Genomic DNA, 56993 nt, shown 5'->3' with positions numbered 1-56993 from the left:
CCAGGTTATGGCCGCAACTTTCTTATCCCTAAAGGTTACGCAATATTAGCTACTGAAAGCGCACGTAAAGTTTTAGCTGAAAACATTAAACAAGCTCAGTTTAAACAAGAGAAAATCCGTAAAGATGCTGATGCAGTTGCTGCTAAATTAGAAGGCGTTAAGCTTACTATTGGTGCGAAAGCTGGTGAAACCGGTAAAATATTTGGTGCTATCAATACCATACAGGTAGCTGATGCATTGAAAAAAGAAGGCTTTGAGGTTGACCGTCGCCGCATTACTTTTGATCAGGAGCCTAAATTCCTGGGCGAGTATGTTGCTAACATCAACTTACACAAAGAAGTTAAAGTTCAGGTACCTTTTGAAGTAGTAGCTGAGTAATTAATTTATATGCTCTGATAAAGAGCCTTTTTAAAAAGCTGTTTGGTTTATGCCAAACAGCTTTTTTATTTTGCACTTACGTTAAAGTAGATGGCAAGGAAAGTACAGAGCAGTAAAAAACGCGGTAATAAAAGCGGGCTTTTTAAAAACGGCATTGTTAGGTTAATACTGCGTATTGTAAAACTCGCAGTGATTGCCTTTGTTGCCCTGAGCCTGTTTGGTGTAATACTTTTTAAATACGTAAACCCGCCCTTTACCTGGCTCATGGTGATACGAGGCTTTGAACGTAAAGCCGACGGCAAAGACTGGAAGATAGACAAAAAGTGGGTTGACTTTGACGAGATTGCCGACCCAATGAAACGAGCCGCCGTTGCCGCAGAAGATCAATCGTTCCTGGAGAACCACGGGTTTGACTTCCGTGCAATCGAAAAAGCTATCGAAAAAAACTCTAAAAGTAAAAAGCTGATCGGCGGCAGTACCATTACCCAGCAAACGGCCAAAAATGTTTTTTTATGGCCAGGTCGTTCGTTGTTGCGCAAAGGTTTTGAGGCTTGGTTTACCATACTAATAGAAACCTTTTGGACCAAAAAGCGCATTATGGAAATTTACCTGAATGTAATTGAAATGGGCGATGGCATTTACGGCATCGAAGCTGCATCTCAGGCGTATTTTAATACACCGGCCGCTAAGCTAACTGTAAGGCAAAGTGCAGCTATTGCTGTGATTTTTCCGAGCCCGCGCAAATGGTCGGCCACCAAGCCAACAACTTACTTAAAGCACAGGCAGTACTTAATTCGTAAAAACATGCGCAGGTTAGGTCCGTTGGAGTTTTAGGCCAACTCCCCCACCTCCCTGAAGGGGGAGTTGAATTATTGTTTATTTATTACTTGTACTTCCAATGCCTCGTTTTGCCTTCACTTATCCATTGCAGGCCTTCTGTAAGCCGCTTTTGGCGGGTAGCATCTGTTTTGGCATCCTCGAACCAGGTAATGTATTCTTTTTGCTGTGAGGGGCTAAATTTATAGAAGTACGCTTTTGCCTCTGGCTGCTGATCAAGTAAGTCGGCAAGGTACTGCGGAGGTTCGTTAATTGATATTGGCTTTGGTTTTGGTACTATGGCCTTCCTGGCGGGGCTTTTGGGCAATTCCATATCTTTAATAGCCATCGCTTCACGAATATACCATATCAGGATATCATCGTCGGGTAGGTCGGCAAGGCTTGTTATGCGGCCAATGCTCCCGGCGGCTTCGCCTCCGCCAATCTGCAATATTTGGTGCGGATCGGGCAGTAAGTCGGCTTTCCAAAAACCGAAGCCGCAGTGCTGTTTAAAACCCATCATGTGGCAAAGTATTCCCTTATATTCAAAGAAGGGTGCACTCCATTTCATAGTCTCGGTAATCTGCGGCGAAGCGCGATGTACCAACTCACGAAGGTGTCTTAAAATTGGTTGCGCGAACTCCGCACACTTACCTATATAAGCATCTACGCGGCTGTCATATTGTTCCATAATGCAATATAATTATCAGCTGCTGTAACAAAAAATAGTAAACGCTTACTTCTTTATAAGGTTCTTTAGGACGGGGTGAGATTGCGAGGCCAAAAACTCTGTAATTGTGAACTTAGCCAGTTTGTGTTGATGAAAAGGATCTTCGGCAATAATCATTTCCATCAGCTCTTTTGATTTAGCCTGGGCTATGATCACGCCACCTGTACGCGGCACTTTGCGGCCGCTCATTATAAACACATCTGCAGCGTAATATTTTTTCAGATAAGCTACATGTGCTTCCATGTGTTTATCTAAGTCGGCCAGCGGAACAATGTATTCGAGGTTGATAATAAACATGGCTTACGGAAAAAGATTTTTAAGGAGATTTACAAGGAATTTTTTGTCGATACTGCTCTCATCCGTTTTGTCGTAGATGGTAAGCATATTGATAGCAGTGTTGCCATCTATGTTGGAAATTAAATAAGTTATTACTCTGTATCCGCCACTTTTGCCTTTCCCTTTACTTGTAACTGCCAAGCGCACTTTATATAATCCGGAACCCAAGTTATCACCCTGTACCGGATTTGCAATCAATGATCTTTCAAGGTCTTTTAAATCGTCAACAAGTGATATATGCCGTTTTTTAAGGGCTTTAGCTTTTCTTATAAAAACGGAAGAATAAATTACCTGATTAGCCATCAGATATCGTCGAGGCTTAGTTTTTTCATTTTTCCGTCCTGCATCTCCTTAACCTCTTTTAGCGCGGTCGCAATATCGGCAGTAAGGCTACCTTCTTTGGGTGCTTCAATAATCTTCGCCTTAAATTTTTTTAAGATAGTTAACACCATCTCGGCATCGCTATCTTTTACCTGCACAGTAAAAGTTGTCATAATCAAATATAAGCAAATTGTAATTACACCAGATCGCCAAACAGCTGTATGTGCCAGCTATCTTTAAATGGCACCTCCCATTTGGTTTGCAGTTCGGTAAGGGTTTGGGCAAGGTTGTTATACACAATAGTTTCCTTTGTGATCTTACCCTCCTTTATCAGGTCTTCAAACTGGTGGCGGGGCAGGGAAATAACTTCCTCGCCATCACGATAGGCCAGGTTAAACCTGTCGAACAAATTGATGCCAAAGTGCTCTTCAACCTGCTTCATAAAGTTTACAGATTTATCAATAGAGCAACCACTTGCACCGGCCTGGCTTTCGTCAACAAACAAAATCAAAAATCGATTGTACCTAATCTCGGCTTTAGCAAGCAACTGGTTGTTATGGGCGGTCCAGCTGCGGGTAAAATTGTCCATGGCAATTTGTATTTGCTGTACTTCGGTATCGCTCAATTTACGATCGGCCTGGTATATCCAAACCCTTGAATGTGAAGAAAATTCCATAATGCAAATTTATTCAATTTATTAACTTGAGGTTACTATTTGTTGTCATGCCTGCATCAATTATAAAAGCACTCAAAAAGATAATACTAAGCAGCACCATGTTGGCTATTTGTGCGTTTCTGTGGAGTTTTAAGGGACTGATGAATGAGCAGGAATGGATAAGCTGGGGTAATCGCTTTTTTACCGAGGCATATGATGCCTCTGTTGAACCAAAACTGAAAAAGTACGAAATAAGCCTTACGCCCGACCATTTTATACGCCTGCGCAAAACTTATCAACAAGGCAAGCAGGAATATTTTTCTTTTAACTTACAGCGTTTTACCACGCTTGGTTACAAACCCGGCCAGGGAAATACCGACACTATAACTGTTAGTACCCGTACCGACGACATTATTGTGCAAACCTACAACGACCCTGAAGGCGACGTGGATTCGATGGCCACAACATTAAACCTGCCCGTCAAAAAAATGCCTGCTCAAAAGCTGGATAGCTTGAAACAGGCGCTCGCTTTTCTTAAAGAAAAGCAATTATAAGACTTTGTAGCAATATCAAAATACGGCTACAATCCGTTCGCCCTTACCGTGATCTCGGCGATATCCAGCACCTTTATTTCCTGCTCTTTATCAATATGCTTAACGCCATCGCTTAACATGGTCATGCAAAATGGGCAGCCTGATGCTATTACGTTGGCTTTGGCTTCGAGTACATCCAGCATGCGCTCATCATTAATTTCCTTTTTGCCCGGCTCGGGTTCTTTAAACATTTGGGCACCGCCGGCACCGCAGCAAAGGCCATTGCTTTTGCAACGCTTCATTTCAACCAGTTCGGTATCTAATACTTCTAACGCACGTCGTGGCGCTTCGTAAACATTGTTGCCCCGGCCAAGGTAACATGGGTCATGAAACGTTATGCGCCTGCCTTTAAAACTTTCACCACCCTCGGCCTTTAGTTTACCTTCGTCAATCAATTGTTGTATCAACTGCGTGTGGTGTATCACTTCGTAGTTACCGCCAAGGCCGGGGTACTCGTTGGCTATGGTATTAAAGCAGTGCGGGCATCCGGTTACAATCTTTTTAATGTTGTAACCATCAAGCACCTGTATGTTCATCATCGCCTGCATCTGGAACAAAAACTCGTTACCTGCACGTTTGGCAGGGTCGCCGGTGCAGGCTTCTTCTGTTCCTAATACAGCATAGCTGATATTAACATGTTGCAGTATCTTGCATATATCGCGCGTGATTTTTTGAGCACGCTCGTCAAAGCTGCCTGCGCAACCTACCCAAAACAAAATATCTGGTTGTTTACCTTCGGCCGCCATTTGGGCCATTGTAGGGATAATCAGTTCCATAGCTAATCCTCTCCCTCCTCTTCTTCATCATTGGCTATATCTGCAATGAAATCATCAAGGCTGCCATAGTTTTTAAACTTGATGGCCGAGTTCATATCCTTTAACCGCAACAAAATTTGCAGGGCTACCTCAAGTGCATCGCTTTCGGCGCCATTCATGTTTGCATCCCAGTTAGTACCTACAAGCGTATCATTTTCTGCCATGCCTGTGCACCAGTTCTCCAGGAAGTCGCTCAGCAATATTTCAGTAGGTGTATATCCTTTCCAATCGTCGCGTGCGGAAGCCTTTGCCAGCGCCCTGTCCGACCAAAATGGTATTACATCCACCTGCTCATCCTCACGCGAGTGCGAGTTGGCCCAGCCCTCTTTATTTTTTAAGCCCCAAACTATTTTGGCCGCGCTTACTTTTTCAATAAACAACTGGTGTTTGCTATCTATGGTACCGTTTGACATTGTGAATGCTTTTAATTGTTTAGCGCCCAATTTAGCCTGTCGCTTTGGCTATACTTCCAGGGGGCGCCGTTATTTTCCATATTGCCGAACATGTTGTTAAGGCTGGCCGGTGCCTGCGACTCTTCCATAATCACGTACCTGCGCATTTCGGTTATAATCTCTAATGGGTTGATGTTAACCGGGCATGCCTCAACGCAGGCGTTACATGTTGTACAAGCCCACAATTCTTCGCGACTTATGTAATTATCCAACAGTGACTTATCATCATTATAGTCCTTTCCATGCTTGTCGATGTCATTACCTACTTCGGTAAGCCTGTCGCGGGTGTCCATCATGATTTTACGCGGCGACAATAACTTACCCGTAATATTTGCAGGGCATACAGATGTGCACCTGCCGCACTCGGTGCAGGTGTAAGCATCCATCAGGTTTTTCCAGGTAAGGTCCGTTACGTCTTTTGCACCAAACCGGCTTATCTCGGTACCTTCCGGAACAAAAGAAGGATCAAGCATGGCCTTTACCTCCCCGGTAACCGAATCCATGTTGGTAAACTTTCCCTTTTTATTTAAGTTAGAGTAGTAAATATTTGGAAAAGCCAGCAGGATATGAAAATGCTTTGAGTATGGCAGATAATTTAAGAAGGCTAATATCCCGATAATATGAAACCACCAGCAAACCCGCTCTGTTATAACAAGCGCTTCGGTGCTATTGGGCAGCAGTGGCGCTATCATCGCCCCTATCGGGAAGCTGCCTGCTGTTGCATAATGGCCAAAATGTAGAAGCTGCAATTTATAATCGGAGGCGTTCATGGTTAAGAACGCACCCATCAACAGAATTTCAGTAATAAGGATATAATTCGCGTCAGACTTTGGCCATGCCGTCATTTCGGTACCGCTAAAGCGCTTAAGTTTGATCACATTACGCCTTACAAGGAAAACAACACAAGCTGCCAGCACCAGCAAAGCCAGCACCTCGAACCCACCAATAAGCATGCTGTAAAAGCCGCCAAGCGGCTTTGCAAATACTCGGTGCGACCCAAAAATACCGTCGACCATGATCTCCAGCACCTCAATATTGATGATAACGAAGCCAACATATACCAAAATATGCAGTATGGCAGCTACCGGGCGCTTCACCATCTTACTTTGCCCAAGTGCAACACGAGCCATAATACCCCAGCGTTTTGCAGGGTTATCACTCCTATCAACATCACGGCCAAGCAAAATATTGCGGCGAACCTTTGCCACATTTTTACCGAACAGGTAAACCGCAGCTGTTAAAATAACAATAAATACAATTTGAGCCGCCATATTAAATATTATGCATGCATAGCAATTACAAGCTAAAGTAGCCATTTGTTTTAATGATACAAGGCCAAGCCAAGGGTAAAGTTGCAATGTTGTGGGCTTATAACAACATTAAAAAAATATTTTTCGGCTAATTAACTGATAAACAGATTACAAATCCTTAACAGTTAATAGACACCAAAGTATTTTCAAAAAAAAGTTTCCAACTTTAAAAAAAACGCTACATTTGCAGACCTCAAACAAAGAGATGGTACCATAGCTCAGATGGTAGAGCAAAGGACTGAAAATCCTTGTGTCACTGGTTCGATCCCAGTTGGTACCACGAAAAGATCCCACATGGGGTGTATTTGAAAAAATTTTTATAAGCCTCCTGATTATTTAAGGAGGCTTTTTATTTATTATTTGATGGTTGTGGCAGTAGGCAATGCTATCGCAATGAAAGTCACAAAATCTTTTCCCTACGGTTGCAGTTTTAATTTAGTAAGCCAATACCAACTCACTAACTTCGATTATCGAAGTAATTCTAAAGTTTCTATCAGCATTCCGTAAATGGCAAAAAGCCCTTAAATACTTAATTAAACTTTTTTTAAGGGATAAATCATCTTCACCCTCAATTAACTCATATCTACTGATTGTTCTTGTAGTTATCTGGCCAAATCGGTCTTGGTATTTTATGAAAAGATATTTTTTATCGGTTCGTTTTAAAGCTTTTTCAAGTAAGGTGTTGATATCAATGGTTTGTTTCAAGATAATCTTACCTCCTTTTTTACGCTTTTTAAAAATTGGGGCATGCGTTTTAAAAGGGTTTAAAATTATTTTTGGATCAATAATTTGATCAATTTCTTTGCTGATGTTCTTATTTAACACATAATCGAAATATGTTAAATGAAAATAGCCGCTTCGGTTAGATAGTTGTAATGGTTTCAGTAATGTGTCGCCAGTAAGTAGGTAGCTATCTTCCGAAATCGCCTTTGATAGCATAGATAGCAATTCTTCATTCGGTTTGGGTATTACCAAAAGTGATTCAATAGGTAACAAATATTCTGAAAACTTTTCTCCGGCAGCATCAAACCATTTACATTTTACGAGATTTTCCGGGTAGATTTTTTTACGTTTTATATCTGAGCTTACCTTACTGTCTTTTTCATCATTGTGTTTTACAATTTCAATAACGCTCATAACCGGGCTTACAAAAGTTAATAACCCACTTGACGTGTTCGTTTTTTTAGTTGAGTTTTGTAATAATTCGGAATGCAAAAAGCTCCGTTCCTTTCCAAGTTCGACTGGTAGTGTTTTTAGTGCGACCAGTGATCCTAGTTGTAATTCTTCCTCTTCTATTTCCTTTAAATTGATGAGGCGCAAGTCTCCCTCCAGTAAGTTGCTTTCAACGAATTGGTTCCGCTTACTTGAAAACCAAATGCATTTATATTTATTTACCGGTTTAGGCTCTGGATCGTCGTCATGGTTAATTATCTCGGTGACAATCATGATAGGTGGTATCATAAGAAATTCACCGCTTATGATTATCGATGTAATATTTTCTTGAAATGGGTGTGATTGTAATACTACAGTATTTCCAATTATAAATTTAGGCATAGGAAAAAATAAACTCAAATATAATATCTTTGGAAGGGACTTCGGAGGAAGAAATGGCCTTTTTATTGCATTTGGAATTGACCAAAAGATACTTCATGCGAAATAGTGCATGATGGATGTACATTGTCATTACCGGCCTTGTAAGAAGCAGAGGTGTTAATCATCTCCCGCTGATTATAAGTCATTAGCGAACCTTTAGTGAGGCAACTCATCATTGGCAATGCTGCGGTTAGACATTGAACAAATATAGCGATTATCTTGAATATGTTTATAAGTGATTTCATTGCTTTAACTATTGTTTGATGTTTCAATATATAATTCGATACAATGGCGTGACTCAAGAAATTGGGTAACGGTCAGCCTACTGGTGTATGCGGGTCTGATATCAACTACGCGAGAATCCGAAGTCCCTTTTTTTATGAAGAAAAAAAGAAAAACAACATGGCTTCGTAATCGCGGCTATCTCCATTTAACGAACCAAATAAATGTAAAGGAAGAGCGCGGTAAAGTATTAGGTTTTGTGAGAAACAAATCCGAAGTGGCGAGGCATGCATTTTTTCCCCTCATTCATACAAATATTAAAGTCAGGCGTTATAAGTTGAATAAGGATGGCACCAAACGCGGCCATTCGCACGATGGCGAAAAAACATTTAAGCTTCGGCCTTTGCATTATGCTACTCACATTGATGCAATGATTTTTGGGCACTATGGCGAGCAGTTACAAAGGAAATATCTGGAGGAACTACGTGAAACAGAGGGATTGACTGATTGCGTTACGGCATATATTCAAATTGCACATCCTGTACGAAAGGGCAAAAACAAAGGAACTATCGATTTTGCACATGAGGTGTTTCAAGAGATAGGGAATAGGGCAGAAAAAGGTTGCTGGGCCTTAAAATATGATATAGAGAAATTTTTCAGCAACATGAACCACCGCATACTCAAAAAGGCGTGGATGGATTTGCTTGGTGAATATACACTTCCAGCCGACCACTACAGTGTTTTCAAAGCTGCAACAAACTTCTCTTTTATATATCGCGATGATTTACGAATGTCGTCCAGCAACTCAAATAGACGTGCTGGCTTTGATGAAAAGCGTCTCGCTCAGATTCGGAAGACCAACGTGTCGGCTTTTTTTTATGATTCTTCGGATTTCAGAGAAACGTTAAAAAAAGGACAATTAAAAGTTCACAAAAACAATTTCAAAAATAACCGCGGTGAAGTTGTTGGAATACCGCAAGGACTACCTATAAGCGCTACTTTAGCAAATTTGTATCTTTTGAATTTCGATAAAATTATGCTTGCAGAAGTCGTAAAGAAGCGAAAAGGCTTTTATCGTCGCTACTCTGATGATATCATTATTGTTTGTGGAGACACTGACAAGATTGAGTTAAACGCTTTGGTTGATGACGCATTGCTTGAAAGCGAATTGCGGGTAAGCCCCGGTAAAAATGAAGAGTATTATTACGCAATTAAAGAATTTAAAGGAAGAAAAAAATTATTATCAAGCCTTTGGAAAAACGGCAAGTTTCATCCAAATCGTCCATTAACATATCTTGGTTTTGAATTTTATGGAGATCGAACGTTAATAAAGTCCGCCAACCTTTCCAAGTTTTATCGCAGGATGATCGTGGCTGTAAAAAGTCGTACTAAGCGCGCTTTTTCAGCGGCCTATAGCGGCCAAAAGTCTAATACTGCCTTATTCAACAGAAGGCTCTACCGCTTATACACAGATATTGATTTAGATAAAAAAACTGTCCGTCGTAGCTTTAAAAAGCTTGTGCCTAATCAATTTGGCGAATTTGTTTACTCAGTTATTAGAAAAGATAACGAATTTCGGAGTAATTATTTTAAGTATGGCGAACGAGCCAGTGAAATTATGGGTACTAACACCATCTCCATGCAAACTCGTCGGCACCGTACAATTTTTAAAAAAGCTGTAAAAAAATACGCCGAATTATATTCTCGTAGGTGTAACCTTGAAAAGGATTGACGCCCTAATATTTTTACTTAAATCAGTAATGTAAACAGATTATAACAATCTATTGAAAACCTTGGGTTCCATAGGCAAACGGTGCCAATAAGAGTGGTTTCATGCTTCAAGTTTATTGCCCAATAGTAAGCGTTATTTGATAAAACCCTGTCTATAAAGCCTGCTGCTTGGTCATATGATGTAGATTTTGGCCTGTTCAGGTAGCGGTTAACGCGCTCGTCGCAACGTAACAAAACCAGTTGCCCGGCATCATCAGCAAATAACTGCCGTAATCTCAGTCGCGAAGTTTCAAGTTCCTTCAATACAAACCCTGCCGACATACTACATGTATATTATTAATTCTTTACGTAAACCGTTTGTTCCAGCGTGTATTTCGCTGTGAGCTGCGGCTGCTCGGCATTACCACCTATTAAAAAGGTAAAGCCGCCTTTTTCGGCTACGCGCTGGTAGTTTTTATCTATAAGGCTCAAGTCTGCGGCAGAGAGGGTTAACGTTATTCTCTTTTGTTCGCCTGCTTTTAAATGCACACGCTTAAAGCCTTTAAGCAACCTGTTGGGCACCACTACCGAGCTTACATCATCTTTAACATATAACTGTGCAACTTCATCACCGTCCTTGTTGCCGGTGTTTTTAATATCAAATGATACAGTTATCGATAGTTGCCCATTTACGGTTGAAGTTTGCGCCTGCGGATTAGCATACTGGAAAGTGGTGTAACTTAGCCCGTAGCCGAAAGTATAAAGTGGTTTGGTGCTGCCTTCAACATAATCATGCCTAACGCTGTTTTGGTGGCCATAGTAAACAGGCAGTTGCCCTACGGAGACAGGTATAGATATAGGCAAGCGCCCGGCAGGGTTATAATCGCCAAACAACACATCAGCGAGCGCGTTACCACCCTCCTGCCCCGGGTACCAACCCATAACAATAGCTGGAATATTGGCAGCGGCCCAGTTGATATTTAAAGGACGGCCCTCTATTAATACCAATACAATAGGTTTGCCTGTTTTTGCAAGTGCCTGCAGCAATTGAAGCTGGCGGCCCATCATATCAAGGCTCTCACGGTCGTAACCTTCGCCGCTTTCCATATCACTCATGCTGGCGTTTACAACGGCCGCACCGGTGGCCAGGTAGCTTGTTTTAAAGTCGCGGGCGCTTGATCCGCCCAGGGCGACTACCACTACGTCGCTTTTCATGGCGGCTTCAACAGCTTGTGCAATTTCGTCTTGCGTGGTATCCCGTATGGCGCAGCCTTTTACATACCTTATAGTTGCCGATGGCACTTTTTGCTTTATACCCTGCAATAAGGTAATAATATTGCTTTCCTGCTGGGGTGCGGTATAATCGCCAAGCTGATTATACATATTGTCGGCATTGGGGCCTACAACAGCTATGTTTTTTATGGATTTATTTAAGGGAAGCAGTTGCTTGTCGTTCTTTAATAGAATGATCGACTCATCGGCCACGCGGCGGGCAAGCGCAATAGCTTCTTTGGTGCGCACTTGCCTTTTCGCCTTATCAGCATCAACATATGGATTATCAAACAAGCCCATTTCAAATTTCAACCTTAGTATACGGCCAACAGCTTCATCAACACGAGCCATTGATACCGAGCCATCGTTAATGGCTTTCAATAACGACTTGCCAAAAACGTTGCCGCCCAAATCATTATCCAGGCCGGCGTTAAATGATTGTGCAGCTGCTTCGATATCGTCGGCAGCCACCTTGTCTGAACCCGAAAGCCCGCTAATGCTGTTAAGGTCCGACACTACAAAACCATTAAAACCCCACTGCTTTCTTAAAACATCGTTAAGCAAATAGCTGTTGCTGCTGCAAGGTATTCCATCTATGGAGTTATAAGCAGTCATGACAGATAATGCCCCGGCTTTAACGGCCCGCTCAAACGGCGGCAGGTAATCTTGCAATAATGCCCGTTGCCCCAACGTAACAAAGCCACCGTTGTGGCCGCCCTCAGGCACACCGTACGCGGTATAGTGTTTTAAAGTGGATATAATATTAGTACCGCTGTTAATGTTGTTTCCCTGAAAGCCCTTTACAACTGCCACGCCCATTGTGCCATTCAGGTAAGGGTCTTCGCCGTAGGTTTCTTCCACTCTTGACCAGCGTAGTTCGCGGGCAAGATCAAGTATTGGGCCGTAGCCTATATGCGCACCTTGCAAGCGTGCTTCTTTACCAATGGTTGTAGCCATTTCTTGTATCAGGGCATCGTCCCAGGTGCTGCTTTGGCCTATTGCCGTAGGGAACACGGTTGTACCTATTGCCATATGGCCATGGGGCGCTTCTTCAGCTAAAAATACCGGGATACCCAGGCGGCTGTTCTCCATTGCCCAACGCTGCATGGCGTTGGTTGCCTTTGCAGCCATATATGGGTCGAGGCCGTTCTCAAGTGTTTTTTTCGTCCATGGGTCGGCACGCAGCGTGCCCCATAGCATGCCTATGTGCTGCTCGGTAATTGCCTTTTTAAACTCAGCCGATGGCCCCACGTTAGTACCGTTTTTTTCATACATGGGCCAACCAAGCAGGGTATTAAGCTGACCTATCTTTTCGGGCAGGGTCATTCTTGATAACAGGTCGCTTACGCGTTTATCAATGGGTGCCTTTGCATTTTTATATACGGGTTTGGTTTGGGCAACAGCCTGTATATTAAGCATCGTAAAAATACTTGTTGCGATGGCTGCGCAGAAAATTGAGTACCGTTTAAAATTGAATTGGTTAACTGGATAAGTTAGATATGACTGTGTTTGGTTTCTAAGCGCTTTTGGCATCATTAATAAGGGGTTATTACCGTCAAATATAATTTGTTTTAGCAGCGAGAGCTGCCTCATAGCTGTTACAGCTCGACCCGCAATTTAATCTAAAAAACGCAATGTGTAAATGTTATATTGACATTAAACCGGAATTTTATCCAGCTTGCCATAAATTTTTATGGCGCTGTTTAAGATAGGCACCGCTTTGTGAAAAACTTCCGGGCACTTGGCCGGGTCTGTTATGTAAAAGTCGCCGGTTTCCTCATTTACCTGCATATGGAAGCGGTGTTTGGCACCTTCATGCTCAACATAAACCTGGAACAACTGCAAGCGGCGGCGATTCATGGTTATAAAATTAAATACGGCTCCTTCGGCTTCGGTGGTGAAGTTTTTCATTTTGCAAAAGTAAGCACATTAATGATAGCTAAGCTGTTTCTTGTAACTGATAACTGGCTTACGACACCTGACTGCTTAAAAATCAAGAATTAAACATTTAAGTCGTCCCTCTGTTGCATGTTGCATTGCCGGCTTGCCTTGTAGTATTGCTTGGTAACTTGCCACAACGCAAACGAATCACGCCATCTATAAACCCATACGCTGCTTTTAGTTTGGATTAACCAAAACTTAAATTAACTTTATAACAACCAATAACTTTACAAATAAAGCAAAGGCGCTTATGATCACACTAACGGTTAATGGGCAAAAACATAAAGTTGATGCCGACCCAAACATGCCGCTGTTATGGGCAATCAGGGATATTATAGGCTTAACGGGCACTAAATATGGTTGCGGAGCGGCGCAATGCGGCGCCTGCACGGTGCATTTAAATGGCGAGTCGGTACGCTCATGCGTTACCAAGCTTAGCCGTGCCGCAGGGCAACAGGTTGTAACTATTGAGGGATTATCAGCCAATAACAACCATCCATTGCAACAGGCATGGAACGAACTTAATGTGCCACAGTGCGGCTATTGTCAATCGGGCCAGTTAATGTCGGCAGCGGTACTGCTCCGGGAAAACCCACAACCAACAGACCAGGATATTGATGATGCTATGTCTGGTAACATTTGCCGCTGCGGCACTTATCAGCGCATTCGCAGTGCAATCCACTTAGCTGCCGAGTTGCAGAGAAAGGCAATGGCCAGTAAATGAAACAGCAAATTTCTACAATAAACAAAAGTACGTTTCCTGCAAAAGCGCTTGCCGTAGTAGCAAGCCTGCTTATAGCAGTGGGTGTAATGGCATTTGCTATAAATGATAAACCCGATGCATCAAAAACCGATACAAGCTATGTTGTTAAAAAGGATAGCGTTGCATCTGTAAAAGCTTTTAAACAGGTTTACACCGTGCTGATGAGTGCCCGTTGCATGAACTGCCACCCATCTGGTGATATTCCATTGCAGGGCGATGATAACCACCTGCACACCATGGCCCCTAAAAGAGGGATTGACGGTAAAGGTGTTTACGCCATGAAATGTGCGAACTGCCACCAGCCAACCAATACACCCGGCTTACATATGCCACCCGGTAACCCCAACTGGCATTTACCGCCGGCCAACATGAAAATGGTTTTCCAGGGAAGAACGCCAAGGCAACTGGCTCAGCAATTGGTTGACCCTAAACGCAATGGCAACAAGGGTATGAAAAAGCTGATTGAACATGCTGACGATGGGCTTGTGCTTGCCGGCTGGAATCCCGGCGATGGGCGGACTTTGCCGCCAATGAGCCATGCCGCCTTTAAAAAAGCCTGGATAACCTGGCTTACTACGGGCGCTTATGCACCAAGTGCAAAAGCTAAATAATGATTTACAGATAAGTTAATTGCTATAAAAGTATTTACTGTATGGAAGCTAACGCAATATCGAGAAGAAATTTCCTGAAAATATCGGGGCTTGCAGGGTCGGCACTTTGCCTGGGCACCTATTTTGTGGCCGAAGCAAAAAACGAAAACCTGATAACCGCCGCAAATGCAGAAAAAGCAGGCATTGAAATGAATGCCTGGATCCATATAGATACCAACGGAAAGGTGACGATTGTTGACCACCGTGCCGAAATGGGCCAAGGCTCGTACCAATCGGTACCGCAAATTGTGGCAGAAGAATTAGAAGTTGACCTGAAAGATATAGATGTAATCTTTGGCGAGGGTAACCAGGAAAAATTTGGCAACCAAATTACCGGCGGCAGCTCAACCATACGTGGGTCATACAAAAACCTGCTTAAGTTGGGCGCTACCTCAAGGGTATTGCTGGTCACCGCTGCAGCTAATAAATGGGGCGTTCCGCTTATTGATTGCTACGCAAAGTCCGGCCATGTATTTCACAGGCCTACCGGCAAAAAGTTCCACTACGGCGAATTGGTTGAGGTAGCTTCGAAGCTTACACCACCGCAGGATATTCCTTTAAAAACACGTGCCGAGTACAAACTGATAGGCAAGCCATTGAACAGGCGCGACAGCCCTGCCAAAACAAACGGCGAAGCCATATTTGGGCTCGATAAAAAATTGCCGGGCATGCTGTATGCTGCCGTCGAGCGCAACCCGCGCATGCGTGGCAAAGTAAAAAGCTTTGATGCAACCGAGGCGCTTAAGGTGCCAGGAGTGAAAAAGGTGTTTAAAGTAAAAATGGGCGTATTTACCATTTACAGGGAAGGTGTAGCCGTTGTGGCAACATCAACCTGGGCAGCTTTACAGGGTAAAAAGGCTTTGAAAGTAACCTGGGACGATACCGGCTTTGAGCACATTAATACGGCTGACATTTACAAAATCCAACATGAAAAACTAAAAACAGACGAAGGGCTTTTGCTGCAAAAGGTGGGCAACCCCGATGCAGCTATTAGCAAGGCGGCTAAAGTTATTGATGTTGTTTACCAAACACCCTACCAAAGCCATAGCGCTATGGAACCGGTAAACTGCGTTGCATGGTACCGGCCGGAAAAGCTGGAGATATGGGGACCAATACAGGCGCCCGAGTGGGTGCAGGATTTTGTGAGCAAGCAAATGAAAATGCCTAAAAAGAATGTTATTGTGAACATGACATTTTTGGGTGGCGGATTCGGTCGGAAAGCTTTTATGGATTATCCTCACGAGGCAGCCGTAATCTCTAAAGAGGCTGGCGCACCGGTGCAGGTTATATGGAAGCGCGAGGACGACCTTACTCAAGGCCCTTACCGCCCCGGTATAACTTATCGCTGCCAGGGCGTTATTGATAATGGCGAAATGAGCGTGGCCAAATTCAGGATGGCCGGGCAAAATATTGATCATTGGAGCAACGGAAAATCATCAGGCAAGGCTAATGACAGCACATCAGAAGGTTTCCTGAAACCGTATTTCGACAGCATTAAAAACGTGAGTTTTGCTGAGGTCGTATTTGAGGCGCCGATACCTGCCATGTGGTGGCGATCTGTATATGCATCTACCAACGGTTTTGCTTATGAAAGCTTCCTGAACGAGATGGCTCATGAAGCAAATAAAGATCAGCTCGATTTTAGACGTGCTTATCTTAAAGACGAGCGTTGCCAGCAGTTGATAGATAAACTTGAAAAAGTATCGGGCTGGAAATCGCGCGATAAAAAATCGGGCTATGGCGTGGCCATTACCGAGTGTTTCAATACCACGGTTGGCCAGGTAGTAAAAGTATCGCGCCAGCAAAACGGCAAAATAAAAATTGACAAGGTGTGGGCCGTTATGGATTGCGGCTGGTACGTTAACCCTGATATTATTGCCGCACAGGTTGAAGGCAGTGTATTGATGGGCCTGGGTGCCGCCACCACGCATGAGATCACTTTTAAAGACGGCCTTGTGCAGCAAAATAACTTTTATGACTACCCTATGCCGCGAATAGCCGATATGCCACCCGTAGAAGTACACATCATGGAGAATACCGCTGATGCAGGCGGCGTTGGCGAACCTGGGTTGCCGCCTTTTGCACCTGCGCTCACAGATGCCATTTTTGACCTTACCGGCAAGCGTATACGTAAGCTGCCGTTTGATATGCAAACAGTTTAAACGCGTGCAGGGGATATTTTGAAAGAAATTAAGGACATAGTAAACGCGTTTAATGCAGCACAAAAGCTGCAGACTAAAACTGCATTGGCTACTGTAGTGCATGTAGATGGCTCGTCGTACCGGCGTGCCGGGGCACGTATGCTCATTACTGAGGACGGACAACTAACCGGAGCCATAAGCGGCGGTTGCCTGGAAGGCGATGCTTTGCGCAAAGCGCGCCTGGTAATAATGCAGCAAAAGCCAATGCTGGTTACTTATGACACAACCGACGATGATGATGCCAAACTCGGTGTACAACTTGGCTGTAATGGCGTTATCAGTATCCTTATCGAACCGGTTGACCCGTCGTTGGAAAACAACCCTGTAAGCTTTTTGCAAAAGTATCTGAGCGCACGCGAGCCGGTTGTGCTGGTAACTGTTTTTGATATGGAAAACAGGCAGTCGCCTCAATACGGCACTTGCCTGCTTATGGATGCTAATGGACAAACGCAAGGCTACCTGCCCCAGGAAGTTGGCGTAACGGTGATGAAAGATGCGCTGGAGCTTTTACAAACCAACGGTGCAGCTAGCGAAGTATACAGCAACCATAATAATTACACCTGCTTTGTTGAATTACTACTGCCACCAATATCCCTGATTGTTGCTGGCGCGGGTAACGATGCCTTGCCGCTCGTGGCATTTGCAAAAATATTAGGATGGAAAGTTACCCTTATCGACGGCAGGCCTAATTACAATACGCCGGATCGTTTCCCGGATGCTAATCGCATAGTCGCAAAAGCGGAAGAGGCACTAACAAACGTATTGCCTGATAACCGTACCGCATTTATGCTGATGACGCACAATTATAATTACGACATAGCATTACTGCAGCAGCTTTTACCGCTGAGCCTGCCCTATATTGGTGTGCTTGGCCCAAAAAAACGGCTCAATAAAATGCTTGACGAAATAGCCGCTACCTCTCCGAGCGACTACAGTATCGAAAACATACACGGCCCTGCCGGGCTTGACCTTGGTGCCGAAAATGCCGAACAGATAGCACTTTCCATCGTATCAGAAATCCAAGCGGTATTTAGCAAGCTGACCGGGCAGCCGCTAAAAAACAAGGCTGTGATACATGACCGCGAAACGGAGCACGTTATTGAAAAATAATTTTGTGGATGGCTTACATCTACATATTAAAATCAAGCCCATCGCCAATCTCAAACAGGATTAAATCAGCGCAAAGTGATTTTTTAGGAGTGGCACAGCTTTACTAAATATCTTTTGCAACCTTTGCCAATCAAATACACGCTTTGTTAACAGATAACCACGGACGAACAATAAGCTATTTAAGGCTTGCAGTAACAGACAGGTGCAACCTGCGCTGCTTTTACTGCATGCCCGAGCATGGGCTGGACTGGCTGTCACGAACAGAGCTTATGAGCAATGCCGAAATGCTGCGCATTTGCAGCCTGCTGGTAAAGATGGGCATTGATAAGATCCGCATTACCGGTGGCGAACCTTTTGTGCGCAAGGATATCATGGAACTGCTTACCTCGCTTTCCCAACTTAAAGGGTTGAAGGACTTGTCTATCACCACCAACGGTATTTTAACCGCACCCTTTGTACCGCAACTTAAAGCACTGGGTGTAAAATCAGTAAACCTGAGCCTTGACACGCTTGATGCAAATCGCTTTTTTACCATAACCCGCCGCGATGAATTTGATGCAGTTATGCTTACGCTGGATACTCTTTTAAGCCACGGCATCGAGGTTAAAATAAATACCGTGGTAATGGCAGGCAAAAACACGCAGGATATCCCGGCGCTGGTGGCACTCACAAAAGACAGGCCCGTGAGCGTGAGGTTTATCGAGGAGATGCCGTTTAACGGCGAGGGGCATGACTATTCCGGCGTATTGTGGAACCACCTGCATATTTTACAGGAGATTAAAAACCTTTATCCTGACCTCCAAAAAACTACCGACACGCAATTTTCTACCGCTTATAATTACCAGGTACCCGGGCATACGGGAAGCGTTGGTATTATTGCAGCTTATTCGCGCACATTTTGCGGCACTTGCAACCGCATACGCCTAACACCATCGGGCATGCTTAAAAACTGCCTTTACGATGATGGCGTGCTCAATATTAAAGATCATTTGCGAGCCGGCACCAATGATGAGCAACTTGAACAAATACTGTTGAAAGCATTTAATAACAGGGAAATTGATGGCTGGGCAGCAGCCGAAAAACGAATAGCGTCGCCCAACGAATCAATGGCTTCTATTGGCGGATAGGTATTTTGGCAGTAAGCACCGTTAACGATGTGACACGCATAACACTCCTTGCCAATTTTTTGTCGCCCGGAACGATAAGCCTGAAGGGTCCGGCGTTAGCTGGTAAGTTTTTGCCATCCATCTGGTTAGCCAGGATAATGGTTTTGTCGGTATACGCAGGGTCAATCTCTGGCAAAGCAATCACAACCTGGTAACCATCTGCCGCAGATACTAAAAGGTACTTGGTTAATATTTTACCTTTAAGCTGGTTGTTAGGCACCGCGCCCGCTTTGGTAAGTACATCAAAAAGTGAAATACCTGAGTAAGTATGCTCTTTACCTTCCTTGTCGTTATGTTTTAATTGTATAACCTTCATCGACGTAAAACTTGCCGCGTTAATCTTGAAGGGTGTTGCTATATCACCATCAACAACTACTTCGGAAGTTTGTGCAAAGCCGGCCAGGCTTAAAAAAACCGATACTATTAAAAGTGTAAATATTCTGGTCATCGTATTAAAACTGTAAGCCTAAAAGTACTAAGTTTTAACTGCCCGGAAAATTTAATTATAAACCTTTGTACCATAACAATATTTAAAGAATGCTGTATTTACTTTAAACAAAGGCAATTTATACCAAAAACACATTTACTATAACTATGCAATCATTAAACGGAAAAACAGCTATTATTACCGGTGCCGGTAAAGGCTTAGGCAAAGCAATGGCACTTGCCATGGCTGCCGAAGGTGTTAACCTGGGCCTCATGGCACGCACCGAAGCAGATATTAAAGCAGTTGCCGATCAGGCAAAACAGATTAATCCAAACATACAGGTAGCTTTTGCCACAGTTGATGTTGGCGACTATGAGCAGGTTAAAGCTGCGGTAGCAAGCGTAACGTCTTCTTTAAAAACGGTTGATATCCTAATTAACAATGCAGGCATACTCAAAATGGGCGGCATACTTGAGCTGCCTGTGGAAGATTGGGAGCAGGTTTTCCGTATAAACGTGTTGGGCACCTACTATATGGTACACGAGGTTTTGCCATTGATACAAGCGCAGGGCAAAGGCGATATTATAAACGTTGCCTCTACCGCGGGGCTAAAGGGTGCTGCAAAAATGAGTGCATACGGTGCATCAAAAGCGGCTATGATAAATTTCACCGAGGCGCTGATGCAGGAAGTTCGCAAATCCAACATCCGCGTTACTACGGTAAACCCAAGCACCATCGCTACCGACATGACTTTGCAAGCCAACTTTACAGATGGCAACGTGGAGAAAGTTTTACAGCCCGAAGATCTGGCATTTTTGGTGGTTAATAACCTGAAGTTGCCGCAACGCGCCTTTGTAAAAGAAGTTGGCTTGTGGTCGACCAATCCATAAGTAATTGAATGACACCTACGCCTCGTAAAGCGTAGGTGTCATTTATACTATATTAAAGCTTCAACCTCTATTTAGGCTGATAAAGCTGGTTAACAAAAATAGTTAGGCCATAGTCGGTAGCTTTCCATTTATCATCCAAAGCCTTGGGCACCTTACCGGGGCTTTGTGCAAAGTTGCCCGCAACAATATCCATATCGCCATCGCCGTCTACATCCGCTTTAATAAGCGCAAGGCTTTTAATGGGCACATCGCGTTTTACAGTATAAGCTTTGAACTTAAATCTATCCTTGTCAACATTTTCCAGGTAAACGAACGACTCATCAACCAATTTGGTAAAATCCGGGAAAAAGGCCGAGGCGGCAAAGTCGATGTCGCCATCCTTGTCAAAGTCTTCTGCAAGTACGCGGGTAACGCCGTAAACAGGATAAAAAAACTTTTCCTTAAATGAACCGCCACCGGTATTGATATTGATGCGGATGCCATGATACGGCTTCAGGATATTGGAATAATCGGCATTATCGCCATGCACGGTTATTATGTCCGTAAGGCCGTCGTTATTATAGTCGGTGAGCACCATGTCTGTTGTGCCATAATTTGGCGGGAAACGCAATACCCTTTTGGCGCTAAATTTTAGCTTATCCTTTTGGGAAAATATATAAACGCTCTCGTCGCCTTGGGCAAACATGGCTATGATATCCTTTTTGCCATCACCATCCATATCCCGCACGTAACACTTTATCGCACCAGGCAACTGTAACAAAACCTTCTCTTTATAGCTACCATTTTTATCAGGTACAAACAGCGATAATGAGCCTATTTTATTGCCAAAGTTACATACCACTATCTCGGGTACTCCGTCGTTATTTAAATCCTCCACCACCGAGCTTACCGGCCGGTGCAAGGCGGGTAAAGTAGTTGTGCTGTTACCCGCAGCATACTTCACAAAACTACCTGTGCTAAGTTCGGTAGGGTATAGTTTGCCTATTTCGGTAAAGTAGGTGTCTGCACCGTTGAAAGTAAAATCTACCGCAGGACTTGCAGTTTTAATGGTATTGACAACTCCTTTACCGCTTTGCCAGTTATAAACGCGGTTATAAAAGTCACCTATCCATAACGTCTTAGTCTGCCTGTTAAATCTAAGGCTTGTTATTAATGATGGTTTTTGCCCATCAATTTTTACATCTTTGGCTACAAAACTGGTTAGGGGAAGGTTTCGCGTCAACCGCTTTTCGTCGACTGCAATGCTGTCCGGCGCAGCGTTTATAATGTATGCTGATAATTGCTTCCACTCCTGGTCGGTAAGCATAGGTTGGTCGGGGATGATATTGTTTTGGGTAACTATTTTTCTTTCTTCTGCAGATAGCCCCCGCAGCGGATCGTACCCCGGGTAAATGATGCCCATACGGCTTGCCATAACCGGCAATACGCCCGATCGCCAAACTTCTTTGGTTAAACTTGCAGGGCTTGGCTGCATGTGGCAAATGCTGCAGTATTTTATGAATAATGACCGCCCTTTGTCATCACCTTGTTGACTGGAACGCTTTATAGTGAAGGCGTTGAGGCCGGTGTGTAATGTTAAACACGCCAATCCGCCCAAAACCCATGTTTTAACATTCATTAAATTAAGGTAGCGCTTTGTATCCATTTGGTAAGGATAAACCACTGTTGACGGCACTTCGTCCCAAAATAGTTACATAAGCAGCGGAAATTGATATCAGCTTACCGGTGTCAAATGCCCTTAATTGTAACAGAACAGCAATAACTGCCCACTTGTAAAAACCTATACATCAAAAAGGTGTTTGCTTTTTGTTAATTGCAGCCCGCACACATGTATAGCTATTTAAATCTAAGGCAACACTTTTTTATACCAATAATTATTTGGCTGCTCGCAGTACCCGCTTTTGCCCAAGCCCCTACTGCCTACGCTGCTGCGCCTGATAGTACGTTGCGTGTTGCAACCGCAACCGAGCGGGGAAGTGCTAACACCCATCGCCAATATAAAACTGCCATCAACCCTGCATTTGATGACTATTTGCAACAGGCGCTTGCTAATGTCAACACACGCAGGCAACTGCTTGCAGGCCTGCGCACAGCAAACCCTGTAAGCAACCAAACGCGTAACACCTATTACCGTCTGGCAGGGCTTTTTTCAAAGGCAAAGCTTTACCCGCAGGCCGTAAAATGTTATTTAAAAAGCGGAGCACACTACGCTTATGCAGACTTAAGCGCAGCGGATGAACAGCTGGCAGATAGCCTCTTATCTCTCTCATCAAAACATCTTCATCGAAAAAGTGCGCCTATCAATTACAGCACGGTAGCGCAGGTTTTTGAAGATGGCAAAACAGCAAACGGTTATGCTATAATTGTACACATACGCCAACCTGTACCGGGCAAAGCTAAAGTGCATAAACTGGCAAATTCGGGTCATTCGTTTATAACGCTAATGAAGTTCAATAGTGATACCACTACCACCACCCTATCCTTTAGCTATTACCCAAAGCACCAGCACCCTTTTGCCGGCACGCCGCTGTTCCCAATGTCGCATGGCACGCTGAAGAACGACGCAGGGTACGACACTGATGAACTTGTGGCCAAAGCAATTGATAAAATTGCTTTTGATAGCCTACTGGCACTAACGCAACGTTACAGCCAAAGCCGCTACAACCTCAATAAACATAACTGTACCGACTTTACCCTTGATGCAGCCAAAATTGCCGGTATAAATATTATAGAAACCAAAGGCAGCTGGCCGCTTGGCAAAGGGAATAACCCCGGCATTACCGGCCAAAGTATTTTACAAGGAAAATTATATAATACCGCTACAGGCAGTACAGACGGGCTTTTTATTTACTTCGACGATAAATTGCTAACAACCAAACAATGATCAGGCAAGCCGTCCCTACTGATGCGCCGCATATTGCACCATTAATAATTTTGGCTATGGATAGCCTGGCTGCAAAGTTCGCCAATAGCAATGATCCTGAAACCATACTTTATCTTTTTACCCTTTTTGCAGGCAAAACAGGCAACCAATATAGCTACGAAAATGCGCTTGTATATGAAAACGAAACAGGTATTTGCGGGATGATATTGGCTTATGATGGTGCCCGACTGAATGAACTGCGCGAACCATTTTTGCAGTATACGAAAGCTTATTTGGGTTTTACCGGCCAGCCCGAAGATGAAACGCATCCCGGCGAATACTATATTGATTGCCTTGCTGTAAAACCGGAACACCAGGGCCGTGGTATTGCCACACGACTCATAACAGCGTTAATTGATAAGGCCGGGCACAGCGGGCACAAAACCATAGGCCTGTTGGTAAGCAACCCACTTGCCGAAAAGCTTTACACCGCCCTTGGCTTTAAGGAAATAAATAACGTCACTTTACTTGGCGGTGTTCATAAGCACTTGCAATACCGGGTTGTTTAACACTTCTTGATGCATAGCGTCAACTGTAACTTCGTTATCAAGTACACTAGAAATGAATCTTTACGAGGTGCTTAAAGGGCAATTAAATTGAAATAGATTTGCTTGTTGCGCTGCCATCGCTTACTTTCACTAACCATTACTTAACCGACCCATGGACAGAAGCAATTTTTTAAAAAGCAGCCTGTTGGCTACAGGTGCAATTTTAGCGGGTAACGCTGCAATAGGTTGCACAACCGACCCCGCAGCAACTATAAACACCGCTCCGGGCAAACCATTTAATCTTAACTATGGTCCGCACGATAGTATGTTTAAAAACAGCGCCGGCAGCAACTTTTTAGATCAGATCCAATTTGCTTATGATCAGGGCTTTCGCGGTATTGAAGATAATGGAATGGCCAGCCGCCCTGCTGCCGAGCAGGAAAAAATTGGCAACCTGTTAGCCAGGCTCAAAATGAGCATGGGCGTTTTTGTGGTTGATAAAGGCGGCAACGGTGCCAACACACTCACGGCAGGCAAGCAGGAATACATTGACATATTTTTAAACGGATGCCGACAGGCGGTAGAAGTTTCTAAGCGTTGCGGCGGCAAGCTGGCCACTGTAGTGCCGGGAGATTTTACGCGCAACTTGCCCTTGGATATCCAAAACGCTAACGTGATAACTGCGCTGCGCAAGGGTGCCGAAATATTGGAACCGCACGGCATAGTGATGGTGCTTGAGCCCCTCAGCGACACGCCCGACCTTTACCTGCGTACATCGGCACAAACCTATATGATATGCAAGGCGGTAAATAGTCCATCGTGCAAAATACTGTTCGATATGTACCACATGCAAAAAAATGAAGGTAACATCATCAATAACATAAAACTTACCTGGGACGAGATTGGCTACTTCCAGGTAGGTGACAATCCCGGCCGTAACGAGCCCACAACCGGCGAAGTTAACTATAAGAACATCTTTAAATTTTTACACCAGAAAGGCTACAAAGGCGTAATAGGTATGGAGCACGGCAACTCCCTGCCCGGTAAAGAAGGCGAGGCCCGTGTTATACAGGCCTACCGCGAAAGCGATATGTTCCTATAATTATTTAAGCGCCTTTTTAATGGCCGCCTCCGTTACTGTTGCCATTATCTTATAGCCTGCTGCGTTAGGGTGCACGCCATCGGTAGTGAGTTCGGCTTTTTGGCCAAGCTTATCATCAACCAATGGGGTAAAGTAATCAAGCACAATAAATTTATTGGCCTCGGCATACGCTTTTATCATTTTGTTCAGCGCAATTATTTTTGGCGCCGGCTCAAGGCCTTTGCGCCATGGGTAATCATTAACGGGCAGGTACTCGCACAAAATAACTTTGATGTTGTGCAGGCGCGCAAGCTCGGCCATAGATTTAATGTTATCCATAATACGCTCATTGGTAACGTGGCCTGTGTTGCCTGCAATGTCATTGCTTCCGGCCAAAATAATTACCAATTTGGGTTTAAGATCAATCACATCCTGCCTGAACCTGATAAGCAACTGCGGCGACAGCTGACCCGAGATCCCCCTGTCAATGTACGGTCGGCCCGCAAAAAACTCGGGCACCTTGGCTTTCCAGAACTCAAATATCGAGCTGCCTAAAAACACCACACGTTTTTCGCCGGGCTTTGGCTCGCCAAGGGCTTTATTTTCCTGCTCGTAGTGCGACAGGGCCGCCCAATCATCCTTAAAATCTTCTTTTTGCTGCGCGAAGGCACAGGTTGTAACGAGTAGCATTGCTGGTAACAGGCGGGCAATTTTCATAAGGGTAGCTTTTTGGTAGCGGCTCAAAAATAACCTATTGGTAACTTAAGGGTAAAGCTTTTTAAAAAAATTTAATGGCAAGGTGCAAACACCGCTTTTGGTACTAATTTTATGGCAGCAAACTACCTTAAAACATCTGCTGCAAAATGGACATTACAATTGATGAACTGAAAGCCATACCCGCATTGCAAGCCGTACCCGACGAGCAACTGCAGTGGCTTATTGATGTAGGCGAAGTATTTGAGCTGCGGGAGGGCGAGCGCATATTTAACGTAGGCGACCCTATCAATAAAATGTTCATCATCCTGGAGGGAGCTATACGCCTGTGCGCTGTTCAAAATGGGAAAATGCGTGAGTTAGCCACCATCAAAAAAGATGGCATTACAGGTTTCCTCCCCTACTCGCGTGCTACAAATGCATTTGGCTATGGCGAATGTACCCAGCTGTCGCGTTTTTACCAATGCACGGCAGAAGATCTAAAGGAAGGCACCCGGTTACATTACGAGCTTACCGAGGCGTTGGTACATACCATGACCAGCCGCGTGCGCGATTTTACCAGCATGCAGCAACAAAACGAAAAGATGTTTGCCCTTGGGAAACTATCTGCCGGGCTTGCCCATGAATTGAATAACCCTGCAGCCGCCATAACACGTGGCGCAGCATCACTGCGGGGGCAAATTAAAAACCTGCCACTGTTATTTAAGGATGTTGCTACGCTTAATATCGAGCCGCATAAAATTGACAGCATAAATAATCTTATCCTCGAGCGCGTAAGCCAGACGGATCGCCCGGTTTTGAGTATGATGAAAAGGTCTGAATTGGAGGATGACCTGTACGACTGGTTGCTGGATCATAACGCAAAAGACGTTGACACCGCAGAAAACCTGGTAGACTTTGATTTCTCTATAGACGACCTCGAGCACATCAACAGCTGTATACCTTCGCCACAACTTCAGGTGGTATTGGGTTGGATCAATAATTACCTGCTTACCGAAAAAATGGCGCAGGATATCAGCGAGTCATCTCAGCGCATATCAGAACTGGTACAATCGGTAAAAACGTTTACCCATATGGATCGTGACAGCAGCAAACAGCTATTAAACGTGCACGATGGTATTCGCAACACTTTAACTATGCTCGATTATAAGCTGCGCAAAGCCAATATCCAGGTAGTGCATCATTTTGATGAAAACCTGCCTCATATTAAAGCCCTTGCCGGCGAACTTAACCAGGTGTGGACCAATATAATTGACAACGCCATTGATGCAATGGAAGTAAACGGCAGCGGCGAACTGGAAATCTCAACCCGGCAGGACAAACACTTTGTACAGGTTATTTTGAAAGATAATGGCCCCGGCATACCGGATGAAATCAAGTCGCAGATCTTTGATCCGTTCTTCAGTACCAAGGATATAGGCAAAGGCTCGGGCCTGGGGCTTGATGTGGTTAACCGTATTGTAAAACAGCACAATGGCTCGGTTAAGGTAACATCAGTACCCGGCGATACCGAATTTGAAGTTTGTTTCCCTATTAACGACGATTAACATAACCTATAATCTCCCACAACACACAACATGGATTTACCTATCATATTTGTTATTGACGATGACCACCAGGTTTTGCGCGCCATTACCCGCGACCTGAAAACACATTACCGCGAAACCTACCGCATTTTAAGCACAGCATCGGCCAAAGAAGCGCTGGACAGTTTGCTGGAATTGAAAAATAAAGGTGAAGTAGTGGCCCTTTTCCTGTCGGACCAACGGATGCCCGAAATGGAAGGCGTGGAGTTTTTATGTCGTGCGCAAAGCTTTTTCCCTGAAGCCAAACGCGTGTTGCTAACAGCCTACGCAGATACCGATGCGGCCATACGCGCCATAAATGATGTTAAGCTCGATTACTACTTAACCAAACCATGGGACCCGCCCGAGGAAAAATTATACCCGGTATTAACCGATTTGTTAGAAGATTGGAACGGTAACTACCGGCCGGCGTTTAAAGGAATAAAAGTTATTGGTTACCCATATTCACCCAAATCGCACGAGATAAAAGAGTTTTTGTCGGGCAACCTGGTGCCCTATCAATGGATAGATGCTAATACCGATGAAGCTAAACAGCTAACCAAACTTAACAGCATCGAACCCAAAAGCATGCCTGCCGTGATTTATGATGATGGCACCATACAATGCACGCCCACCATTATTGAAGTAGCATCGCGCATTGGCCTTAACCCTAATGTTAAGAATGAACTGTATGATGTAGTAATAATTGGTGCCGGCCCTGCCGGTTTGGCGGCATCGGTTTACGGATCGTCGGAAGGATTAAAAACTTTGCTTGTTGAGCGTAAAGCTCCCGGCGGGCAGGCGGGTACCAGTTCGAGAATTGAGAACTATCTTGGCTTTCCCAATGGGTTGAGTGGTGCCGACCTTACCAGGCGTGCCATCACCCAATCTACCCGTTTCGGTACAGATTTTATCTCACCGCAGGGCGTTAAGGAGATCAAAACACAGGGCAATTACAAAATGCTGGTGCTTGATGATGATACCGAGATAAAAACCAAGGCCGTTGTGATAACCACCGGGGTTGATTACAGGCAGCTAACTACACCGGGCATTGAAAAGTTTACAGGTGCAGGCATTTACTACGGTGCCGCCATGACTGAGGCTGCATCATGCAAGGATAAAGAGGTTTACATTGTTGGCGGTGGTAACTCTGCCGGGCAGGCTGCCATGTACCTTTCAAAATTTGCCAAAAACGTATATATCCTTATCCGTAAGGAAAGCCTTGCAGCTACTATGTCGTCTTATCTGATTGATCAGATAAACGGCCAAAGCAACATCCAGCTGCTGCCGTACAGCGAAATTACCGAAGCCCGCGGGGATGAGCGCCTTGGCGAGCTTGACATTCAAAACTTACAGACCAAAGAAGTACGCACGGTAAATGCCGACGCATTATATATTTTTATAGGTTCCAAGCCTTATACCGATTGGCTTTGCGGCGATATTATTGTGAACGACCGCGGTTTTGTTGAAACCGGCCGCGACCTTAACATGTGCCCGGATTTTGAAAAAACCTGGAAAAACAAACGCGACCCTTACTTATTGGAAACCAGCTGCCCCGGTATTTTTGCCGCCGGCGACGTACGCGCAGGTGCCATGAACCGTGTTGCATCTGCCGTAGGCGAAGGCTCTATGGCCATCAGCTTCGTACATAAGTATTTGGCTGAAGTTTAGCCAATTATATAAGAAAAGGCGGCTACTATTTAAGCGGCCGCCTTGTTCTTGTATTACTTTTTCATTGATGTATAGCTATCACTAACCTTCTATTTCACTTAGATGCGGCTCCTGCTCATCTTCTGCAATCGCGTTAACACTTCGTCTTTGATTCTTATTCAATTTTAAAACAGGCAGGCCGCTTTTCTGAAGCAAAACCATAGGGTCGATACTGCTTTTATGTATCTGGCTGAAAGAGCATGCCTCGCGCTCGAGTATCATATCAATTTGCTGCTCTTCTAAAAAATTCCTGAACATGCTTAAAGTGCTGCCATATAAAAATTCAATTTTTATACTGTTTACCTGACTGTATTGCTCTCTAAGCTCATTACCCCGGCGGTAAAACCCTTCACTAACTTTCTCAAACTCGCGGCTGCGTCTGCTTAGCATCATCAATTCGGTAGCCGAGTCGGACAGTTTGAACATGTGCAGAAATACCAGGTTAAGTTCCTCAAACTGTAGTTGGTTAATAAGCACGGGTATGCTATCAAATGCCTCGGGCTGATAGTCGGTTGGGATCAATATCGTTTTCATGAGTAGCTGATTTATAAAACCTTAGATATACAATGATACCTGCCACTCGTTAGAAAATTTTAAGAAAGTATTAAGAAAAGCATTAGAATTTAAATTATCAGTAACCCTGTAAAAGTAGTATTTAAAAGCTTTTCGGCTATGTTTTGGTTTAAACAAAATAAATATCAAGCCCAATTATTAGCGACTATTAAGAAATACCGCTTAATGCGTCGACCACAGGCAGGCTGATTTCAATCTCGGTGCCTACCCCTTCTTCAGACCGTATATTTATTGAGCCTTTATGCAGGCTAATGATGTTAAGCGTTAATGGGAGGCCTACGCCGTGCCCCGTATATTGTGCTGTATTAGATGCCCTAAAGAAAGGCTCGAATATATGCTGCTGATCGTCTGCCGGGATGCCTATACCCTTGTCTTTCACCTTAATAATTATATAACCGTTTGCAGCGCATATTTTAATGTGTACCGGTTGGTTATTGGAATACTTGCAGGCATTCAGTACAATGTTACTTATGGCTAGCTGCAGCAGATTAGCATTGCCCTCGGTATATAACTGCGATTCGGTGGTTGGCAAAGCATCAAAATCTATGATGATTTCGCTTTTGGGGTCAATCCGCTTTGCGGAGTTGGCAACATGTATAACTAATTCGTCGGCACGTATTTTTTGCCAATGCTGCTTTTTACCGTCGAAACCTGTTTGCGCCAGTCCCAAAAGGCTTGCTAAAATGTCGGCTAATTTTTCAGCCTCGGTAAGGATGGATGCTACCTGGGGTTGCAGCCTTGGCGGCAGTTGGTTGTGGGCCAATAATAGTTCCGTTTCGGCGGTTATGATGGTAAGCGGTGTACGCAACTCGTGCGAGGCATTGCTTACAAAATTGTTTTGCGTTTCAAAGGCTGTTTCCAGCCTGGTAAGCATGTTGTTAAAAGTTGTTATCAGCTCGGCAATTTCGTCTTTGGCATTTGCATTCTCCAGTCGTAAATGCAGGTTATTTGCCGATATATTTTGCACGCTTTTTATAATGTTACGTACCGGCCTTACCGTAAAATATGAGAATACTTTGCCGGCGAACCAGGTGAGTATTATAGATACCAGGAAGATGGCCAGCAATATTCGCTTAAGTTTTTCGAGTTCCTTAAACCCATATGGGTCGGTAGCGGTAACCACAACCATATACTTTTGCCCCTGGCTCTTGGACAAGCCGCCGGCGTAAAAAACGTTCTTTTGTGTGTATCGTATCTTGCGCCCCCTGGCTGCAATTATATCATCATAAAAAGTTTTGGGTGGGTTTAGTACAGGTATATAATTACCAGCTTTAACAGTATCAAGGCGCACGATATATTCTGTTTCGTTGGCCAGCTTTTCCAGGTAGCGCTGCCGCACGTTTTTGTATGCTGTAGATTCCTTATCGGGATTGATGCTGATCTCGGCAGCCAAGTTTACCCGCGCTTCCAGCCGTTTAAAAAAATCCTCAAAATTAAATTCGGATACAAAATAGAATATCGATGCATTAAGGAGTAAAAGCCCCAGGATAGATATCCCCGAAAAAAGTAAGGTTATTTTAGTTTGCAGCTTCATGGCTGTCGTCTTTAAATATGTAGCCCATACCAAAAACGGTGTGTATCAGCCTGGCTTCGCCGTTGCTATCTATTTTTTTTCGCAGGTAGTTAACGTACACATCAACCACGTTGGTGCCCATATTAAAATCGATATCCCAAACATTCTCCAGGATCTGTATGCGCGATAATATCATGTTCTGGTGCTTTACAAAGTATTCCAGCAGGCGGTATTCTGTTGCTGTTAAAGCTATGTTGCGCCCGTTACGTTTAGCTGTTTTTGAAGCAATATCAACTTCCAGGCCTGCAATGCTTACTATATTTTTATTGGCCTCGGCCCTGCGGCTGCGGCGTACCAGGGTATGAATGCGTGCCTCGAGCTCGGCAAATTTAAAAGGCTTTGCCAGGTAATCATCGGCCCCGGCATTGAGGCCCGTTACTATATTTTCGGTACTGTCCAGCGCGGTAAGCATCAGTATAGCTACGCTATCATCATGTTTGCGCACCTCCTTACAAACCTGTATGCCGTTTAACCCGGGCAACATCACATCAAGGATAATAACATCAAACTTGTGATTTATTGTCATTTCAACGCCTGTTATGCCGTCGGCGGCTACACTTACATCCATGCCTGCCTCTGTTAAACCACGTACAATTACCGATACCAGGCCCGGTTCATCTTCAACAAGTAATACTTTCATCAAGCTATTTCATTCGGCTAAAGTTTTGCTACACACACGCAACCTTAAACGGCTACATGGCTGCAAACACTTTGTTGTTGTAAATGGGGGCTTACAATTATTAAAGGTTAAAGCTCAAACTGGGCTTTATACAAATTTGCAAAATATATTATGTTTTTTTAAGCGTTTGCTTACGCAGCAGATTAATTACCACATACGCACCAATCATTGCCGGGAAAAATAACAGGAACGAACGCTGTAGCAAAGTAAATATAGGCAGCAAAGTAGCGGGTATTATGGTACCGAACAATTTTGAAATTAACACCTCTGCAAAGCCGCTGCCACCGGGGCTGGGTGCAAAGTAAATACCAAACTGTATAATAACCTGGAAGGCAATAACCTGCACCAAATTGGCATGCACACCAAGGCCTAAAAGAATTACCCATTGCAGACAATATTTGTTCAGATAAAGCAGTGTGGTTATTAATAAACTTAGCGGAAACAAATAAGGGTTTTTCCTGATGATGACACTGCAGGTTTGCTGGTAATGGTTGATGTTTTGATATGTTTTCTCGCCCCATGCAGTTAACTTTTCTTTACGCTTGGGTATCAGCTTTGAAAGGCCTGCCGCAATTTTACGGATGGCTGTGCCTACCCACAACGGTTTCCAAAAAGCAAGCATAAAGGCCACCAAAAATAGCAGGAAGAAGGTAAACCCGAACTTTAGCATATCTGGTACAAAACTGCTTACCGAACTGGTATCCATCAGCATAATGGCCACAAAACCGGCAAGCGGCATAAATATCAGCGTAGCACCCATATTAATGAGGCTGATGGCAAAGGCATCTATAAATTTTAAACCCGCACTGGTATACACAAAAATTTGTGCCGGGCCTGCGCCGCCATGTGCCGGGGTAACTGCCCCCATAAACATGTTGGCCACGTTTGCCCTAAAACTTACCCAATGCGACAGGCCGGGTTTAAGCTTGCGCGCATAAATATGATTACGCCAGCTGCCAAGCATCAAATCAACAAAAAGCATTACAAAGCAAATAGCAATATACTTGATAGATATATGCTGCAGCGCCTCAACTGTTTTGCCTGTATTGGTATAAAAAAAGATGCCGGCAATAGTAATAACGGTTATCAGCGCGAACCACAGCGTACCTTTAATGATAACCGATTTGTTGAATATATTTTTTGCTTCCTGTTTTTCCTGCTGCACTGCTGCTGTTTGTGTTTGGCCCGCCATTTAGGTTTTGTAAACGATAAATATAATTAAAATAACGGTTCGCCTTCAGACTGTTTAGGCGTTATGCCTTTCCACTTCAATATGGTATCAAACAAATCGGCTGTACGGGCCGGGCGGGTGTTCCAGCCTTTTTGATTGTAAATAAGCGGCACGTGTATGTGCTGCCGATGCAATGAGCCATGAGAACCAAGGTGCTCGGGGTATTCCCAAAAGTCGCGCAAGTCATACCCTATATCGGCACTTACCACAATATCCCCCGCTCTGCGGCTGCGGAACAATTGGTAAATTTGAAAAATAGCATCAGGATAGTCAGTATCAAAGGTAGCCTCCAAAATATTGCGATGCCCGGTTGCTTCTATCTTACCTCCATAATGCAATACGTCTGCGGTTAATGGCTCATAAGCAAATACCTCGCCCTTGACAGTAATCTTGGCTTTGCCCTCCTGGTTGTGTACAATGTAAGTATGATCTTCGTCACCGCGATAAATCACAAAATCAACGGCGTCTTCTTTAACCAGCTTCTGCAATCTATCTGCCCCCATAGCCTCAATAATACCTTGTTCGCGCAGTACATGGTCGCCGGCGTGGTTAAGCAAATGGATACTTCCAAACGAATTGCCCGAGATCATGACCGCCGATTTTGGATTACTTTTCCAGATAACAGGATAATAAACAGATTTTAGCCCGTTGGTGGTCATCCAGTCGCCCAGGTCAAGATGTTTGGTTGTAGGTGTAAGGCCATGATCAGATGTCATTACAAACAGGGTATCATCCCACCATCCTTTTTCCTCGAGCTTGGCGCGCACTTCGCCCAGGCTGCGGTCAACAATACAATAAGCCTCTATGGTGCGCTCATCGCGGATGTGGTGATAGTGCGAATCCCAATCTACGCTCGGAAAAACAGCAAACAGGAAATCAAAGTCCTTGCCCGAGTTCAGCATTTCCATCATACGGGCATGCCCCTGCTCATCAACCGGGTGGTGTATTTGTTTAAAATGTGCTTTGGTGTATAACCAGCCCTTTCCCTTTTTGCCCAGATCGTATTCATCAGGCACGTTGCGGGTAATCATATTGTACAGGTTGTATGATTCGCCCATCAGCTCAAACAGCGTGGGCTTGTCGGCAGGCATATCGGTATTGAACCACGCAGCTTCCGGCCCGCAATAACTGCGCATGGCATTTTTATTAAAGCGGGTGCGCTTAAATTCTTTTTTATCAAACCAACGGATGCCGGTAATATCCATAGTGCCCGGAAAATGGCCGGTAAGGAAGGGCAGGTAAGCAGGCCCCGTAGTTGAAGGGAAACAAGTTGTTGCTTTACGGTAAGTACCCTCGTCAACAATACGCTTTATATTTGGTAGTATTCCCTGTTCAATCAATTCGGGAAGTACTTCGCTATGGGCACCGTCTACCAGGTAAAACAGCACTCGCTTTTTATTTTGCATTAAACTCAATTGATGATAAAAGCCATTTGGTGTTGGCGGGTAAAGGTAATTTAAATTAATAAAAAGTTAATAAAGACAGTTGAACCATCTCTTAAAAATGACTGAAAATTGCATCAACCGGCCAATTTTATTAACATTGTAACCGTCCATAAAACTCATTTTTGAAACGATTTATTGCCATAACGCTTTTGGTTATTCACTTTTTTAATTTAGGTGGATACATGCTGGTACACCTGTATCTGCTCAAAAAGTCGGATGCGTTTATGAATGAGCTGATAAGCAAGAACCTTTACAACCCTAACACACTTATCGAGCTTAAGATAAAGCAAAACCTGCCGGCAATAAACGAGTGGAATGATTATAAAAATGTTAACGGGCAAATACAGTTAAAAAATGCCTGTTACAACTACGTGAAGCTAAAGTACACCAAGGATACGCTTTACGTAAAGGTTGTACCCAACTACGCTAAAACCAAACTGATAGAAGGCAATATTATTAACGCAAGGCAAATCAACGATATACCTGCAAAGGATGCCAACCAGCATAATGGTGTAAAAAAAGGCGGTGCCGATAACACCTATCAATTGCTAAGCTTTGATTATCGCTTTTTATCATTTGAGGAAAAGCAGCCTTTAGTTAAGGCAGATGCTTTTTCGGATATTCCGCAACCATTTCTGCCCGTACAAGGCCGCCCTCCGGCAGTAATAGTTTAATGCATTTTTTTAGCGATAAAATCACGGATAGCTTATGCCGTGCGCTATTGTATTAATCTATTTTTTCCATCAGTAACATTGTAATGAAACTTTTATACAAAGTGCTTGCGGCAAGTGCATTGCTGCCAAGCTTACACCATATTGCAACAGCACAAACCACAAAAAAAGACACCGTACTTTTAGATAGCGTACTTGTACGTGAATCGCGCAGCAAGTCATTACCGGAGGTATCCGGCAACTATATTTTTTCGGGCAAAAAAACCAACCTGGTTTATGCCGACCCGGGTAAGGCCAACCTTGCGGGTAATGTAGCGCGTACGTTGTTCTCGCAGGTACCGGGCATTAATGTTTGGGAAATGGACGGCGCGGGCCTGCAACTAAACATTGGTACACGCGGTACGGACATGCACCGGTCTATTGAAACCAACATCAGGCAAAACGGCTATAACACCAACTCGGATATGTTTGGCTACCCCGAAAACCATTACAACATGCCCTTTCAGGCCATTGGCGAGGTGCAATATGTACGTGGAGCAGCAGCCCTGCAATTTGGCAGCCAGTTTGGCGGCATGGTAAACTTCAAGATCAAAGAGCCGGACGCCACCAAAGCTTTCGGGTTTGAAACGGAGCAAACGGCAGGCTCCAACCGCTTCATAAACTCTTATAACGCTATTGGCGGCAAGGTTGGTAAAGCAAGCTACTACGCCTATTTCAGCAGCCGCACCGGCAATGGCTGGCGGCCGGATGCCGCGTTTAATGCCCACGCCTATTATGCCAACATCAAGTATCAGTTTAACAGCAAGGGTAGCATTGCCTTCCAGTTTTCACGGTCAGACTATGTGCAGCAGATTGCAGGTGGCTTAACAGATGCACAGTACGCTGTTACCAGCAGGCATTCAAACCGTTTCCGTAATTTCTTTAACCCGGTCATCAACATACCGGCTATATTGTTTAATTACGATTTTAGCCCTAATACGCATCTGGAAGTAACATCGCACATGATTATCGGCGAGCGTAACAGCGTGCAATTTATAGCACCATCAAACGTGGACGATACGCTGAACCGTACCCTGGGTACTTTTAACCCACGCCAGGTTGACCGCGACTATTACACCGGTTTTACTACCGAGGCTCGTTTAAAACACGATTACAGCATTGCGCGTGTTAGCAGCACCCTGGCAACAGGCGTACGCTTTTTTGATGGCGTAACAAAGCGCAAACAGCGTGGCACCGGCACAACAGCGACAAACTTCGACCTGAGTCTTACCAAAGATTACGGCATCGACCTGCATTTAAAAACTACCAACTATGCAGTTTTTGCCGAGAACCTTTTCCGCCTGACGGATAAATTGTCGTTCACACCCGGCGCACGTTTTGAAGTTATTAATACCGATATGAGTGGTGTGATTGTTAACCGTACCGTGTCGGTATCATATAGAGGCAACCGCAACTTCCCGTTATTTGGTGCAGGTTTGCAGTACCAGGTAAGCCGGGCCACTCAGTTTTACGGCAATTTTTCGCAGGCTTACCGCCCGTACATTTATGCTAACGTTACCCCAGCAGATCAGCTTACCATTGTTGATCCAAACATGAAGGACAGCAAAGGTTACGATTTTGACTTAGGCTACAGGGGCAAAATTGCAAACGCCTTTACCTTTGATGTAAACGCCTTTCACGTTTTCTACGGCGACAGGGCCGGTACGCTTACCACTACAGATGCAGCCAACGTTACGCACCTTTACTTAACCAACATTGGCGATGCTGTAGCTAAAGGTATTGAAGCCTATACCGAAATTTCGTTGATACGCGGCTTTAACTCACAAAGCAAAAGCGACCTGCGCATTTTTAACACGCTTGCCTATACGCATGGCAGGTATAAAAATGCAACCATCAACGTAGCTGGTGTAAATACCAGCCTTACCGGAAATCAGATTGAGGGTACACCTACATGGACAAACCGTACCGGGCTGACCTATTTAAGCGGAGCCATTACCAGCACGGTATTATTCAGCTATGTAGGCAAACACTTTAGTGACGCCAACAATACTGCATTTAACCCCACAGGTGCGTCGGGTATAGTGCCTGCTTACAAGTTAGTTGATTTTGCCATGAACTATCGTTTTCTCAATAGGTATCACGTTACTTTTAACATGAACAACGTACTTAACGAAAAGTATTTTACCCGCCGCATAAACATGTATCCCGGCCCCGGCATTTTGCCAGGTGATGGTGTATCTTTCAATTTGGGATTGGGAATGAAGCTTTAGTTGGAGTGGAAAGTTTAAAGTAGAAAGTTCAAAGTCTTTTCAAAAGCTTACACAGGGCTATAAAGCAAACGGCGATGATAATAATTATCATCGCCGTTTAACGTCTACAACCCTTTTAGGCTGTAAATTGTCTTTGGTGAATTTTCCAAGCTTTCAGCTTTTAACTTTCCACCTTCAACTCTATTTAATGTGTTTTTTCACAATGGCCGAAAGATCGTCGAGATCGAATGGTTTCTTCAGGTATCCGTCGGCAAGACCGTCCTCGGCAATTTTGGCAATGTTACTCACGGCCGATACCAATATCACAGGAATATGCTTCGTGGCAGGATTGGTCTTAAGTTCCCTACTTAATTGCTGACCGTTGGCATCGCTACTCCAGTCGGTAAGCCAGTTGTCAAGCAAGATCAGATCAGGGGCGTGCTTATCCAGAGATTTTAAAATCCTCGAGTTTTCAGACGATATTACCTCATAACCATTCTGCTCAAGGGCATAAGTAATGGTTTCACGTATATCCCTGTCATCCTCAACAACTAAAATCTTTTTTGCAGCCATAATTCTATATCGTAAGCCAATGCCTTTTAACGGCATGGTGGTTTATGTTGTAATTAACGTGCTACTGCACTTTTTGTTTATTACCACGACTACACATTTTAAAAAATATGCAGTTACACAAGCCTTGTAAGCATTTTTACGTCGGCCGCCTGCTCAAGCAGTGTAGGGCACACCCTAACAAAACTTTTATAATGCGGCGATTCCATGTGGCTCGCCAGCCGGTCTTCATTTTCCCATTCCTCTTCAATAACATAGTTTAATGGGTCGTCTTTATACTGGTACAACTCGTAAGCCAGGCATCCCGGCTCCAGCTTTGATGCATCTGCCAACCGCTTTAACTCGGCATCAAGGGTAAGTTCTGCATCCTTCCTGCAATGCAGATAGCTAAGTAGGCTCACACTCATAATCAGGTGTATTTACCTATAATTAACTTCATCAAAGCCGTTATTGTTTACATTAGCCTTGTAAATTTATTATTGCAACAGGCAACAAAAAAGCCCCCTGTTTATATCAGGAGGCTGCTTAAAATTTCTCAGGTTTGTTATATGCTACCATCAAGATTGTAGCATTTACGGCACCTTGCTTCATAGCTTTCTTTCTCGCCCAGTAAAATTTTGCTGTCATCGGGTACCAACCTGTAAGAGTACATGGCCTGGCTTCCGCATTTTACGCAAACGGCATGCAGCTTGGTAACAGACTCGGCCATCGCCATAATTTGAGGCATACTGCCAAACGGGCGGCCCTTAAAATCCATATCCAACCCGGCCACTATTACACGCACACCGCTGTTGGCCAGTTGCAAGCATACTTCGGGCAGGTTATCGTCAAAAAATTGGGCTTCATCAATACCTACCACCTGTATATGATCTGCAAGGGGTAAAATGTCTGCCGACTTGCTGACAGGTACTGACGGGATAGAATTTAAGTTATGTGACACCACAGAGCTTTTATCGTAACGCGTATCGGCAACGGGGCTAAAAATCTCTACCTGTACCTTGGCGATCCGTGCGCGGTTTACACGCCTTATCAACTCTTCGGTTTTACCAGAAAACATCGATCCGCAGATAACCTCGATACATCCACCCAACTCATTTCGCCTTTTAAAAACTTCCTCGCTGTACAACTGTTCAAACTTTAGTGAACGGCTAATATCAGAATTTTATACTATTTTTGATAGGCATTTTCCTAACATTACGGCACATGAAGCAAACTGAAGTATTTAGAAAAATAGGCGGGATTATACAAGAGCTTAACGAACAATATGAATACCTGCAAACCACCGCAGACAGTTTGAACGACCTTGAACTTGAGCTATTTGTTGCCAATACCCATTTTTTAAAAGACCATGCCGAGATACTTCGCAAACTTAACTTAATAAAAAAAGAGCCTGCCCAATTGCCACCACATGTGGAAGTTAAGCCGGAAGTAAAAACGGCAACTTTTATTTTGCCGCCGCCTGCCGATGAGGATTTTAAAGCAGAGCCAGCAGACAAGCCGCCTGTTTATGAGCTAAAGCAAGAGGAACCGCCCGCGCCATTAAAGCCTGAGCCTGTATTTACCAACTTTATACAGACGCCGATAGTACCTCCAGCGCCAAAGCCCGAAGAGGTAAAAGCTGCGCCCATTGAGGATAAAAAACCTGTAAGCAACGAACCGAAATACTTTGAGCCGCTGGTACAGCCAAAACCAATTGAGCGCCCACCGTTTAAGCCGGAAGCACCGAGGCCCGTACAAAGCACACCAATACAATTTGAGGTTAGCCGCCCTGCCGAAGAAGAGCCTGTTCCTGCAATAGACCTGACCCCCGCAGCACCTGCAGACACATATTCTTTCGAGCGTGAGGAGCCCACCACCATCCGCCATGAGCTGATTTTGGACGATGCAGACAATTGGGACGAAGATGAAGATGCGCCGACACCTGCAACGCAGTTCATTGAACCAACGCCTGCAGCTAAACCTGCCGAACCTGAAATTAAAAGCCCGGAGCTTGACCAAATTGATGAGCCATATGTGCCCACCAACCCCGAGCCAGTGGTTGATAATACACCTAAAACCAGCCAATACCAGCCCGAGGCCGCTAAACATGCAGAGGAAAAGTCATTGAGCCTTAACGAGCGCATGGCAGCAAAACTTAAAGAACACAATACGGCGGGCATGCAAGCGCCGATAACGGACATAAAATCGGCCATTAACCTTAATGATAAAATGATGTTTATTAAGGATTTGTTTAATGGCTACCCGCTTGCCTACAGCGAAGCAATTGAAATTGTTAATCGTTTTAAAAATTTTGAAGAGGCAGATCGTTTCTTGAAAACCAATTACGTCACCAAAAACAATTGGGAAGCTAAGCAAGCCGCAGCCGACAAGTTTTACGCTTTGTTAAGAAGACGTTACGCTTAAGTTGATTTAAGCGCATTAAGTTTAGGCCCAGTTCATACCCATCCTGTTCGAGTCGAGTTTGAGCAGAATAAACAGCAGGATGGTAAAGCTCCAAAGTGATGACCCACCGTAGCTGATGAACGGCAACGGAATGCCAATTACCGGCATTATACCTATAGCCATTGCAATATTAATGAGCACGTGGCAAAATATGATCGACGCTACACCATAACCGTAAATACGTGAAAACGGTGCACGCTGACGCTCGGCGATCTGGATGATGCGTAACAGCAAAAACAGGAACAGCCCCATTACCGTTACCGAACCAGCAAAACCCCACTCCTCGCCCACGGTACAAAAAATAAAGTCGGTGCTTTGAGCAGGTACAAAGGAATATTTAGTTTGTGTACCCTGTAAATAACCTTTGCCCCACACGCGCCCGCTACCAATAGCAATTTTAGCCTGATTTTGGTTATAGCCTACGTGTTTTTTGTCTTTCGATAATCCAAGTACAATATCTATACGCGCACGCTGGTGCGGCTTTAAAGCCTTTTCGTAAAGTGGTTTAGCTGCAAATACAAAGCCTATAGATATAATTGTGCCGATAAGCAGCTTCAACACCATTGTCCGGTTGCGCTTAAGCATGAAAATGAGCAGCGCCGCAGCAATAACCACAACGGTAACTACCTGCCAGGCCTCGAACATTAACGACGTTATAAACAGCGTTGCCAGCAAACCGCCGATGATAAGAAAGTATGATGAAAGGCCTTCGCGATAAAGCACGAGAATAAGCGAACAAAATACCAGGGTTGAGCCATCATCGGGCTGCATTTTGATGAGCATCATGGGCAGCAGGATAATACCGCCTGCTATCATTAACGATTTTGTATCGGTAACCTTTACGTTGGTAGCGCTCAAATATCTTGCAAGCAGCAAGCAGGTGGCAAACTTGGCAAACTCTGAAGGTTGCAACTTAAAACCGCCACCCAGATCAATCCAGGCCTGGTTGCCACCCACACCACGCCCTATTACTAACACCAGTATAAGCAGCAAGATGGTAACAACGTATATTGCGGGCGAAAGCGCTGAAAGAAATCGACTCTCTAACAGCAATATTACCGAGCCTATGACAATGCCGGAAATAATAAAGATTAACTGGTGGCCCGAGCTTGTGCTCAGATCATAAATATGCGGGTGATTTTCATCGTATACCGCGGCATGTATATTAAATAAACCGATGGTGCACAGGGCAAGATAAATCAACACCGTTATCCAGTCCACATTAAAAAAGAAACTGCGCTGGTGGTTATTCATTATCCTTACGTTTTGCAAGCATGGTGGTTTGTTTTACCGCTGGGTTATTGCTTTGTTCTTTTTTATTGGCAGCCGATTTTAACTTCGACTGGCGGGCCGAATCGGCCTGTACCGGCTTTTTAAGCGTATCGGTCGGCACCAGTTTTTTAATTACCGGCTTAGGCGGCGACAGGTTTGGCAACAAATTCGAGTTGATATAGTAATTAGGGTCTATCCCTCTTTTTGTTAATGTTCCCGTTAAGTATTTTTCCACTATAAAGCTGGCAATAGGCGCCGCCCAGGTGGCACCCTGGCCGGAGTTTTCGACTACTACGGCTATAGCTATTTTAGGATTTTCCCTTGGTGCAAAAGCAACAAATACCGAGTTATCCTTTTTCCCTTTAACCTCGGCAGTACCTGTTTTACCGCACATTACAATGCCGGGTATTTTTGATCCACGGGCAGTACCAAAATCTACCACGTTTTGCATACCATCAATAACAGGCTCAAAATATTGCGGGTCGATACCTACATAATTGCGTACGGTAAATTCGGGTTTAACAACCTGCTTATCGCCGATGCCTTTGATTAAATGGGGCTTGTAATAAAACCCGTGATTGGCAATTGTGGCTTCGATGTTGGCCAACTGCAGCGGTGTAGCCAATAACTCACCCTGGCCAATACCCAAAGAGATAACCGTGCTTGAGCGCCAGCCGCCTTTGCGATATACCTTATCGTAGTAAGAAGCCTTCGGCAAATTACCGCGACCCTCTGCCGGGATATCAACACCAAGTTTTGAGCCTAAACCAAATTTAGCCACATTGCTGCGCCAATAGTTGTATGATGTATCTGTTTTACGGCCGCCGTTGCGATTTATTAGTTTATCAAACGCCATAAAGAAATACCCGTTACATGAATGGGCCACTGCTTCAGCAAGGTTTACGGCGCCGTGTACTTCTCCCTGGAAACACTTTACCCGCCTATTACCCGATTGATAGTAGCCCGGGCACACATATATGGTTTGCGGCGTTATTACCCCTTCCTGCATGGCAATAAGCGCGCTTAGAGGCTTGAAGGATGAACCCGGCGGATAATAAGCCTGCACAGGGCGTGTAAAGAAAGGCTTGTAAGGGTCTTTATATAAAGCGGCGGCATTGTTACCGCGCTGCTTGCCTACCAGCAAATTAGGGTCATAAGTGGGGCTGCTCACAAAGCAAAGGATTTCGCCTGTTGATGGCTCAATTGCCACTATACTACCCACTTTATTTTTCATCAATTTTTCGCCAAGATCCTGGATGCTTAAGTCCAGTGACGATGTAAGGCGTTCGCCTGCTACGGCAACGGTATCAAAGGCACCATCGGCATAACTTCCCTGGCTCACGTTGCGCGAATCCACCAATCGGTTTTCTACACCCCGCTGTCCGCGCAAAACATCCTCGTAAGAGCGTTCTACACCTGTTATGCCCACATAATCTCCGGGACTGTAATACCCGCCCGAGCGTTTAATAATGGCATCGGTAGCCTCACCGATATAACCCAGAAACTGCGCAGCAGAAGAATCCGGATAAGTACGCATTGGCCGTTGCAGCGGGAAAAAACCGGGAAACTCCGATAAACGCTCCTGGAACGCGGCGTACATCTCGGCAGTAAGCTGCTTCTCGAAAGCCGATGCCAGGTAAGGCGAGTATTTGCGGGCCTTAAGCATACGCTTGTTAAAGCCGGCGGTGTCAATACCTAGTAGCTTACAAAACTCTAGCGTATCAAACGGTTTTACCTGCTTGGGTATAACCATAATATCATAAACAGGCTCGTTTTGCACCATTATACGGCCCTTACGATCGAGTATTGGCCCACGTGCGGGATACTGCACAAAACGGCGAACAACGTTGTTTTTGGCAAACAAAAAGTACCGGTCATCAACAACCTGTATATAAAACAGGCGGCCAAGCAATATCAATATGAAAGTAATGAAGATACCGGCAACAACATATCGCCGCTCAAAAAAACTATTCATTTACGTTCTTTCCTTCTGAAAAATATTAAACCCGATACTAACATTAAAAATACAGTAAATATTGAACTGAATAAAAAGCGTGTTAGTGTGTATTCGAGCTCATCAAAACGAAAAACTTCCAGATTAAATAAAAAGAAATGGTGTGCCAATGTGAGTATCAGCGCGTACGTAAAAAACCACCTGAAACCCATAATGCTCAGCGTAGGCTCGGGTTCGTTATCAAACCCATCTTTTTGCACGGTTACACTAATGAATAGTACCCTCACCAAAGCCAGCACCACACAACTTGCCGCATGCAGGCCGGGCGTATCATAAAAAGCATCAATGGTTAACCCTAATATAAACGACAGGAAAAACAGCAGTACGTTTGGCGTTTCGAACGGTAGCAGCAATATAAATAATATATACAGGTAAGGGGTTGACAGGCTGTATAGCGAGATATTCTTAAGCAGGAACACCTGCAAAAACACCAGCGAAATAAAGCGTACCAGGTTGATCAGGATAATTCTACTCATCTTTCCTTTCCTGGGCCTCCAGTCCCGCCTGCTCTTTGGCAAACTTGTTAATTACCACGTACACGTATTGCAACTTGCTAAAATCAACCGACAGGTTAACTTCCATATTTAAAAAGAAGCCGCCGCCTTTAGCATGTAAACTTTTTACCTTACCCAATGGTATACCTGCGGGGAACAGGGATAGATCTGATGTAACCACCAACTCACCTATTTTTGGCCGTGCATTGTTGGATACGTCTACCAACAAACCTGTGTGCGGGTCAAGCTGTTCGCCCCAGTTAAGGTAGCCAATTTCTTTACTGCTGGCCAGCATAGCACTAAAACGGCTGTCCTTATGCAAAAGCGACTGCACTATAGACATGTGCTTACCCACAAATACAATTTTGCCGACAACCCCATCTGCCGACATTACACCCATTCCTTTTTCAATGCCATTGGTACTACCGCGATCAATAGTTAAATAGTTATTGCGTTTATTAATAGAGTTATTGATCACCTTGGCATCAATATACTCGTATTGCTGGCGGTAGACTGTATCATCCACTTGGTGCTTTGCAACGGTATCAAGATACAGCGAAGCCTTAAGTTGATTGCGCAGTTGGGCATTTTCGCGGGCGAGTTTATCATTTACCTCCCGTAACGAAAGGTAGCCTTTTAACTCATCGGCACGGTCATAAAAATTACCTGTGACCTGGTTGGTACTGTTTATTACAGATGCGCGCTGAAAAGAATTGTATTGTATGTAGATAATGAGCGATGCGATCTCGAAAATGAGAAACAGAAAGAATGCGTTGTACTTAGTGATAAAAATCAGGAGGTTACGCATTGTTGGGGATTAGATATGAGATTTGAGATGTTAGATATGAGATGAAAAATAAAATTCATCATATGAAAATTGAAATTTATCTCAATTCTCATATCTCATATCTCAAATCTGAATTACTGCATTAAAAATTTAAAGTTACCGATGTTTTTAAGTGCTGTACCGGTACCGCGTACTACGGCGCGAAGCGGATCTTCGGCTACGTGTACAGGCAGTTTGGTTTTTGCGGCTACACGTTTATCAAGGCCGCGCAGCAGCGCGCCACCGCCGGTAAGGTAAATACCTGTCTGGTAAATATCTGCAGAAAGCTCGGGTGGAGTGATCTCCAATGCTTTCAATATCGCTTCCTCGATTTTTGAGATAGATTTATCAAGGCAATGTGCAATCTCGGTATATGATACAGTGATCTGTTTTGGTACTCCTGTCATCAAGTCGCGGCCTTGTACTGCAAAATCTGCAGGTGGCTCGGTCAATTCTGGCAATGCAGCACCAACCTCAATTTTGATCTTCTCGGCAGTACGGTCGCCAATCATAATGTTGTGCTGACGACGGATGTATTGAACGATATCCGAATCAAAGTTATCACCCGCAACACGGATAGACTGGTCGCAAACGATACCCGAAAGTGCGATAACTGCAATTTCGGTAGTACCGCCACCTATATCAATGATCATGTTACCCATTGGTTCTTCCACGTCGATACCGATACCTACAGCAGCAGCCATTGGTTCATAAATAAGATAAACCTCTTTCGCACCCGCAATTTCGGCGCTATCGCGCACCGCGCGTTTCTCTACCTCGGTAATACCAGATGGGATACAGATAACCATACGCAGCGATGGAAAAAACCATCCTTTACCCTGGTTTATCATTTTTATCATACCGCGTATCATCAACTCGGCAGCGTTAAAGTCGGCAATCACACCATCCTTAAGCGGGCGCACGGTGCGGATGTTATCGTGGGTTTTACCCTCCATCTGCATCGCCTGGCGGCCAATAGCAATTACTTTATTAGTGGTGCGGTCAAAAGCTACTATCGACGGTTCGTCGACAACAACTTTATCATTATGTATAATGAGGGTATTGGCAGTACCCAAATCGATGGCAATCTCTTGTGTGAAAAAATTAAATAAACCCATTTGGTGTATATTTCAATTATAAGGTGCAAAGTTAAATATTAAACAACATTAATTTCACGAAATCAATCGGTTGTTAACCAAATCATTCACAATGATTAATTGAGTTAATAATAACTCCGTTTTTTTTAAAATCGTATTCCCGGTAAAGATTAGTTGACCGGAGATCAGAGATCAGTCATGCTTCGGTACGTAGTAACTAATCTCTAATTAACTAGTCTCCAATCACTAATGTTAGTGCTTAAAGTGACGCACACCAGTAGTTACCATAGCAATGCCTTTCTCGTTACATTTGGCAATAGAAAGTTTATCGTTGATTGAACCGCCAGGTTGTAAAACTGCAGTTATACCTGCATCGGCACCAATCTCCACGCAGTCAGCAAACGGGAAAAACGCATCTGACGACATTACCGCACCTTTAACATCAAAACCAAACTCAGCAGCTTTAACAAGTGCCTGCCTCATGGCATCAACCCTTGATGTTTGGCCAACCCCGCTTGCCATCAACTGGCCGTTTTTGGCAATCACAATGGTGTTTGATTTGGTATGTTTTACTACCTTGTTGGCAAAGTAAAGGTCTTTCAGTTCCTGTTCGGTTGGGGCTACGTCGGTAACGGTAGTCATTTGTTCCGGGCCTTCAACGGTATTGTCTTTATCCTGCTCAATAACGCCATTAAGTAACGTTTTAAATTGCTTTGCAGGCAACTCAACAGGCTGGCGCACCAAAATAATGCGGTTCTTTTTTGCGGTAAGTATTGCAACTGCTTCATCGGTATAAGCCGGAGCAATCAGCACTTCGTAAAATATCTTGTCAATCTCAGTTGCAGTTTCGGCATCAACCTCAACGTTGGTAATTATTACACCACCAAAAGCCGATACCGGGTCGCATGCTAAGGCATCAACCCAAGCATGCTTAACTGTTTGGCGCGATGCAATACCGCAAGCGTTGGTATGTTTTAAAATGGCAACAGTAGGGTCGGTAAACTCGTCTATAAGGGCAACAGCAGCGTCAACATCAACCAGGTTATTGTATGATAGTTCCTTGCCGTTAAGTTTAGTGAACATGGCATCAAGGTTACCATAAAAAGTACCTTTCTGATGCGGGTTTTCGCCATAACGCAATACCTGGCTGGTTTGGATGCTTTGTTTAAAAACAGGCATCGGCTCGCTATTGTCAAAGTATTGGAAAATATGGGTATCGTAGTTTGATGAAATATTAAAAGCCTTTTGAGCAAAACGACGGCGCTGATCAATAGTAGTTGCGCCCTCCTGTGTTTTTAGGATGTTTTCAAGTTCGCTGTAATCATCTTTTGACGCAAGTATCACAACATCCTTAAAATTTTTGGCCGCCGCGCGGATCAACGATATACCACCGATGTCAATTTTTTCTATGATATCTTCCTGGCTCGCACCGGAGTTTACCGTTTCTTCAAACGGGTATAAGTCAACTATCACCAAATCAATTTCCGGTATCTCATATTGAGCCAGTTGCTGTTCGTCACCTTCAAAACTACGGCGTGCTAAAATACCACCAAACACTTTAGGGTGCAGGGTTTTAACGCGTCCGCCCAATATCGACGGATACGAGGTAAGGTCCTCCACAGCAATTACATTGACACCAAGGTCGCGAATAAAAGTTTCGGTACCACCGGTTGAGTAGATATTCACACCAAGACGATTCAACTCATGGATGATCGGCTCAAGGTTGTCTTTGTAATAAACAGAAATAAGGGCGTTTTTTATTTGAACAGAATGGCTCATTATTTAACGGAATTTTTGAGCCGCAAAGGTAGCTATTAGAGATTAGAGATTAGAGGGGGGAGATTAGTTTTTTTGAAATAAAGAAGTAGTAGTCAGGCACAATATAATTTTGTTATGCATTTACCTGCTTTTTGAGGTAAGCTATGTATCCGTTAATCATCTTCGAGCACTCTTCGCAATCAGATTTAAGTCTTTCAAAGGTATGCTCATCAATAAAACCGTTATCTAAAGCAATAATTAAATGATCTATAGTTTCAACTGCAGAGCCACGCGCCGTAATAAGGAATTTCGAAGCATCAAGATAATGATAGCGCCCATGCCCTTCAGCAATATTATTTCCTACAGACCGTGACGAACGAATTATTTGATCTATAAGCCGAAACTTCTCTTCTGAGGGAAATGATTTTGTAAGCTCGGTAATGTTATTTCTTAGAATCCTTGCTTTCTTCCAAACTTCCAGATCCATAAAACTTCCCATACCTTATTTTTGTTTCAAGTATTTAATATCCCAGCTTACCTTTTCTAATCTCTAATCTCCAACCTCTGATCTCTAACTAACTCCTCATCTTCTTCAGCAACCCTTCAATAACCTTCGGGAAATGTTGATGCTCCAACTGCTGGCCTTTAAATTTTACCATCTCGAGGGTATCCCCGGGTTCAATCTTGAATTTTGATTGATGAATGATCTCCCCTTCGTCGAACTCGGCGTTTACAAAGTGGATGGTAATGCCCGATTCCTCTTCTCCTGCTGCAAGGATAGCTTTATGGACATTATCGCCATACATGCCTTTACCGCCATATTTGGGTAACAGCGCCGGGTGCAGGTTAATGATCTTGTTAGGAAAAGCGTTAAGCAATGATTTTGGCGCCAGCCATAAAAAACCGGCCAGCACTATGATATCAACCTGCAGGTTTTTAAGCAAGCCTATTACTTCATCCGTTTCGTAAAACTCGTGGCGGCTAAATATATGTGATGGGATTTCGAAGTTATCGGCCCGCTGCAAAACATACGCCTGCGGGTTATTGGTTAAAACCAGTACAACCTCGGCATCGGCACTGCGTTTAAAGTGCTCCATAATTTTTTGAGCGTTTGACCCGGAACCTGAAGCGAAAATGGCTATTCTTTTTTTCAAAGCGGATGGTATATTTATTGCAAAATATAAAAAATTACGAACTATCGGCTACTTGTGTTTTGCCTAACAAAACCATACCGCCTAACAGTGCGTGGTTGGTTTACAGAATAGTTTTCGCTGATATCACCAGTTTCGATCACAAATGAGAACTGACCCAGGTTTATGATCCTCGAATTTGCAAACGGTGTAGAGCTGCCTGCCTGGCTACCATCGCGGCAAACAATATTGCTGTATAAAAACAATTTGTCGGTAGATAGCTCCCATGAGCCATTGGCTACAGGCTGATCAACACAGCTAAAGTTGCTATAGGTACAGGTATTATCCTTACTGAAAAAAAACACCTGCGCAAAATTACAATTAGGATTTAGTGTATCGGTACGATTAAGCGTAGCCCCCGTGTAATGCGTTTCCTGCAGCGAAGCTAATTGCCACGGACCTGCGGTAAGCAGGTTAGGTATGTTGCTTTTATCTTCCTTTTTACAGGAATTAGCAAAAAAGCAAAATGCAGCTATCAGCAAAAGGTATAAATAGTTGGTACGTTTATTCATGCGCGCAGCAAAGATAATTATTAGCCATATCAAAAAATGTCATTATTATAACTGTTTATCAGTGTAGTTATTTTGCCCGGCAATCAGGATAAGGTTATTTTAGCAGCATTGCTAATCTATCTATAACAGCTATGCGCGTACCTTATAATACCCTGCTGGCGCAATTCAGACGCATATTACTTTCACTTGGTTTTAGCGAAGCAAAAGCGCAGCAGTGTGCCACCATTTTTGCCAACAACAGCCGCGACGGGGTTTACAGCCACGGTCTTAACCGTTTCCCCGTGTTTGTAGATTACGTGAAAGAAGGATTAGTAAACCCTGCTGCCGAACCAAGCTTCGAAAACACGATGGTAGCGTTGGAGCAATGGAACGGCAACCTTGGCCCGGGCATGCTCAACGCAACATTTTGTATGCAACGGGCAATTGATTTGGCTAAAGATAATGGCATAGGTTGTGTGGCCATAAATAACACCAACCATTGGATGCGCGGCGGCACCTACGGCTGGCAAGCTGCCGAAGCGGGCTACATAGGCATTTGCTTTACCAATACTATGGCCAACCTGCCGCCCTGGGGCGGTACCGAGCCAAGGCTGGGCAATAACCCGATAGTAATTGCAGTACCGCGCCCGGAAGGGCACATTGTTTTGGATATGGCCATAAGCCAATACTCCTTTGGCAAACTGCAGCAATATAAAATGGATGGAAAAGATCTGCCTGTGCCTGGCGGGTATGACACCGAAGGTAAATTATCAACCGATGCCGAGGCGATTTACGCTACAAAACGCGCGCTGCCTATAGGCTTTTGGAAAGGCTCGGGCCTTTCGCTAATGCTTGATCTGCTGGCTACCTTGCTAAGCGGCGGCAACTCAACTGCCAAAGTAATGGAAGCCGGCAAAAAGGAAACAGGTGTGTCGCAAGTGTTCATTTGTATAAAGCCGGGCAAAATAGACAGCACTGGCCTCATCGAACAAATACTGGAGTACACAAAAAGCAGCCCAACCAACCCAGGCGAGCGCATTTCCTACCCCGGCGAAAACACATTACGTACACGCCGCCAAAGCGACGAGTTAGGCGTACTGGTAGACGATAACATCTGGGCCAAAGTACAGGCTTTGTAAGGCTGCTACTTCCAAATACCTAACAAGCGCCTTAGCAAAACAATCTCTGCCGTGTGGTAAGCATTGTGGTCGGCAATTTGTAAAGCCTCGCGCAAAATGCTCTGGCCCGAGCCGTGCGGTATCTTGGTATAAATATCGCCGCTTTTTAGCAACTCTATAAAAGCTGCCCTGTCAGTGTTTATCTGCTCAACGGTTTTGTTCCAGGCGGCATCATCTGCGGGTTCGGCTTCTTTGGGCCAATAATCATCCGGCCAGTTTGGCGATTGGTGACTGCCATCTTTGCTAAACTCAAGCATGTCCCACTGTGCAATGCGGATATGCTCGGCAAGCTGCCATATACTATACGGGAGGTTATGGGGTTTTACGCCGCGTTTATCTGCCGGGATACCATCAAGTGCATCTTTTAAAGTGGCATGTGCACCGCCGCCCTCTAGCAGTTTTACCAGCTCCTGTAATAAAATATCATGTTCGTTACTCATGCTGTACTAACAAATTAAGTTACCGATTGATTTATTTGCTGCAAATGTTTTAAGTTTATGCACCACAAAATTCCTACTGCATTGATACGTAAAATACTTTTGCTTTGCCTGTACGTTGCTGCCTTTTCGGCTTGTAAAAAAGAACAGTCATCCGGCCCAGTCATGGCCCGTGATGATGCCGCTTTTACCCGTTACGAAGAGCATTTTTTGGAAGACCTCTGGAAGCTTAACCCGGGCTGGGCCACAAGTGTTGGCTACCATAAGTACGATAGCCTGATGATCATTCCAAATGATAAAAGCCGCGACCAGGAACTGAAGTTTGCCAAGGTAAATACGGATTCGCTGAGTCGTTTTGACCCGAGCCAATTATCGCCGGGTAACAAAATGGACCTGGAAATTATGCGCAGCCAACTGGAAGGCATGCAGTGGAACATCGAAACTTTAAAAGAATACCAGTGGAACCCCGGATCATATAACGTGATAGGCACCTTTGCTTACATCCTGAATGAGAATTACGCACCGCTTGAAAAACGTCTTCGCAATTTTTATCAGCGCATGGCTTTTATTCCAGCCCATTATAAGGAGGCCGAAAAGCAAATCAAAAACCCGGTTGCCGAACTTACCGACCTTGCTGCCGAGCAGCACCTTGGCGGCCTCAGCGTTATCGAAACAGACTTTGCCGACTCGCTAAAAAAAACCAAGATACCCGCAGCCGAGCAAAAACTGATGCTGGACAGGGCAGCAGCATCTGTAGTAGCCATTAAAGGCTATGCGGCATGGTTAAAGGCGCTTAAAAATGATAAACCACGCAGTTTCCGTTTGGGTAAACAACTTTACGAAAGCAAATTTAAATACGAGATACAGGCAGAAGGCACCGCTCAACAAACATACAATGCAGCCGTTGAGCGCAAAAAACACCTGCACCGCGAAATGACAAAGCTGAGCAAACAGCTTTGGCCAAAATACTTTGGCAGCGCAGCTATGCCGAAAGATTCGCTTGATTTGATTGCACGTGTTATTGATACATTATCGGCCAAGCACGTAAAACCTAACGATTTTCAACAGGCCATTAGTGATGAGATACCAAAGCTTACTGCGTTTATCAGGTCGAAAGACTTGTTAACACTTGACCCAAGCAAACCACTTGTAGTGCGTAAAGAACCTGGTTACATGGCGGGTGTGGCGGGTGCTTCGGTAAGTTCGCCGGGCCCTTATGATAAAGGCGGCAACACTTACTACAATGTGGGCAGCCTTGCGGGATGGTCGGCCAGCCGCGCCGAAAGTTATTTACGTGAGTATAACAATTACATTTTACAGATTCTTTGCATACATGAAGCTATACCGGGGCATTACACGCAATTGGTTTACGCCAATAAGGCACCGAGCATCATTAAATCTGTTTTAGGTAACGGTGCAATGGTTGAAGGCTGGGCCGTTTATGCCGAGCAGATTATGATGGATGCCGGATTTGGCAACAATGAGCCCGAAATGCGCCTGATGTGGTACAAATGGCACCTTAGGTCGGTATGTAATACCATTTTAGATTACAGCGTACATGCCAATAACATGAGCAAAGAGGCCGCCATAAAAATGCTTACCCAAGAGGCATTTCAACAACAGGCTGAAGCCGAGGGCAAATGGAAACGTGTAAGCGTGAGCAGCGTACAACTTACCAGCTACTACACCGGCTACAAAGAAATTATGGCCCTGCGCGAAGAATGGAAAAAGAAACAGGCCGATAAATACAAACAAAAAGAATTTAACGAGAAGTTTTTAAGCTATGGCAGCGCGCCTGTTAAGTTTATAAAAGAAGCCATGTTTACTACGCCCAAAATAGATAATAAGAACAATTGATGTAGCACGTAATGCCTTCGCTCCTGAAATAAATTAAGCCATCTACCTGCATGCCGGCTAAAACTTACCCTTCATCCCTAACAGTCCCCAAATGCCACCACTGTGTATGGCGAGTATACTGCTGCCCGGGGTAAAATGATCTTTGCGGGCAAGGTCATAAATAGCGTACAGCATTTTTGCCGTGTAAACAGGTTCTATTAGGATGCCCGTACCGTCCACAAATTGTTTGATAAAATCAATTAGCTGCTGCGTGGTTTTACCATAGCCGCCAAAATGGTAGTCGGTATGCAAGGTGTAAATAGCTGAATTAATAAGATACTTATCAATGTCGGCACGCATAAAGTCACCGTTTTTAAAAACGGGAATGGCGTTAAATTCTGTTTCAAGCTCGTGCCCGACTAATCCGTTTATGATGCCTGCAGCTGTTGTTCCTGTACCGCATGCGCAAAAAATATGATCGTATCTTTGGGGAAGCTCGATAACCAGTTCGCTGCAACCTTTTGCCGCCAGGGTCGATGCGCCTCCTTCGTCAATAAAGTAAGCATCTCCGTCATGGCTGAAATAGCGCTCAAACAAAGCAGGCTTGTTACGGTAACTATCCCGGTCAACAAAAATTAGATGCATGCCATGCAAACGGCACAAAAATAAGGTATCGTTTTGCACCTCCTCGCCCCTAACAAAACCCGTACTTTTAAAACCGAATTTTGCCGCAGCCGCTGCTGTTGCCAATAAATGATTTGAAAAAGCCCCGCCAAAAGTTACCAGGTGTTGTTTGTTGGCAAGCCTTGCATCCTGCAACACATATTTAAGCTTACGCCATTTATTGCCTGATATGATTGGGTGGATCATATCATCTCGCTTTATAAACACCTCAATACCCTTTTCGGTAAAAAGCTGATGTTGTATTTTTTGAACCGGGCTATAAATATCTAACTGAATATCCATTATAAAACGGGCCAACAAGTGGGTGATGTACCAAACCGCTTTTGCAGAATAACGGCGTAATTTTTTTGACCGCTATAAAAATATCGGTTTTTTATCAAATGAATAGTTTAACAATTACTTTTGCCCGATGGCAGACGAAAACGCAATATTAGAAGGCGACGAACAGGATTTATTTGAACACCTGCGCGTAATTGTTGACAAGGGGCAATCGCTGTTGCGTATTGATAAATTTTTGATGCACCGTGTTGAAAACGCCTCACGTAACCGTATCCAAAATGCCATTGATGCAGGTAACGTATTGGTGAACGATAAGGTTATAAAGGCCAGCTACAAGGTTAAGCCTCTCGACATAATATCTGTGGTTTTGCCACACCCACCGCGTGATACGGAGGTATACCCTGAAAATATTCCGCTGGAGATTGTTTACGAAGATAATGATGTGCTGATAGTGAATAAACCCGCAGGCATGGTGGTGCACCCTGGCTATAATAATTATACAGGTACGCTGGTTAACGCTTTGGTATACCATTTTCAGCAATTGCCTACTCTGCCGGGCAATGATGGCAGACCAGGACTGGTCCACCGTATTGATAAGGATACCTCCGGACTATTGCTAATCAGCAAAAACGAGCGCAGCATGAACTATCTTGCCAAGCAGTTTTACGACCATACCATCCAACGCAAGTACATTGCACTTGCCTGGGGCGATATCGAGCATGACGGCACCATTAGCGGCTATATTGGCCGCAGCGTGAACGACCGGCGTGTAATGTCGATATATGATGACCCCGAAAAGGGTAAATGGGCAGTTACCCATTATAAGGTACTTGAACGCCTCGGGTATGTTACGCTGATTGAATGCCAGCTGGAAACGGGCCGCACCCACCAAATACGTGCTCACATGCGCCACATTGGGCATCCTTTATTCAGCGATGCCACCTACGGCGGCGATAAAATATTAAAAGGAACGGTATTTAATAAATACCGCCAGTTTGTTGAAAATTGTTTTGAGCTGATGCCAAGGCAGGCGCTGCACGCACAGTCGCTTGGTTTTTTACACCCCTCGCTAAAAAAGAACATTTATTTTGAAACACCTTTACCCGCCGATTTTGAAACCGTGCTGGCTAAGTGGCGTAAGTATGCAGGTGCAGACAGCGCTAAAGCTACAGAAGACAACGACGCTGAACCACAATAACATATACCTGATCATCGATAGCATCAAACCCGATTATAATTTTTCCGTTAAATATCTGTTTTTATAATACGTTTTAAAGTACTTATTCATCTGCCTAATGCCCCCTGTGTTCATCAATTTTAACGGAGAAATTTTACCCGCCGACAGTCAGCTGCTTACTGTGGCCAACCGCGCATTCAGGTATGGCGATGGTTTGTTTGAAACCATGCGCCTGATGAAGGGCAAAGTAAAATTCCCCGAACTGCATGCCGATAGGCTGATGCGTGGCATGAAAGCGCTAAAAATTGACGGCTACTCACAAACCGACAGTTGGTTTATCCGAGAAAAGGCAGAAGAACTTGCCCGCCGTAACCGTGTAAAACATGGCCGCGTACGCTTTACCGTTTATCGCGATGCCGACGGCTTATACACCCCTACCCAAAATAAAATGGGTTATTGTATTGAGATAACGCCTGTTGATGAACCACGATATTATTTAAACGAGCGGGGTTTAATCATGGACACATATACCGAGCTATTAAAGCCGCTTAACTGGCTATCAAATATAAAATCGGCCAATTCGCTCACATTTGTAATGGCTTCCATTTATAAGCAGCAAAACAAGCTCGACGATGTTTTTTTACTCAACCAAAATGGTTACTTGTGCGAAGCTTCGGCAGCAAACATTTTTGTTTGGTATCAAAATCACCTGTACACACCCGCACTTAGCGAAGGTTGCGTGGAAGGCGTTATGCGCCAAACGGTTATAAAACTCGCTAAAGAGGGCGGTATCCCTTTTACCGAAGCACAAATAAATGCAGAAATTTTAAATCAGGCCGATGAGGTTTTTTTAACCAATGCAGGTAAGGGCATACAATGGGTTATGGGCTACGGCGTAAAACGATATTTTAACCGCGTAAGCAAAGGCTTGTTGGATGAGTTGAATAAGTTGTAGGGGTGCTTGTTGCTAAAGGGTTGCCCTTAACAGGCAAAATCCTATCTTATATATTTCTATAAAGCTTATGCCCCGCTGGGGCATTATCACCTATCTATATCGGATTATTTGATTGTCGCATTATGGGCTAAGGCTTTTTAGCACAACAGCAGCGCTACCCATCTAATTTGGGTTGCCCTTAACAAGGCAAAAACTCTATATTATATATTCCTACAAAGCTTATGCCCCGCTGGGGCAAAAGAATTTGGACCTACTATTTTAATTGTCCCGTTAGGGACTAAAGCTTTGTAGCTATAGATGAGAAGTGTTTTTGCTCCGTAGGACCTAACCTTCTTACAGCATCCATCGCTTTTTAAGTTCTTCTACCAAGATGACATGACTTCAATATGGATAAGTCCTTGTTTCGTAAATTTCTAATGGTTCTTTAATTCCACCCGACCAGAGTACTTGAATCTTGTTATTCAATTGTCCCGTTAGGGACTAAAGCTTTATAGCTATAGATGAGAAGTGCTTTTGCTCCGTAGGAGCTGCCCTTTCAACAGACTATTCAGGCAATTTAAATAAAAAACGTTCGTCAAATTCAATCTCAAACTTTTCTAATAGCATGCGATATTCATTCATAAAACTAAACTTTTTATGATGCTCCTGCTGGTTGGCAATATATTTAACTACATCATCTACCTGAGATTTCCCATAGCTGAAGGCACCATAGCCTTCCTGCCATTGAAACCGTGAACCTATCAAACGCTCTTTATTTATCCACTCAGACGAATCGCCTTTTACTAATCTTACCAAGTCAGAAATTGATTGTGATGGATTCATGCCAACGAACATATGCATATGATCAGGCATGTTATTGATAGCAATTACTTTATGCCCGTTGTTTTGGACTATGGCAATTATATATTTTCGTAATCTCTCAGCCCAGCTGTCATCAATTAATGAAGCCCTGTATTTAACAGCAAAAACAATGTGTATATATAATTGGGTATAAGTATTTGCCATCGCTCCCCTAATATTTCACTTATACTCCTATCTGG

The 56993-nt window shown here is 44.2% G+C and carries 58 protein-coding genes and 1 tRNA gene (2 of these 59 running past the window's edge); 23 read left to right on the top strand and 36 right to left on the bottom strand.

Going from position 1 to position 56993, the window contains the following annotated elements; all coding sequences use genetic code 11:
- Window positions 1-378 carry the 3' portion of a 50S ribosomal protein L9 gene (gene rplI / locus FPZ43_RS13785; protein WP_146382505.1) on the top strand. 66 nt of this gene lie to the left of the window's left edge, so the window shows 378 of its 444 coding nt (coding positions 67-444); its start codon lies beyond the left edge, outside the window; its stop codon occupies window positions 376-378.
- A gap of 90 nt (window positions 379-468) precedes the next feature.
- Window positions 469-1212: a monofunctional biosynthetic peptidoglycan transglycosylase gene (mtgA, locus tag FPZ43_RS13780; protein WP_186461840.1), complete on the top strand. Its 744-nt coding sequence runs from the start codon at window positions 469-471 to the stop codon at window positions 1210-1212.
- 49 nt (window positions 1213-1261) lie between these two features.
- Here mtgA and FPZ43_RS13775 read toward each other — a convergent pair whose 3' ends face one another.
- From FPZ43_RS13775 to FPZ43_RS13755, 5 genes are read right to left on the bottom strand one after another with little or no spacing between them, the layout of a single operon-like run.
- Window positions 1262-1885 carry a YdeI/OmpD-associated family protein gene (locus tag FPZ43_RS13775; RefSeq protein WP_146382504.1) on the bottom strand — a complete coding sequence of 208 codons (624 nt, stop codon included), beginning with the start codon at window positions 1883-1885 and terminating at the stop codon, window positions 1262-1264.
- A gap of 45 nt (window positions 1886-1930) precedes the next feature.
- Window positions 1931-2221 carry a YciI family protein gene (locus FPZ43_RS13770; protein ID WP_146382503.1) on the bottom strand — a complete coding sequence of 97 codons (291 nt, stop codon included), beginning with the start codon at window positions 2219-2221 and terminating at the stop codon, window positions 1931-1933.
- 3 nt (window positions 2222-2224) lie between these two features.
- Window positions 2225-2563, bottom strand: coding sequence for a type II toxin-antitoxin system RelE/ParE family toxin (locus FPZ43_RS13765; RefSeq protein ID WP_146382502.1), 339 nt, complete (start codon window positions 2561-2563; stop codon window positions 2225-2227).
- The gene (locus FPZ43_RS13760) at window positions 2563-2754 is read right to left on the bottom strand and encodes a hypothetical protein (RefSeq protein WP_146382501.1); all 192 of its coding nucleotides are present in this window, start codon (window positions 2752-2754) and stop codon (window positions 2563-2565) included. Before FPZ43_RS13760 ends, FPZ43_RS13765 begins: the two co-directional genes overlap by 1 nt.
- 23 nt (window positions 2755-2777) lie before the next feature.
- Window positions 2778-3257, bottom strand: coding sequence for an ABC transporter ATPase (locus FPZ43_RS13755; protein WP_146382500.1), 480 nt, complete (start codon window positions 3255-3257; stop codon window positions 2778-2780).
- A 47-nt stretch (window positions 3258-3304) separates the two neighbouring features.
- Here FPZ43_RS13755 and FPZ43_RS13750 point away from each other — a divergent pair, with 47 nt between their 5' ends.
- Window positions 3305-3790 carry a hypothetical protein gene (locus FPZ43_RS13750; RefSeq protein ID WP_146382499.1) on the top strand — a complete coding sequence of 162 codons (486 nt, stop codon included), beginning with the start codon at window positions 3305-3307 and terminating at the stop codon, window positions 3788-3790.
- A gap of 26 nt (window positions 3791-3816) precedes the next feature.
- Here the strand turns inward: FPZ43_RS13750 and FPZ43_RS13745 are convergent, their stop codons facing one another.
- The 3 genes from FPZ43_RS13745 to FPZ43_RS13735 are packed head-to-tail and all read right to left on the bottom strand — an operon-like array spanning window position 3817 to window position 6367.
- The gene (locus FPZ43_RS13745) at window positions 3817-4605 is read right to left on the bottom strand and encodes a (Fe-S)-binding protein (protein WP_146382498.1); all 789 of its coding nucleotides are present in this window, start codon (window positions 4603-4605) and stop codon (window positions 3817-3819) included.
- A gap of 2 nt (window positions 4606-4607) precedes the next feature.
- Window positions 4608-5057, bottom strand: coding sequence for a DUF2750 domain-containing protein (locus FPZ43_RS13740; protein ID WP_146382497.1), 450 nt, complete (start codon window positions 5055-5057; stop codon window positions 4608-4610).
- Between the two features lie 11 nt (window positions 5058-5068).
- On the bottom strand, window positions 5069-6367 hold the full coding sequence (locus FPZ43_RS13735; RefSeq protein ID WP_146382496.1) for a (Fe-S)-binding protein: 1299 nt from the start codon (window positions 6365-6367) through the stop codon (window positions 5069-5071).
- 246 nt (window positions 6368-6613) lie between these two features.
- Here FPZ43_RS13735 and FPZ43_RS13730 point away from each other — a divergent pair.
- Window positions 6614-6686: transfer RNA gene (locus FPZ43_RS13730), tRNA-Phe, on the top strand.
- A 155-nt stretch (window positions 6687-6841) separates the two neighbouring features.
- Here FPZ43_RS13730 and FPZ43_RS13725 read toward each other — a convergent pair.
- Window positions 6842-7852, bottom strand: coding sequence for a WYL domain-containing protein (locus FPZ43_RS13725; RefSeq protein WP_186461839.1), 1011 nt, complete (start codon window positions 7850-7852; stop codon window positions 6842-6844).
- Between the two features lie 526 nt (window positions 7853-8378).
- Between FPZ43_RS13725 and FPZ43_RS13720 the strand changes: the two genes are divergently transcribed.
- Entirely contained in the window at window positions 8379-9953 is a 1575-nt protein-coding gene (locus FPZ43_RS13720; RefSeq protein WP_146382494.1) for a reverse transcriptase domain-containing protein, read from the top strand.
- Between the two features lie 17 nt (window positions 9954-9970).
- Here the strand turns inward: FPZ43_RS13720 and FPZ43_RS13715 are convergent, their stop codons facing one another.
- From FPZ43_RS13715 to FPZ43_RS13705, 3 genes are all read right to left on the bottom strand, one after another.
- Complete coding sequence (locus FPZ43_RS13715; RefSeq protein WP_146382493.1) at window positions 9971-10273, bottom strand: GNAT family N-acetyltransferase; 303 nt, start codon at window positions 10271-10273, stop codon at window positions 9971-9973.
- Between the two features lie 15 nt (window positions 10274-10288).
- Window positions 10289-12622, bottom strand: coding sequence for a glycoside hydrolase family 3 N-terminal domain-containing protein (locus FPZ43_RS13710; protein ID WP_146382492.1), 2334 nt, complete (start codon window positions 12620-12622; stop codon window positions 10289-10291).
- Window positions 12623-12859: 237 nt separating this feature from the next.
- On the bottom strand, window positions 12860-13114 hold the full coding sequence (locus FPZ43_RS13705) for a hypothetical protein (protein WP_146382491.1): 255 nt from the start codon (window positions 13112-13114) through the stop codon (window positions 12860-12862).
- Between the two features lie 280 nt (window positions 13115-13394).
- On the opposite strand from FPZ43_RS13705, the gene FPZ43_RS13700 reads away from it, so the two are divergent.
- The 5 genes from FPZ43_RS13700 (at window position 13395) to moaA (ending at window position 18995) form a co-directional block, all read left to right on the top strand.
- Complete coding sequence (locus tag FPZ43_RS13700) at window positions 13395-13868, top strand: (2Fe-2S)-binding protein (RefSeq protein ID WP_146382490.1); 474 nt, start codon at window positions 13395-13397, stop codon at window positions 13866-13868.
- Complete coding sequence (locus tag FPZ43_RS13695; protein WP_146382489.1) at window positions 13865-14518, top strand: hypothetical protein; 654 nt, start codon at window positions 13865-13867, stop codon at window positions 14516-14518. Before FPZ43_RS13700 ends, FPZ43_RS13695 begins: the two co-directional genes overlap by 4 nt.
- A 41-nt stretch (window positions 14519-14559) precedes the next feature.
- Window positions 14560-16719 carry a xanthine dehydrogenase family protein molybdopterin-binding subunit gene (locus FPZ43_RS13690; RefSeq protein ID WP_146382488.1) on the top strand — a complete coding sequence of 720 codons (2160 nt, stop codon included), beginning with the start codon at window positions 14560-14562 and terminating at the stop codon, window positions 16717-16719.
- A gap of 18 nt (window positions 16720-16737) precedes the next feature.
- Complete coding sequence (locus FPZ43_RS13685) at window positions 16738-17868, top strand: XdhC family protein (protein ID WP_146382487.1); 1131 nt, start codon at window positions 16738-16740, stop codon at window positions 17866-17868.
- A 143-nt stretch (window positions 17869-18011) separates the two neighbouring features.
- Complete coding sequence (gene moaA, locus FPZ43_RS13680) at window positions 18012-18995, top strand: GTP 3',8-cyclase MoaA (protein ID WP_146382486.1); 984 nt, start codon at window positions 18012-18014, stop codon at window positions 18993-18995.
- On the opposite strand, the gene FPZ43_RS13675 is transcribed toward moaA, so the two are convergent.
- The gene (locus FPZ43_RS13675; protein ID WP_146382485.1) at window positions 18982-19482 is read right to left on the bottom strand and encodes a molybdopterin-dependent oxidoreductase; all 501 of its coding nucleotides are present in this window, start codon (window positions 19480-19482) and stop codon (window positions 18982-18984) included. The two genes, moaA and FPZ43_RS13675, sit on opposite strands and share 14 nt — an antisense overlap.
- A 146-nt stretch (window positions 19483-19628) precedes the next feature.
- Here FPZ43_RS13675 and FPZ43_RS13670 point away from each other — a divergent pair, with 146 nt between their 5' ends.
- Window positions 19629-20351, top strand: coding sequence for a 3-ketoacyl-ACP reductase (locus tag FPZ43_RS13670; protein WP_146382484.1), 723 nt, complete (start codon window positions 19629-19631; stop codon window positions 20349-20351).
- A 67-nt stretch (window positions 20352-20418) separates the two neighbouring features.
- On the opposite strand, the gene FPZ43_RS13665 is transcribed toward FPZ43_RS13670, so the two are convergent.
- A complete protein-coding gene (locus FPZ43_RS13665; RefSeq protein WP_186461838.1) occupies window positions 20419-21969 on the bottom strand; it encodes an FG-GAP repeat domain-containing protein in 1551 nt (516 codons plus the stop codon).
- Between the two features lie 210 nt (window positions 21970-22179).
- Here FPZ43_RS13665 and FPZ43_RS13660 point away from each other — a divergent pair, with 210 nt between their 5' ends.
- From FPZ43_RS13660 to FPZ43_RS13650, 3 genes are all read left to right on the top strand, one after another.
- Window positions 22180-23235 (top strand): hypothetical protein, encoded by a 1056-nt coding sequence (locus FPZ43_RS13660; protein WP_146382482.1) that lies wholly within the window; start codon window positions 22180-22182, stop codon window positions 23233-23235.
- The gene (locus FPZ43_RS13655) at window positions 23232-23783 is read left to right on the top strand and encodes a GNAT family N-acetyltransferase (RefSeq protein ID WP_146382481.1); all 552 of its coding nucleotides are present in this window, start codon (window positions 23232-23234) and stop codon (window positions 23781-23783) included. The genes FPZ43_RS13660 and FPZ43_RS13655 overlap by 4 nt, the downstream gene beginning before the upstream one ends.
- A 151-nt stretch (window positions 23784-23934) precedes the next feature.
- Entirely contained in the window at window positions 23935-24864 is a 930-nt protein-coding gene (locus FPZ43_RS13650; RefSeq protein ID WP_146382480.1) for a hydroxypyruvate isomerase family protein, read from the top strand.
- Here FPZ43_RS13650 and FPZ43_RS13645 read toward each other — a convergent pair whose 3' ends face one another.
- Complete coding sequence (locus FPZ43_RS13645) at window positions 24865-25560, bottom strand: SGNH/GDSL hydrolase family protein (protein WP_146382479.1); 696 nt, start codon at window positions 25558-25560, stop codon at window positions 24865-24867. It lies immediately after the preceding gene.
- A gap of 146 nt (window positions 25561-25706) precedes the next feature.
- On the opposite strand from FPZ43_RS13645, the gene FPZ43_RS13640 reads away from it, so the two are divergent.
- Window positions 25707-27104, top strand: a complete 1398-nt coding sequence (locus FPZ43_RS13640; protein WP_146382478.1) for an ATP-binding protein — start codon at window positions 25707-25709, stop codon at window positions 27102-27104.
- A gap of 30 nt (window positions 27105-27134) precedes the next feature.
- Window positions 27135-28793, top strand: a complete 1659-nt coding sequence (locus FPZ43_RS13635) for a response regulator (RefSeq protein WP_146382477.1) — start codon at window positions 27135-27137, stop codon at window positions 28791-28793.
- Window positions 28794-28874: 81 nt separating this feature from the next.
- Here FPZ43_RS13635 and FPZ43_RS13630 read toward each other — a convergent pair whose 3' ends face one another.
- From FPZ43_RS13630 to FPZ43_RS13610, 5 genes are all read right to left on the bottom strand, one after another.
- On the bottom strand, window positions 28875-29366 hold the full coding sequence (locus tag FPZ43_RS13630; RefSeq protein ID WP_146382476.1) for a hypothetical protein: 492 nt from the start codon (window positions 29364-29366) through the stop codon (window positions 28875-28877).
- 187 nt (window positions 29367-29553) lie between these two features.
- Window positions 29554-30939, bottom strand: coding sequence for a HAMP domain-containing sensor histidine kinase (locus tag FPZ43_RS13625; RefSeq protein ID WP_146382475.1), 1386 nt, complete (start codon window positions 30937-30939; stop codon window positions 29554-29556).
- Window positions 30923-31618, bottom strand: coding sequence for a response regulator transcription factor (locus FPZ43_RS13620; protein ID WP_146382474.1), 696 nt, complete (start codon window positions 31616-31618; stop codon window positions 30923-30925). The genes FPZ43_RS13625 and FPZ43_RS13620 overlap by 17 nt, the downstream gene beginning before the upstream one ends.
- A 148-nt stretch (window positions 31619-31766) precedes the next feature.
- Window positions 31767-32849, bottom strand: coding sequence for a lysylphosphatidylglycerol synthase transmembrane domain-containing protein (locus FPZ43_RS13615; protein WP_146382473.1), 1083 nt, complete (start codon window positions 32847-32849; stop codon window positions 31767-31769).
- Between the two features lie 26 nt (window positions 32850-32875).
- Window positions 32876-34294 carry an alkaline phosphatase family protein gene (locus FPZ43_RS13610; RefSeq protein ID WP_146382472.1) on the bottom strand — a complete coding sequence of 473 codons (1419 nt, stop codon included), beginning with the start codon at window positions 34292-34294 and terminating at the stop codon, window positions 32876-32878.
- Between the two features lie 161 nt (window positions 34295-34455).
- Between FPZ43_RS13610 and FPZ43_RS13605 the strand changes: the two genes are divergently transcribed.
- On the top strand, window positions 34456-35007 hold the full coding sequence (locus tag FPZ43_RS13605; RefSeq protein ID WP_146382471.1) for a hypothetical protein: 552 nt from the start codon (window positions 34456-34458) through the stop codon (window positions 35005-35007).
- Between the two features lie 83 nt (window positions 35008-35090).
- Window positions 35091-37274, top strand: a complete 2184-nt coding sequence (locus FPZ43_RS13600) for a TonB-dependent receptor family protein (protein WP_146382470.1) — start codon at window positions 35091-35093, stop codon at window positions 37272-37274.
- Between the two features lie 180 nt (window positions 37275-37454).
- On the opposite strand, the gene FPZ43_RS13595 is transcribed toward FPZ43_RS13600, so the two are convergent.
- From FPZ43_RS13595 to FPZ43_RS13585, 3 genes are all read right to left on the bottom strand, one after another.
- The gene (locus FPZ43_RS13595; RefSeq protein ID WP_146382469.1) at window positions 37455-37862 is read right to left on the bottom strand and encodes a response regulator; all 408 of its coding nucleotides are present in this window, start codon (window positions 37860-37862) and stop codon (window positions 37455-37457) included.
- A 77-nt stretch (window positions 37863-37939) separates the two neighbouring features.
- Window positions 37940-38230: a putative quinol monooxygenase gene (locus FPZ43_RS13590; RefSeq protein WP_146382468.1), complete on the bottom strand. Its 291-nt coding sequence runs from the start codon at window positions 38228-38230 to the stop codon at window positions 37940-37942.
- A 137-nt stretch (window positions 38231-38367) separates the two neighbouring features.
- Entirely contained in the window at window positions 38368-38949 is a 582-nt protein-coding gene (locus FPZ43_RS13585; protein WP_146382467.1) for a thymidine kinase, read from the bottom strand.
- Between the two features lie 77 nt (window positions 38950-39026).
- On the opposite strand from FPZ43_RS13585, the gene FPZ43_RS13580 reads away from it, so the two are divergent.
- Window positions 39027-40226 carry a hypothetical protein gene (locus FPZ43_RS13580; protein WP_146382466.1) on the top strand — a complete coding sequence of 400 codons (1200 nt, stop codon included), beginning with the start codon at window positions 39027-39029 and terminating at the stop codon, window positions 40224-40226.
- A 21-nt stretch (window positions 40227-40247) separates the two neighbouring features.
- On the opposite strand, the gene rodA is transcribed toward FPZ43_RS13580, so the two are convergent.
- From rodA to FPZ43_RS13535, 9 genes are all read right to left on the bottom strand, one after another.
- Complete coding sequence (gene rodA, locus FPZ43_RS13575) at window positions 40248-41519, bottom strand: rod shape-determining protein RodA (protein WP_146382465.1); 1272 nt, start codon at window positions 41517-41519, stop codon at window positions 40248-40250.
- Window positions 41512-43512, bottom strand: a complete 2001-nt coding sequence (gene mrdA / locus FPZ43_RS13570; protein ID WP_146382464.1) for a penicillin-binding protein 2 — start codon at window positions 43510-43512, stop codon at window positions 41512-41514. The genes rodA and mrdA overlap by 8 nt, the downstream gene beginning before the upstream one ends.
- Window positions 43509-44027 (bottom strand): rod shape-determining protein MreD, encoded by a 519-nt coding sequence (locus FPZ43_RS13565; protein WP_146382463.1) that lies wholly within the window; start codon window positions 44025-44027, stop codon window positions 43509-43511. Before FPZ43_RS13565 ends, mrdA begins: the two co-directional genes overlap by 4 nt.
- On the bottom strand, window positions 44020-44853 hold the full coding sequence (gene mreC / locus FPZ43_RS13560; RefSeq protein ID WP_146382462.1) for a rod shape-determining protein MreC: 834 nt from the start codon (window positions 44851-44853) through the stop codon (window positions 44020-44022). The genes FPZ43_RS13565 and mreC overlap by 8 nt, the downstream gene beginning before the upstream one ends.
- Before the next feature lie 113 nt (window positions 44854-44966).
- Window positions 44967-45989 carry a rod shape-determining protein gene (locus FPZ43_RS13555; protein WP_117382742.1) on the bottom strand — a complete coding sequence of 341 codons (1023 nt, stop codon included), beginning with the start codon at window positions 45987-45989 and terminating at the stop codon, window positions 44967-44969.
- Between the two features lie 231 nt (window positions 45990-46220).
- Window positions 46221-47747 (bottom strand): bifunctional phosphoribosylaminoimidazolecarboxamide formyltransferase/IMP cyclohydrolase, encoded by a 1527-nt coding sequence (purH, locus tag FPZ43_RS13550; RefSeq protein WP_146382461.1) that lies wholly within the window; start codon window positions 47745-47747, stop codon window positions 46221-46223.
- A gap of 112 nt (window positions 47748-47859) precedes the next feature.
- On the bottom strand, window positions 47860-48225 hold the full coding sequence (locus FPZ43_RS13545; RefSeq protein WP_146382460.1) for a four helix bundle protein: 366 nt from the start codon (window positions 48223-48225) through the stop codon (window positions 47860-47862).
- Window positions 48226-48301: 76 nt separating this feature from the next.
- Window positions 48302-48880, bottom strand: a complete 579-nt coding sequence (gene purN, locus FPZ43_RS13540) for a phosphoribosylglycinamide formyltransferase (protein ID WP_146382459.1) — start codon at window positions 48878-48880, stop codon at window positions 48302-48304.
- 41 nt (window positions 48881-48921) lie between these two features.
- Complete coding sequence (locus FPZ43_RS13535; protein ID WP_146382458.1) at window positions 48922-49428, bottom strand: hypothetical protein; 507 nt, start codon at window positions 49426-49428, stop codon at window positions 48922-48924.
- Between the two features lie 131 nt (window positions 49429-49559).
- Here FPZ43_RS13535 and yiaK point away from each other — a divergent pair, with 131 nt between their 5' ends.
- Complete coding sequence (yiaK, locus tag FPZ43_RS13530) at window positions 49560-50546, top strand: 3-dehydro-L-gulonate 2-dehydrogenase (protein WP_146382457.1); 987 nt, start codon at window positions 49560-49562, stop codon at window positions 50544-50546.
- Window positions 50547-50551: 5 nt separating this feature from the next.
- Here the strand turns inward: yiaK and FPZ43_RS13525 are convergent, their stop codons facing one another.
- Window positions 50552-51025, bottom strand: coding sequence for a DinB family protein (locus FPZ43_RS13525; RefSeq protein WP_146382456.1), 474 nt, complete (start codon window positions 51023-51025; stop codon window positions 50552-50554).
- A gap of 57 nt (window positions 51026-51082) precedes the next feature.
- Here FPZ43_RS13525 and FPZ43_RS13520 point away from each other — a divergent pair, with 57 nt between their 5' ends.
- On the top strand, window positions 51083-52879 hold the full coding sequence (locus tag FPZ43_RS13520; protein ID WP_146382455.1) for a DUF885 domain-containing protein: 1797 nt from the start codon (window positions 51083-51085) through the stop codon (window positions 52877-52879).
- A gap of 57 nt (window positions 52880-52936) precedes the next feature.
- On the opposite strand, the gene FPZ43_RS13515 is transcribed toward FPZ43_RS13520, so the two are convergent.
- Window positions 52937-53839 (bottom strand): 1-aminocyclopropane-1-carboxylate deaminase/D-cysteine desulfhydrase, encoded by a 903-nt coding sequence (locus FPZ43_RS13515; protein WP_315897969.1) that lies wholly within the window; start codon window positions 53837-53839, stop codon window positions 52937-52939.
- Between the two features lie 112 nt (window positions 53840-53951).
- Here FPZ43_RS13515 and FPZ43_RS13510 point away from each other — a divergent pair, with 112 nt between their 5' ends.
- Complete coding sequence (locus tag FPZ43_RS13510) at window positions 53952-55019, top strand: RluA family pseudouridine synthase (RefSeq protein WP_146382454.1); 1068 nt, start codon at window positions 53952-53954, stop codon at window positions 55017-55019.
- Window positions 55020-55116: 97 nt separating this feature from the next.
- Entirely contained in the window at window positions 55117-55953 is an 837-nt protein-coding gene (locus FPZ43_RS13505) for an aminotransferase class IV (RefSeq protein ID WP_146382453.1), read from the top strand.
- A 543-nt stretch (window positions 55954-56496) separates the two neighbouring features.
- On the opposite strand, the gene tnpA is transcribed toward FPZ43_RS13505, so the two are convergent.
- A complete protein-coding gene (tnpA, locus tag FPZ43_RS13500; protein WP_146382452.1) occupies window positions 56497-56958 on the bottom strand; it encodes an IS200/IS605 family transposase in 462 nt (153 codons plus the stop codon).
- 19 nt (window positions 56959-56977) lie between these two features.
- A protein-coding gene (locus FPZ43_RS13495; RefSeq protein WP_315897968.1) for a DUF3050 domain-containing protein crosses the window boundary here: on the bottom strand, window positions 56978-56993 show its 3' end. The gene runs 764 nt beyond the window's last position; only the last 16 of its 780 coding nucleotides appear in the window; the start codon falls outside the window, past its right edge; the stop codon is at window positions 56978-56980.

The sequence above is a fragment of the Mucilaginibacter pallidiroseus genome, from assembly GCF_007846085.1.
Lineage (GTDB): Bacteria > Bacteroidota > Bacteroidia > Sphingobacteriales > Sphingobacteriaceae > Mucilaginibacter > Mucilaginibacter pallidiroseus.
Note: the sequence above shows the minus strand (reverse complement) of the source record. Positions and strands in the feature narration are given on the sequence as shown.

Coding starts and splice junctions, on each gene's coding strand:
- mtgA (WP_186461840.1), top strand. CDS start 469: ATGGCAAGGAAAGTACAGAGCAGTAAAAAACGCGGTAATAAAAGCGGG.
- FPZ43_RS13775 (WP_146382504.1), bottom strand. CDS start 1,885: ATGGAACAATATGACAGCCGCGTAGATGCTTATATAGGTAAGTGTGCG.
- FPZ43_RS13770 (WP_146382503.1), bottom strand. CDS start 2,221: ATGTTTATTATCAACCTCGAATACATTGTTCCGCTGGCCGACTTAGAT.
- FPZ43_RS13765 (WP_146382502.1), bottom strand. CDS start 2,563: ATGGCTAATCAGGTAATTTATTCTTCCGTTTTTATAAGAAAAGCTAAA.
- FPZ43_RS13760 (WP_146382501.1), bottom strand. CDS start 2,754: ATGACAACTTTTACTGTGCAGGTAAAAGATAGCGATGCCGAGATGGTG.
- FPZ43_RS13755 (WP_146382500.1), bottom strand. CDS start 3,257: ATGGAATTTTCTTCACATTCAAGGGTTTGGATATACCAGGCCGATCGT.
- FPZ43_RS13750 (WP_146382499.1), top strand. CDS start 3,305: ATGCCTGCATCAATTATAAAAGCACTCAAAAAGATAATACTAAGCAGC.
- FPZ43_RS13745 (WP_146382498.1), bottom strand. CDS start 4,605: ATGGAACTGATTATCCCTACAATGGCCCAAATGGCGGCCGAAGGTAAA.
- FPZ43_RS13740 (WP_146382497.1), bottom strand. CDS start 5,057: ATGTCAAACGGTACCATAGATAGCAAACACCAGTTGTTTATTGAAAAA.
- FPZ43_RS13735 (WP_146382496.1), bottom strand. CDS start 6,367: ATGGCGGCTCAAATTGTATTTATTGTTATTTTAACAGCTGCGGTTTAC.
- FPZ43_RS13725 (WP_186461839.1), bottom strand. CDS start 7,852: ATGATTGTCACCGAGATAATTAACCATGACGACGATCCAGAGCCTAAA.
- FPZ43_RS13720 (WP_146382494.1), top strand. CDS start 8,379: ATGAAGAAAAAAAGAAAAACAACATGGCTTCGTAATCGCGGCTATCTC.
- FPZ43_RS13715 (WP_146382493.1), bottom strand. CDS start 10,273: ATGTCGGCAGGGTTTGTATTGAAGGAACTTGAAACTTCGCGACTGAGA.
- FPZ43_RS13710 (WP_146382492.1), bottom strand. CDS start 12,622: ATGCTTAATATACAGGCTGTTGCCCAAACCAAACCCGTATATAAAAAT.
- FPZ43_RS13705 (WP_146382491.1), bottom strand. CDS start 13,114: ATGAAAAACTTCACCACCGAAGCCGAAGGAGCCGTATTTAATTTTATA.
- FPZ43_RS13700 (WP_146382490.1), top strand. CDS start 13,395: ATGATCACACTAACGGTTAATGGGCAAAAACATAAAGTTGATGCCGAC.
- FPZ43_RS13695 (WP_146382489.1), top strand. CDS start 13,865: ATGAAACAGCAAATTTCTACAATAAACAAAAGTACGTTTCCTGCAAAA.
- FPZ43_RS13690 (WP_146382488.1), top strand. CDS start 14,560: ATGGAAGCTAACGCAATATCGAGAAGAAATTTCCTGAAAATATCGGGG.
- FPZ43_RS13675 (WP_146382485.1), bottom strand. CDS start 19,482: ATGACCAGAATATTTACACTTTTAATAGTATCGGTTTTTTTAAGCCTG.
- FPZ43_RS13670 (WP_146382484.1), top strand. CDS start 19,629: ATGCAATCATTAAACGGAAAAACAGCTATTATTACCGGTGCCGGTAAA.
- FPZ43_RS13665 (WP_186461838.1), bottom strand. CDS start 21,969: ATGAATGTTAAAACATGGGTTTTGGGCGGATTGGCGTGTTTAACATTA.
- FPZ43_RS13660 (WP_146382482.1), top strand. CDS start 22,180: ATGTATAGCTATTTAAATCTAAGGCAACACTTTTTTATACCAATAATT.
- FPZ43_RS13655 (WP_146382481.1), top strand. CDS start 23,232: ATGATCAGGCAAGCCGTCCCTACTGATGCGCCGCATATTGCACCATTA.
- FPZ43_RS13650 (WP_146382480.1), top strand. CDS start 23,935: ATGGACAGAAGCAATTTTTTAAAAAGCAGCCTGTTGGCTACAGGTGCA.
- FPZ43_RS13645 (WP_146382479.1), bottom strand. CDS start 25,560: ATGAAAATTGCCCGCCTGTTACCAGCAATGCTACTCGTTACAACCTGT.
- FPZ43_RS13640 (WP_146382478.1), top strand. CDS start 25,707: ATGGACATTACAATTGATGAACTGAAAGCCATACCCGCATTGCAAGCC.
- FPZ43_RS13635 (WP_146382477.1), top strand. CDS start 27,135: ATGGATTTACCTATCATATTTGTTATTGACGATGACCACCAGGTTTTG.
- FPZ43_RS13630 (WP_146382476.1), bottom strand. CDS start 29,366: ATGAAAACGATATTGATCCCAACCGACTATCAGCCCGAGGCATTTGAT.
- FPZ43_RS13625 (WP_146382475.1), bottom strand. CDS start 30,939: ATGAAGCTGCAAACTAAAATAACCTTACTTTTTTCGGGGATATCTATC.
- FPZ43_RS13620 (WP_146382474.1), bottom strand. CDS start 31,618: ATGAAAGTATTACTTGTTGAAGATGAACCGGGCCTGGTATCGGTAATT.
- FPZ43_RS13615 (WP_146382473.1), bottom strand. CDS start 32,849: ATGGCGGGCCAAACACAAACAGCAGCAGTGCAGCAGGAAAAACAGGAA.
- FPZ43_RS13610 (WP_146382472.1), bottom strand. CDS start 34,294: ATGCAAAATAAAAAGCGAGTGCTGTTTTACCTGGTAGACGGTGCCCAT.
- FPZ43_RS13600 (WP_146382470.1), top strand. CDS start 35,091: ATGAAACTTTTATACAAAGTGCTTGCGGCAAGTGCATTGCTGCCAAGC.
- FPZ43_RS13595 (WP_146382469.1), bottom strand. CDS start 37,862: ATGCCGTTAAAAGGCATTGGCTTACGATATAGAATTATGGCTGCAAAA.
- FPZ43_RS13590 (WP_146382468.1), bottom strand. CDS start 38,230: ATGAGTGTGAGCCTACTTAGCTATCTGCATTGCAGGAAGGATGCAGAA.
- FPZ43_RS13580 (WP_146382466.1), top strand. CDS start 39,027: ATGAAGCAAACTGAAGTATTTAGAAAAATAGGCGGGATTATACAAGAG.
- rodA (WP_146382465.1), bottom strand. CDS start 41,519: ATGAATAACCACCAGCGCAGTTTCTTTTTTAATGTGGACTGGATAACG.
- mrdA (WP_146382464.1), bottom strand. CDS start 43,512: ATGAATAGTTTTTTTGAGCGGCGATATGTTGTTGCCGGTATCTTCATT.
- FPZ43_RS13565 (WP_146382463.1), bottom strand. CDS start 44,027: ATGAGTAGAATTATCCTGATCAACCTGGTACGCTTTATTTCGCTGGTG.
- mreC (WP_146382462.1), bottom strand. CDS start 44,853: ATGCGTAACCTCCTGATTTTTATCACTAAGTACAACGCATTCTTTCTG.
- FPZ43_RS13555 (WP_117382742.1), bottom strand. CDS start 45,989: ATGGGTTTATTTAATTTTTTCACACAAGAGATTGCCATCGATTTGGGT.
- purH (WP_146382461.1), bottom strand. CDS start 47,747: ATGAGCCATTCTGTTCAAATAAAAAACGCCCTTATTTCTGTTTATTAC.
- FPZ43_RS13545 (WP_146382460.1), bottom strand. CDS start 48,225: ATGGGAAGTTTTATGGATCTGGAAGTTTGGAAGAAAGCAAGGATTCTA.
- FPZ43_RS13535 (WP_146382458.1), bottom strand. CDS start 49,428: ATGAATAAACGTACCAACTATTTATACCTTTTGCTGATAGCTGCATTT.
- yiaK (WP_146382457.1), top strand. CDS start 49,560: ATGCGCGTACCTTATAATACCCTGCTGGCGCAATTCAGACGCATATTA.
- FPZ43_RS13525 (WP_146382456.1), bottom strand. CDS start 51,025: ATGAGTAACGAACATGATATTTTATTACAGGAGCTGGTAAAACTGCTA.
- FPZ43_RS13520 (WP_146382455.1), top strand. CDS start 51,083: ATGCACCACAAAATTCCTACTGCATTGATACGTAAAATACTTTTGCTT.
- FPZ43_RS13510 (WP_146382454.1), top strand. CDS start 53,952: ATGGCAGACGAAAACGCAATATTAGAAGGCGACGAACAGGATTTATTT.
- FPZ43_RS13505 (WP_146382453.1), top strand. CDS start 55,117: ATGCCCCCTGTGTTCATCAATTTTAACGGAGAAATTTTACCCGCCGAC.
- tnpA (WP_146382452.1), bottom strand. CDS start 56,958: ATGGCAAATACTTATACCCAATTATATATACACATTGTTTTTGCTGTT.